The organism is Kitasatospora sp. CB01950, assembly GCF_001905465.1.
Taxonomy (GTDB): Bacteria; Actinomycetota; Actinomycetes; order Streptomycetales; family Streptomycetaceae; genus Kitasatospora.
The window spans coordinates 202,740-247,308 of record NZ_LISX01000002.1 but is presented as its reverse complement, the minus strand read 5'-3'; the positions used below and the strand labels follow the sequence as shown (position 1 = coordinate 247,308).

At 72.2% G+C, this 44,569-nt stretch carries 41 protein-coding genes, 1 tRNA gene, 1 pseudogene and 1 riboswitch; of the genes and pseudogenes, 30 read left to right on the top strand and 13 right to left on the bottom strand.

Annotated features, from left to right (window positions below; translation table 11 throughout):
* From AMK19_RS05865 to AMK19_RS05835, 7 genes are all read left to right on the top strand, one after another.
* Positions 1-633, top strand: a 633-nt coding sequence (locus tag AMK19_RS05865) for an MFS transporter (RefSeq protein WP_143200104.1), incomplete at its 5' end; no start/stop codon positions are given.
* Entirely contained in the window at positions 630-914 is a 285-nt protein-coding gene (locus AMK19_RS05860; RefSeq protein WP_073808697.1) for a sulfurtransferase TusA family protein, read from the top strand. The genes AMK19_RS05865 and AMK19_RS05860, both read left to right, overlap by 4 nt.
* Positions 915-969: 55 nt before the next feature.
* Positions 970-1,187: riboswitch (cobalamin riboswitch) on the top strand.
* A 47-nt stretch (positions 1,188-1,234) separates the two neighbouring features.
* Entirely contained in the window at positions 1,235-1,663 is a 429-nt protein-coding gene (locus tag AMK19_RS05855; RefSeq protein ID WP_073808696.1) for an acyl-CoA thioesterase, read from the top strand.
* A 229-nt stretch (positions 1,664-1,892) separates the two neighbouring features.
* Positions 1,893-3,611, top strand: a complete 1,719-nt coding sequence (locus AMK19_RS05850) for a putative Ig domain-containing protein (RefSeq protein WP_073808694.1) — start codon at positions 1,893-1,895, stop codon at positions 3,609-3,611.
* Positions 3,612-3,786: 175 nt separating this feature from the next.
* Positions 3,787-5,070: an MFS transporter gene (locus tag AMK19_RS05845; protein ID WP_073808693.1), complete on the top strand. Its 1,284-nt coding sequence runs from the start codon at positions 3,787-3,789 to the stop codon at positions 5,068-5,070.
* A complete protein-coding gene (locus AMK19_RS05840; protein ID WP_073808691.1) occupies positions 5,067-8,372 on the top strand; it encodes a type I polyketide synthase in 3,306 nt (1,101 codons plus the stop codon). The genes AMK19_RS05845 and AMK19_RS05840 overlap by 4 nt, the downstream gene beginning before the upstream one ends.
* The gene (locus AMK19_RS05835) at positions 8,369-15,895 is read left to right on the top strand and encodes a MupA/Atu3671 family FMN-dependent luciferase-like monooxygenase (protein ID WP_241844264.1); all 7,527 of its coding nucleotides are present in this window, start codon (positions 8,369-8,371) and stop codon (positions 15,893-15,895) included. Before AMK19_RS05840 ends, AMK19_RS05835 begins: the two co-directional genes overlap by 4 nt.
* A gap of 109 nt (positions 15,896-16,004) precedes the next feature.
* Here AMK19_RS05835 and AMK19_RS05830 read toward each other — a convergent pair.
* Positions 16,005-16,092, bottom strand: a tRNA-Leu gene (locus AMK19_RS05830).
* A 248-nt stretch (positions 16,093-16,340) separates the two neighbouring features.
* Between AMK19_RS05830 and AMK19_RS05825 the strand changes: the two genes are divergently transcribed.
* The 3 genes from AMK19_RS05825 to AMK19_RS05815 all read left to right on the top strand — a co-directional run bounded on the left by AMK19_RS05825 (position 16,341) and on the right by AMK19_RS05815 (position 19,410).
* On the top strand, positions 16,341-17,663 hold the full coding sequence (locus AMK19_RS05825) for a M20/M25/M40 family metallo-hydrolase (protein WP_073808690.1): 1,323 nt from the start codon (positions 16,341-16,343) through the stop codon (positions 17,661-17,663).
* A 281-nt stretch (positions 17,664-17,944) separates the two neighbouring features.
* Positions 17,945-18,187, top strand: a complete 243-nt coding sequence (locus AMK19_RS05820) for a chaplin (protein WP_073808688.1) — start codon at positions 17,945-17,947, stop codon at positions 18,185-18,187.
* Positions 18,188-18,501: 314 nt separating this feature from the next.
* Positions 18,502-19,410, top strand: a complete 909-nt coding sequence (locus AMK19_RS05815) for a chaplin (RefSeq protein WP_073808687.1) — start codon at positions 18,502-18,504, stop codon at positions 19,408-19,410.
* A gap of 103 nt (positions 19,411-19,513) precedes the next feature.
* Here the strand turns inward: AMK19_RS05815 and AMK19_RS05810 are convergent, their stop codons facing one another.
* A complete protein-coding gene (locus AMK19_RS05810) occupies positions 19,514-19,723 on the bottom strand; it encodes a DUF5703 family protein (RefSeq protein WP_043912690.1) in 210 nt (69 codons plus the stop codon).
* Between the two features lie 332 nt (positions 19,724-20,055).
* Here AMK19_RS05810 and AMK19_RS05805 point away from each other — a divergent pair, with 332 nt between their 5' ends.
* Complete coding sequence (locus tag AMK19_RS05805; RefSeq protein ID WP_073808685.1) at positions 20,056-20,658, top strand: hypothetical protein; 603 nt, start codon at positions 20,056-20,058, stop codon at positions 20,656-20,658.
* A 102-nt stretch (positions 20,659-20,760) separates the two neighbouring features.
* Here the strand turns inward: AMK19_RS05805 and AMK19_RS05800 are convergent, their stop codons facing one another.
* The 3 genes from AMK19_RS05800 to AMK19_RS05790 form a co-directional block, all read right to left on the bottom strand.
* Positions 20,761-22,812 carry an ATP-binding domain-containing protein gene (locus AMK19_RS05800; RefSeq protein ID WP_241844263.1) on the bottom strand — a complete coding sequence of 684 codons (2,052 nt, stop codon included), beginning with the start codon at positions 22,810-22,812 and terminating at the stop codon, positions 20,761-20,763.
* A 31-nt stretch (positions 22,813-22,843) separates the two neighbouring features.
* Positions 22,844-23,821: an aldo/keto reductase gene (locus AMK19_RS05795; RefSeq protein WP_073808684.1), complete on the bottom strand. Its 978-nt coding sequence runs from the start codon at positions 23,819-23,821 to the stop codon at positions 22,844-22,846.
* Between the two features lie 133 nt (positions 23,822-23,954).
* Complete coding sequence (locus AMK19_RS05790) at positions 23,955-24,350, bottom strand: hypothetical protein (protein ID WP_073808682.1); 396 nt, start codon at positions 24,348-24,350, stop codon at positions 23,955-23,957.
* A 113-nt stretch (positions 24,351-24,463) separates the two neighbouring features.
* On the opposite strand from AMK19_RS05790, the gene AMK19_RS05785 reads away from it, so the two are divergent.
* Complete coding sequence (locus tag AMK19_RS05785) at positions 24,464-25,510, top strand: LLM class F420-dependent oxidoreductase (RefSeq protein WP_073808681.1); 1,047 nt, start codon at positions 24,464-24,466, stop codon at positions 25,508-25,510.
* 770 nt (positions 25,511-26,280) lie between these two features.
* A complete protein-coding gene (locus AMK19_RS36745; protein WP_143200067.1) occupies positions 26,281-26,814 on the top strand; it encodes a hypothetical protein in 534 nt (177 codons plus the stop codon).
* A 122-nt stretch (positions 26,815-26,936) separates the two neighbouring features.
* Here the strand turns inward: AMK19_RS36745 and AMK19_RS05780 are convergent, their stop codons facing one another.
* The 3 genes and pseudogenes from AMK19_RS05780 to AMK19_RS36905 form a co-directional block, all read right to left on the bottom strand.
* Positions 26,937-27,296: a hypothetical protein gene (locus AMK19_RS05780; RefSeq protein ID WP_073808679.1), complete on the bottom strand. Its 360-nt coding sequence runs from the start codon at positions 27,294-27,296 to the stop codon at positions 26,937-26,939.
* Between the two features lie 14 nt (positions 27,297-27,310).
* The gene (locus AMK19_RS05775; protein ID WP_241844299.1) at positions 27,311-28,297 is read right to left on the bottom strand and encodes a transcriptional regulator; all 987 of its coding nucleotides are present in this window, start codon (positions 28,295-28,297) and stop codon (positions 27,311-27,313) included.
* Between the two features lie 99 nt (positions 28,298-28,396).
* A pseudogene (locus AMK19_RS36905) lies at positions 28,397-28,564 on the bottom strand (helix-turn-helix transcriptional regulator); the annotation flags it as partial.
* 150 nt (positions 28,565-28,714) lie between these two features.
* On the opposite strand from AMK19_RS36905, the gene AMK19_RS36900 reads away from it, so the two are divergent.
* The 11 genes from AMK19_RS36900 to AMK19_RS05720 all read left to right on the top strand — a co-directional run bounded on the left by AMK19_RS36900 (position 28,715) and on the right by AMK19_RS05720 (position 35,204).
* Positions 28,715-29,407: a hypothetical protein gene (locus AMK19_RS36900; protein WP_073808676.1), complete on the top strand. Its 693-nt coding sequence runs from the start codon at positions 28,715-28,717 to the stop codon at positions 29,405-29,407.
* Between the two features lie 223 nt (positions 29,408-29,630).
* Positions 29,631-29,849 (top strand): hypothetical protein, encoded by a 219-nt coding sequence (locus AMK19_RS34995; RefSeq protein WP_143200066.1) that lies wholly within the window; start codon positions 29,631-29,633, stop codon positions 29,847-29,849.
* Positions 29,846-30,037: a hypothetical protein gene (locus tag AMK19_RS05765; RefSeq protein WP_073808675.1), complete on the top strand. Its 192-nt coding sequence runs from the start codon at positions 29,846-29,848 to the stop codon at positions 30,035-30,037. The genes AMK19_RS34995 and AMK19_RS05765 overlap by 4 nt, the downstream gene beginning before the upstream one ends.
* Complete coding sequence (locus tag AMK19_RS05760) at positions 30,034-30,279, top strand: hypothetical protein (RefSeq protein WP_073808673.1); 246 nt, start codon at positions 30,034-30,036, stop codon at positions 30,277-30,279. Before AMK19_RS05765 ends, AMK19_RS05760 begins: the two co-directional genes overlap by 4 nt.
* 286 nt (positions 30,280-30,565) lie before the next feature.
* On the top strand, positions 30,566-30,982 hold the full coding sequence (locus tag AMK19_RS05750; RefSeq protein WP_073808670.1) for a hypothetical protein: 417 nt from the start codon (positions 30,566-30,568) through the stop codon (positions 30,980-30,982).
* Positions 30,979-31,635 carry a hypothetical protein gene (locus tag AMK19_RS05745; protein ID WP_198953224.1) on the top strand — a complete coding sequence of 219 codons (657 nt, stop codon included), beginning with the start codon at positions 30,979-30,981 and terminating at the stop codon, positions 31,633-31,635. The genes AMK19_RS05750 and AMK19_RS05745 overlap by 4 nt, the downstream gene beginning before the upstream one ends.
* Positions 31,599-32,447, top strand: a complete 849-nt coding sequence (locus AMK19_RS05740) for a protein kinase domain-containing protein (RefSeq protein WP_073808668.1) — start codon at positions 31,599-31,601, stop codon at positions 32,445-32,447. Before AMK19_RS05745 ends, AMK19_RS05740 begins: the two co-directional genes overlap by 37 nt.
* Positions 32,444-33,160 carry a GNAT family N-acetyltransferase gene (locus AMK19_RS05735; protein ID WP_073808667.1) on the top strand — a complete coding sequence of 239 codons (717 nt, stop codon included), beginning with the start codon at positions 32,444-32,446 and terminating at the stop codon, positions 33,158-33,160. The genes AMK19_RS05740 and AMK19_RS05735 overlap by 4 nt, the downstream gene beginning before the upstream one ends.
* Positions 33,161-33,293: 133 nt before the next feature.
* Complete coding sequence (locus AMK19_RS05730) at positions 33,294-33,557, top strand: hypothetical protein (protein WP_073808665.1); 264 nt, start codon at positions 33,294-33,296, stop codon at positions 33,555-33,557.
* A gap of 571 nt (positions 33,558-34,128) precedes the next feature.
* A complete protein-coding gene (locus tag AMK19_RS05725; protein WP_241844262.1) occupies positions 34,129-34,494 on the top strand; it encodes an ArsR/SmtB family transcription factor in 366 nt (121 codons plus the stop codon).
* A complete protein-coding gene (locus AMK19_RS05720) occupies positions 34,491-35,204 on the top strand; it encodes a cation diffusion facilitator family transporter (RefSeq protein WP_241844261.1) in 714 nt (237 codons plus the stop codon). Before AMK19_RS05725 ends, AMK19_RS05720 begins: the two co-directional genes overlap by 4 nt.
* A 218-nt stretch (positions 35,205-35,422) precedes the next feature.
* On the opposite strand, the gene AMK19_RS05715 is transcribed toward AMK19_RS05720, so the two are convergent.
* The 4 genes from AMK19_RS05715 to AMK19_RS35860 all read right to left on the bottom strand — a co-directional run bounded on the left by AMK19_RS05715 (position 35,423) and on the right by AMK19_RS35860 (position 37,287).
* Positions 35,423-35,863, bottom strand: coding sequence for a hypothetical protein (locus AMK19_RS05715; protein WP_073808662.1), 441 nt, complete (start codon positions 35,861-35,863; stop codon positions 35,423-35,425).
* Entirely contained in the window at positions 35,860-36,294 is a 435-nt protein-coding gene (locus AMK19_RS05710) for a MarR family winged helix-turn-helix transcriptional regulator (protein ID WP_073808661.1), read from the bottom strand. Before AMK19_RS05710 ends, AMK19_RS05715 begins: the two co-directional genes overlap by 4 nt.
* Before the next feature lie 119 nt (positions 36,295-36,413).
* Positions 36,414-36,770 carry a hypothetical protein gene (locus AMK19_RS05705; RefSeq protein WP_073808660.1) on the bottom strand — a complete coding sequence of 119 codons (357 nt, stop codon included), beginning with the start codon at positions 36,768-36,770 and terminating at the stop codon, positions 36,414-36,416.
* Between the two features lie 379 nt (positions 36,771-37,149).
* Positions 37,150-37,287, bottom strand: a complete 138-nt coding sequence (locus AMK19_RS35860) for a hypothetical protein (protein ID WP_158071871.1) — start codon at positions 37,285-37,287, stop codon at positions 37,150-37,152.
* A gap of 580 nt (positions 37,288-37,867) precedes the next feature.
* Between AMK19_RS35860 and AMK19_RS05695 the strand changes: the two genes are divergently transcribed.
* Positions 37,868-38,071, top strand: a complete 204-nt coding sequence (locus AMK19_RS05695) for an MbtH family protein (RefSeq protein ID WP_073808657.1) — start codon at positions 37,868-37,870, stop codon at positions 38,069-38,071.
* Positions 38,072-38,702: 631 nt separating this feature from the next.
* The gene (locus AMK19_RS05690; protein ID WP_158071870.1) at positions 38,703-39,791 is read left to right on the top strand and encodes an ALF repeat-containing protein; all 1,089 of its coding nucleotides are present in this window, start codon (positions 38,703-38,705) and stop codon (positions 39,789-39,791) included.
* Positions 39,792-39,855: 64 nt separating this feature from the next.
* Here AMK19_RS05690 and AMK19_RS05685 read toward each other — a convergent pair whose 3' ends face one another.
* A complete protein-coding gene (locus AMK19_RS05685) occupies positions 39,856-40,854 on the bottom strand; it encodes a magnesium and cobalt transport protein CorA (protein ID WP_073809520.1) in 999 nt (332 codons plus the stop codon).
* Positions 40,855-40,916: 62 nt separating this feature from the next.
* On the opposite strand from AMK19_RS05685, the gene AMK19_RS05680 reads away from it, so the two are divergent.
* The 4 genes from AMK19_RS05680 to mshC all read left to right on the top strand — a co-directional run bounded on the left by AMK19_RS05680 (position 40,917) and on the right by mshC (position 44,499).
* Complete coding sequence (locus tag AMK19_RS05680; protein ID WP_073808654.1) at positions 40,917-41,615, top strand: histidine phosphatase family protein; 699 nt, start codon at positions 40,917-40,919, stop codon at positions 41,613-41,615.
* A gap of 150 nt (positions 41,616-41,765) precedes the next feature.
* A complete protein-coding gene (locus AMK19_RS05675; protein WP_073808652.1) occupies positions 41,766-42,329 on the top strand; it encodes a DUF3090 domain-containing protein in 564 nt (187 codons plus the stop codon).
* Positions 42,330-42,343: 14 nt separating this feature from the next.
* The gene (locus AMK19_RS05670; RefSeq protein ID WP_443134990.1) at positions 42,344-43,180 is read left to right on the top strand and encodes an SCO1664 family protein; all 837 of its coding nucleotides are present in this window, start codon (positions 42,344-42,346) and stop codon (positions 43,178-43,180) included.
* 89 nt (positions 43,181-43,269) lie between these two features.
* Positions 43,270-44,499: a cysteine--1-D-myo-inosityl 2-amino-2-deoxy-alpha-D-glucopyranoside ligase gene (gene mshC, locus AMK19_RS05665; RefSeq protein WP_073808651.1), complete on the top strand. Its 1,230-nt coding sequence runs from the start codon at positions 43,270-43,272 to the stop codon at positions 44,497-44,499.
* Positions 44,500-44,569: the final 70 nt, after the last annotated feature.

Genomic DNA, 44,569 nt, shown 5'->3' with positions numbered 1-44,569 from the left:
GCCCCGGCCGCCGAGCCCGCCGCAGCCCCCGCCGCCGAGCCCGCGGACCGGCCGGCCGACGCGTCAACTTCCCTGGTGCGCAACCGCGTTCTGCTCGGTGCCCAGGTCATGGTGGTCACCCAGCTGGTCATGGTCGGCGTGATGACCATGACGCCCGTCCACATGCACGACGCCGGCCGGGGCACCGCCGCCTCCGGACTCGTCATCGCCCTGCACGTCGCCGCGATGTACCTGCCCTCCCCGCTCACCGGACGCCTCGTCGACCGGCACGGCCCGCTCGCCGTCGGCGCCGCCGCCTGCCTCACCCTGGTCGCCGCCGGACTGCTCGCCGCCCTCGCCCCCGCGCACTCCGTCCCGCTGCTCGCGCTCGCCCTCGTGCTGCTCGGCCTCGGCTGGAACTTCGGCCTGGTCTCCGGCACCGCCATCCTCACCGACGGCGTCCCGCTCGCCACCCGCGCCAAGACCCAGGGCAGCGTGGACGTCGCAGTCTCCCTCTCCGGCGCCACCGGCGGCCTCGCCTCCGGAGCCGTCGTCGACCTCTCCGGCTACTCCGTCCTCGCCTTCGGCGGCGGCCTGCTCGCCCTGCTCACCCTCCCCACCATCGCCACCGCAGCCGTCCGGAGCCGACGATGACCCACCAAGTGCCGCGCCAGGCAACCTTCGACGGACGCGGCCTGCTCTGCGTCACCCTGCTGCTGCGCCTGCGCGCCGCCATCGCCGACGCCCCCGCCGGCACCCTCGTGCACGTCCGCGCCACCGACCCCGCCGCCCCGCTCGACCTCCCCGCCTGGTGCCACTTCACCGGCCACCACTACCTGGGGCCCGTGGACGAGGACACCTACGCACTGCGCACCGCCGCCGACCCCGCCCCGACCGCCCCCGGCGCCCCCTGGCACCGACCGGCACAGCCGTAGGGCAGGCCCCGGCGTCTGCCTTCAGACCCAAGGGCGGAGCACCTCGAACGGGGAGATAGGCTGGTCGGGCAGCGGTTCGCCCCGTCCGATCAACGGCGGGAGCGTCGCAAGAGGGAACCTGGTGCGAGTCCAGGACTGCCTCGCAGCGGTGAGCGGGAACGACCGCCGTCACACGCACTGGGCCCGATCGGCCCGGGAAGCGACGGCCAGTAGACAGGCCCTCCACGGGAGATGCCCGCGAGTCCGAAGACCTGCCGCCGCCCGCGGAGCCCACCGGCGCCGCGGATCGTCCGAGCCGCGACTCGCGAAGGAGAGTTCCCGTGGCAGACCAGACCGTCGTACCCGAGGCGGCCGCCGCAAAGCCCGCGCAGGCGTCCCAGGTCACGCTCGCCCACATCATGAGCGAACACGACACCAACCTCTACGGCACCATCCACGGCGGCGTGGTGATGAAGCTCATCGACGACGCCGCCGCCGCGTCCGCCGCCCGGCACGCCGAGGGCCCGGCCGTCACCGCCGCCGTGGACGGCATGACCTTCCTGGCCCCGGTCCGGGCCGGCGACCTGCTCACCGCGCACGCCGAACTCGAACGGGCCGGCCGCACCTCGATGACCGTCCACGTCACCGTCACCGCAGAACGCTGGAACGCCACCGGCCCGGTCACCCGGGTCGCCACCGGCCGGCTCACCTTCGTCGCCATCGACGCGGAGAGCCGGCCGCGGACCGTCCCGGCGTTGTTGGCCGCCTGACGCACCGTCAGCCCATTCGGGCCCGGAACGCCGTCCCACCTGGCGTTCCGGGCCCGCTTTCTGCCGTCGGCGCCACGTGATCACTCTCACGCCTGCGCAAATCATCCCATTGCGGACGGCGCGCGATCGACATGTTCCGTTCAAGCTCCGCTTACCCCACCATGGCAGCGTGTGCCCGCCTACGCGCGTAGCGCACCCCATGGTCCCTGTGGTTCGAGGAGATTGACAGATGATCAGAACGTGGAAGGCCGCCCGCCCGCTGGCTCTCGCCGCCGCCGCACTGGTGGCCGCCGCCGGCGCGAGCGCCGTCCCGCAGCACGCCACCGCGGCCACCCCCAAGAGCGCCGCCGCGGCCGCCGCCACCCCCAAGCGAGTTCTGTTCGACAACACCAAGGCGGAGACCGCGGGCAACGCCGACTGGATCATCTCCACCAGCCAGCCCGACCCGCTGGCGCAGAACGCCAACCCGACCGGCGAGACCAGCTGGACCGGCGCCCTCTCCGCCTGGGGCGTGGCCCTGCAGAAGACCGGCAACTACAGCCTCAAGACGCTGCCCGCGGGCAACACCATCACCTACGGCACCGGCGGCGCGCTCGACCTCGCCAACTTCGACGAGTTCGTGATCCCCGAGCCCAACATCCGGCTCAGCGCCGCCGAGAAGACCGCCGTCATGACGTTCGTCCAGAACGGCGGCGGCCTCTTCCTGATCTCCGACCACACCCAGAGCGACCGCAACAACGACGGCTGGGACTCCCCGGCGATCATCAACGACCTGCTGACCAGCAACGGCGTCAACAACACCGACCCGTTCGGGTTCTCCGTCGACCTGCTGAACATCACCACCGACAACCCGCGGGCGATCACCTCCGCCGGCGACCCGGTGCTCAACGGGCCGTTCGGCACCGTCACCGGCTCGATCATCCGCAACGGCACCACCTTCACCCTCAAGCCCGCCGACAACCCCAACGTCAAGGGCCTGCTCTACCGCACCGGTTACAGCGGCAACACCGGCGCCGCGTTCGTCACCTCCACCTTCGGCAAGGGCCGGGTGGCGATCTGGGGCGACTCCTCGCCGATCGACGACGGCACCGGCCAGCCCGGCAACACCCTGTACAACGGCTGGAACGACCCGGCCGGCACCGACGCCGCGCTCGCCCTCAACGCCACCGCGTGGCTCGCCCAGGGCGGCTCCACCGGCAACACCGGCTCGGTCACCGTCACCGACCCGGGCGCCCGCACCGCCACCGTCGGCACCGCGACCAGCCTCCAGCTCGCCGCCACCGACACCGCCGGCGGCACCCTCGCCTGGTCGGCCACCGGCCTGCCCGCCGGTCTCACCGTCAACCCCTCGACCGGTCTGATCAGCGGCACCCCGACCACCGCCGGCGCCGGCACGGTCACCGTCACCGCGACGGACTCCACCGGCCCCTCCGCCACCGCCGCCTTCACCTGGACGGTCGCCGCGAGCGGCGGCACCACCTGCACCGCCGCCCAGCTGATCACCAACCCCGGCTTCGAGACCGGCAGCACCTCCGGCTGGACCGAGACCAACAGCGGCGGCAGCTCCACCATCAACTCCAGCGCCGGCGAGCCCGCGCACTCCGGCAGCTACGACGTCTGGCTCGACGGGTACGGCGCCACCAACACCGACACCCTCGCCCAGACCGTCACCCTGCCCACCGGCTGCTCCGGCTACAACCTGAGCTTCTGGCTCCACATCGACAGCGCCTCCTCCACCACCACCGTCTTCGACACCCTCACCGTCACCGCCAACGGCACCACCCTCGCCACCTACAACAACACCAACGCCGTCGCCGGCTACCAGCAGCGCACCTTCAACCTCGCCGCCTACGCCGGGCAGACCGTCACCCTCAAGTTCACCGGCGTCGAGGACTACACCAAGCAGACCTCCTTCGTCCTCGACGACATCACCCTCAACGTCTCCTGACACCCCCTCCCCGCCCCGGGCCGGCCCCACCCGGCCCGGGGTTCCGTCGTTCGGTCGCATCGGCGGCGGAATCCGACCTGCTTTGTGAAGGTCTTGCCATGGGGATCTTCACCTTTCTAGACTGCGGCGACTGTGGCCAGGCGCGTCCATGTCACTGGTTTGGGGGAGGACTGAAGTGAAACGTTTCCGCCTGCTCGTTGCAGGCAACGCGGTTTCTGCGTACGGCAGTTATCTCAATATGGTCGCGCTCAACGTCTTCGTGTACCACCTGACGGGCAGTGCCCTGACGGCCGGTCTGTACATGGCGGTGCGGCTGCTGACGAGTGTGGCGTCCGGGGTCCTCGCGGGTGCGCTCGCGTCGCGGATTCCGCGCAAGCGGCTCATGGTGGGGGCGGACCTCACCCAGGCGACCGCGTTGGTCCTGTTGCTGCTGGCGCCGTCGGGCGCCCGGGTGGCGCTGCTGTTCGGGCTCGCGGTGATCGCCGGGGCCTGCTCGACCGTCTCCGGGGTGGCGCTGCGCAGCGCGGTGCCCGAGATCGTCGGGGCGGAACTGCGGACCAGGGCCAACAGCCTTCTGGCGACCGGGCGTTCGCTGGCGATGGTGGCCGGGTTCGGCTCCGCGAGCGTCATCGTCGCCCAGCTCGGCTACCGCTGGGCGTTCGCCTTCGACGCGCTGTCGTTCCTCGTCTCGGCGAGCGTGCTGCTGTCGCTGCCGATCCGCACCGAGGCCGCGCGGGAGAAGGACGTCCCGGCGGACGCCGCGAAGGCGGAGCCGGGCGGCGGCGGGCGGTGGGCGACGCTGATGCTGCTGCGCTCGATGCCCGTGGTGGCCGTGATGGTCCTGGTCCGGGCGGTCGACGGCCTGGGCTCCTCGTCCCACAACGTGGCGCTGCCGATCTACTCCGACGCGCTCGACCACGCCCACCCGGCGGCGTTCATCAGCCAGTTCTGGGCGACCTGGGCGATCGGCAACATCGCCATGCAGCAGATCCTGTCCCGCTGGACCTCCCGCACCGGCCGCAGCCCGGGGGAGCAGGTCTTCGCGCTGGGCGCCTGCGTGATGTCGGCCGCGTTCATCCTGGTCTTCAGCGGACTGCCGACCGTCCTCGCGGTCGTCGCCGCACTGGTGGCGGGCATGGCGGACGGACTGACCGAAGTCGCGTACGTCTCGCGGCTCCAGACCGTCCCGGACGCGCAACGGGCCCGGCTGTTCGGCCTGTCCGCGTCGGTGGAGAACCTGGGCTTCGGCCTCGGCATGATCCTCAGCGGCGCGCTGCTGGAGGAGTTCTCGCCGCTCCAGGTGGTGGGCGCCTTCCACGGGCTCGCGATCCCGCTCTGCCTCGGGTTCCTGCTCCTGCTGGTGCGCGGCGCGGTGGCCGGACGGGCCGCGCCGCCGGCGACGCCCGAACCGGAAGCAGCGGACGACCGCGTTCCCGCGTCCGAAGGAGGACGGACATGACCACTCCCACCGACCGCCGGATCGCCGTCATCGGCGTCGCCTTACGCCTCCCCGGCGCCAACACCACCGACGCCTTCTGGCGGGTGATTCGCGACGGAGAGGACCGCATCCGGCATTTCACCGAAGAAGAGCTCGACGCCGCCGGAATCCCGGCCGAGAAGTACCGGGCACCGGATTTCGTGGGCGCGAGCGCCGTCCTCGACGGCGACATCTCGCAATTCGACGCCTCGTTCTTCGGGATGAGCGGCCGAGAAGCCACCTACACCGATCCGCAGCACCGCCTGTTCCTCGAAGTCGCGTACCACGCACTGGAGAACGCCGGCTATCCGCAGGAGCGCCCCGGCACCCGCATCGGCGTCTACGCCAGCACCGGGTACGAGCTGTACTCGCTGCAGACCTACCTGCTCAACAACGTGCTCCACGGCTCGCCCGCCGACGACTGGCTCTCGCGCCTGCAGGTACTGATCGGCAACTACGCCGACTTCACCGCCACCCGCGCCTCCTTCCGGCTGGACCTGACCGGCCCGTCCTTCAACATCCAGACGGGGTGCTCCAGTTCACTCCTCGCCGTGCAGACCGCCGCACAGGCGCTGCTGTCCGGCGAGACCGACCTCGCGCTCGTCGGGGCCGCGGCCATCCACACGCCGCAGGTACTGGGCTACCAGTACGTCAAGGGCTCGATCCTGTCGAAGACCGGCCGGGTGCGGGCGTTCGACGGGGCCGCCGACGGCACGGTCGGCGGCAACGGAGTGGTGGCGGTCGTCCTCAAGCCGCTGGAACGCGCCCTCGCCGACCGGGACACCGTCCACGGCGTGATCAGCGGCTGGGGCGTCGGCAACGACGGCGCCGCCAAGCACACCTTCAGCGCGCCCAGCGCGGCCGGCCAACAGGCCGCGATCCGAAGGGCGTTGGAGACGTCCGGGATCAGCGCGGACGAGATCGGCCTGCTGGAGACGCACGGCACCGGCACGCTCAAGGGCGACCCGATCGAGTTCGACGGCGCCACCGCCGCGTTCCGCGCCGACACCGACCGCACCGGGTACTGCGCGATCGGCTCGACCAAGGCCAACATCGGCCACCTGGACGTGGCGTCGGGCCTGGTCGGCCTGATCAAGGCGATGCTCGCCGTCCGCCACGGGGTGATCCCGCCGATGGCCAACTTCCAGCACCCCAACCCGGGCATCGACCTGGTCACCAGCCCCTTCTACATCCCCCGCGAGGCCCGGCCGTGGCCGCAGGACGGCCGCCCGCGCCGGGCCGGCGTCACCTCGCTGGGCGTCGGCGGCACCAACGTCCACGTGCTGCTGGAGGAACCGCCGCCTGCGACCCCCGCGCCGCAGGACGACGCCCACCCCACCCCCGGCGTGCTGCTGCTCTCCGGACGCGACCCGGAGGCGCTCACCGCCAACGCCCGCGCCTTCCGCACCCACCTGCGCCGCCGCCCCGACACCTCCATGCCCGACCTGGTCACCACCACCGCCCTCGGCCGCACCCACGGACGGCACCGGCTCGCCGTGCGCGGCGACGGCCCGGCGGCGCTCGCCGACGCCCTCGACCGCTGGCTGGCCGGCACCGCCCCCACCGCCGGCGGGCGCGGCCCGGTGTGGACCGGCCTCGCCCCCCGCGAGGGCGCCACCCCGGTCGGCTTCCTGTTCGCCGGCCAGGGCAGCCCCTCCCACGGCATGGCCGCCCCCTTCGACCGCAGGTTCCGGGCCGTGACGGACGTCCTCGACACCTGCGAGGCGCAGTACCGCCGCGCGTACGGCGCACCGCTGCTGGACGCGTTCCGGGCCGGCGCCGAAGCCGACGGCAACCAGACCTGGCCGACCGCCACCGCGCAGCCCGCGCTGTTCGCCCTCCAGGTCGCCCTCACCCGCATGTGGGAGCACGCCGGGGTACGGCCCGCGATCGTCGCCGGACACAGCGCCGGGGAGTACGCGGCCCTCGCGGCCGCCGGCGCCCTCACCGTCGAGGACGGGCTGCGGCTCACCGCCGAACGCGGCCGGCTCATGCAGGCCTGCCCGCCCGGCACCATGGTCGCCGTCGCCGCCGACCGCACCACCGCCGAGCAACTCGCCCACGAAATACCCGGGTTGGAGCTGGCCGTCGCCAACGGCGCACAGTCCCACGTGCTGGGCGGTCCGGTCGAGGCCGCCGAGAAACTGGTCGCGCTGCTCGCCGAACGCGGCATCCCCGGCGAATGGCTCCCGGTCGACCGCGCCTTCCACACCGCGCTGACCGAACCGGCCCTCGACGCCTTCCGCACAGTGCTGGAGAGCATCGCCTTCCGGCCGCTGACCGTCCCGTTCGTGAGCGGCCTCGACGGCGACGTCCGCCCCGCGGGCTGGGTGCCGGACCCGGACTACTTCCTGCGGCACACCCGGGAAGCGGTCCGCTTCGACGCCGTGCTCGCGACGCTCGGAGCACAGGCGGACGGCGCGCCCGTGCTCCTGGACCTCGGCCCGCACCACACGCTCGGCGGCCTCGCCAAGCGCGCCCTGCCCGCCGCCACCGTGGCCTCCGCCATGCGGCGCGGCGCGGGCATCGAACCCCTGTGGTCCGCGGCCGCCGCCCTGCACTGCGCAGGCGCGCCCGTGGACTGGCACCACCTGCTGGAAGGCACCCGCGGCGGCCGCACCCCGCTGCCCGCCTACCGCTTCCAGCGCCGGCACTACTGGACGGGCCCCGAACCGTCGATCAGCACATTCGGTGAACCAACGGAAGACGAGGACGCAGTGGAACTGAGCAACACGGGCACGGTCACCGCCGACGACGTACGCCGTCACATCGTCGAGGTGACGGTCAACCACCTCGGCGCGGAGCCGGGGGCGGTGACCGACGACACCTCGTTCTTCGACCTCGGCGCCGACTCGCTGCAACTGATCCACATGCTGCGGCTGGTCGAGCAGGAGCACCAGGTCAAGGTCGCCATGCGCGAACTGTTCGAGGAGGCCGGCACGCCGCGCCTGCTGGCCGAGCTGATCGTGAGCCGGATCCCGGGCGCCACTGCCGCGCCTGTCGCGCCTGCCCCGGTCGTACCGGCGCCCGCCCCCGTCCCGACGCCTGCTCCTGCTCCGGCTCCGGCTCCCGTCCAGGTCCAGGCCCCTGCGCCCCTCGCCCCGGTGGTCCCGGCCGCTGCGGCCCCGGGCTACGCGACGCGCCAGGAGTTCGAGGACCTGGCCCGCCAGATCCAGCAACTCACCCAGATCCAGCTGCAGATGATGACCCAGCTCGCCGAACTGGTGACCCGCCAGCTCGCCGCCCTGCCCGCCGGCCCGTCGACCGCGGCCGGTGGCCGGTGAGCACGCAGCAGCAGGGCGGGCCCGCGCCCGTCACCGCCGCCGCCGACAGCGACCTCGCCGCGATGGCGGAGCTGTCGCGACGGATCGCCGAGCAGCTGAGCGGTGCAGTCCGGGCGACGACCCCGGCGGCCGAGACCGCGGCCGAGGCCGGGGCCTCGGCGCCGTCCGGCGCCGCACCGAAGATGCACGGCCCCCGGGTGGCGGTCGACCGCGGCTCCGGCATGGTCAGCGGCACCGGCCCGGAGAGCCGCAAGCGCCACCTGGACGAGCTCGTCCGCCGCTACACCGCGAAGACCCCGACGTCGAAGGAGCTGGCCCGGCGCCACCGCCGGGTGCTGGCCGACAGCCGGGCCGTGGTCGGCTTCCGGTCCAGCACCAAGGAGATGCTGTACCCGATCGCGGCGCGCGGCGCGTCCGGCGTCTCGATCACCGACATCGACGGCAACAGCTACACCGACATCACCATGGGCTTCGGCGTGCTGATGTTCGGCCACGAGCCGCCGTTCGTCCGCGAGGCCGTGCGCGAACACCTGTCGCGCGGCGTGCAGTTGGGCCCGCGCAACGCCGAGACCGGCGAGGCGGCCGAACTGCTCGCCGAGATCACCGGCATGGAGCGGGTGGCGTTCGCCAACTCCGGGACGGAGGCCAACTCGGCGGCCATCCGGCTCGCCCGCGCCGCCACCGGACGCCGGAAGATCGTGACCTTCCACGGCTCGTACCACGGCCACGCGGACAACGTCCTCGGCCGGGCGGCCGGGAAGAACGAGGAACGCGCCACCGCACCGGTGTCGATCGGCATCCCGGACAGCGCGGTCGCCGACCTGATCGTCCTCGACTACGGCGACCCGGCCTCGCTGCGGGTCATCGAGGAGCAGGCGCAGTCCATCGCCGCCTGCATCATCGAGCCCGTGCAGAGCCGCCACCCGTCCCTCCAACCGGTCGAGTTCGTCCGGGAGTTGCGCGCGCTGACCCAGCGCCACGGCATCGTGCTGATGTTTGACGAGATGCTGACCGGCTTCCGCCCGGCGCTGCGCGGCGCACAGGAGCTGTACGGCGTCACGCCGGACCTCGCCACCTACGGCAAGCTGCTCGGCGGCGGCTTCCCGATCGGCGCCATCGCCGGACGGGCCGACATCATGGACGGCGTCGACGGCGGCTACTGGAACTACGGCGACGCCAGCTACCCGCCCGGCGAGACGACCTTCTTCGGCGGCACCTACATCCAGCACCCGGTGTCGATGGTGGCCGCCCGCGCCGTCCTGACCCACCTCAAGGCGCAGGGCCCGTCGCTCCAGCAGCGCCTCAACGGCCGGACGGACCGGCTGGCCGCCGACCTCAACGGCTTCTTCGAGGCCGAGGAATTCCCGCTGCGGCTGGCCCACTTCGGGTCGATGTTCCGCTTCGAGCACCGCGCCGACATGGAACTGCTCTACCACCACCTGCTGCTGCGCGGGGTGTTCGTCTGGGAGTGGCGGAACTTCTTCCTGTCCACCGCGCACACGGACGAGGACCTCGCCGTCGTCACGGACGCCGTCCAGGGTTCGCTGCGCGAGCTGCGCGACGCCGGGTTCTTCCCCGGGGCCCGCATCCTGACCCCGGCGCCCAGGCCGGCCGCCGTTCCCGCAGCCGTCCCCACCGCCGTTCCGACAGCCGTCCCCGCAGCTGCCCCGGCCGCTGCCGCCCCGGCCCCGGTCGCCGCCCCGGCCCCGGTCGGCGCGATGCCCCTCTCCGCGCCGCCGCGCGACCGCGCCCCGGTCCCGGCCGCAGTCCCTGCCGCCCCGGCGCCGGCCACAGCCGCCACCCCGTCCCGGCCGGCCGTCCCGCCCCGCAGGTCCGGCCCCGACTTCAGCATCTACTTCTTCGGTGACTACCCCCAGGAGGAAGCCCCCCGCCTGGACAAGTACGCCACCATCCTGGAGACCGCCCGGTTCGCCGACACCCACGGCTTCCACTCCCTCTGGATGCCCGAACGGCACTTCCACTCCTTCGGCGGCCTGTTCCCCAACCCCGCCGTGCTCGGCGCGGCCCTCGCCCGGGAGACGCAGAACATCCGCATCAACGCGGGCTCGGTCGTCCTGGCGCTCCACGACCCGATCCGGGTCGCCGAGGAGTGGTCGATGGTGGACAACCTCTCCGGCGGACGGGTCGGCATCGGCTGCGCGACCGGCTGGAACGCCAACGACTTCGTGTTCTTCCCGGAGCGGTTCGCCCGCCACAAGGAGGCGATGTTCGAGCAGCTCGCCGACGTCCGGGCGCTGTGGCGCGGCGAGGCCCTCAAGCGCACCGTCGGGGACGGCAGCGAGACCGAGATCCGACTGTTCCCGCGGCCGGTCCAGGACATGCCGCCGATGTTCACGGCGGTCGTCGGCAACCCGGCCTCCTACGAGCTGGCCGCCCGCCACGACCTGGGCATCGTCACCAACCTGATGTCGCAGACCGTCGAGCAGCTGCGCGACAACATCGCCCTGTACCGCCGCACCCGCGCCGCCCACGGCCTCGACCCGGCCGCCGGACGGATCGCCATCCTGCTGCACACCCTGCTCGACAGCGACCACGACCGGGCCCGCGAGGCGGCGTTCGAGCCGCTCTCCCGGTACATGCGGGCCTCGCTCTCGCTGTTCGGCGGGGTCACCAACAGCCTCGGGTACGGAAAGGTCGACCTGTCGACACTGAGCCAGGACGACCAGGACGTGCTGTTCGCCCGCGCCTACCGCCGGTACTGCGACGACCGGGCGCTGATCGGCACCCCCGAGACCGTCGCCCCCGTGGTGGACGCCGTCCGGGCGGCCGGCGTGGACGAGATCGTCGCCCTGGTGGACTTCGGCGTCCCGGAGCCGACCCTGCGGGCCGGCCTGCCCCACCTCGACTCGCTGCGCCGCACCTACGCCAGGGCCGCCACGCCGGAGCCCGCACGCCCGGCCGCCCCGGAGCCCGTCGCGCAGCAGCACCCGCTCTCCTTCGGCCAGCAGCGCATCTGGATGGAGGAGCGGATCATGCCGGGCCGCACCGCCTACAACGAGTCCAAGGCCCTCCTGCTGGACGGCCCGCTGGACGTCCCCGCGCTGCGGTCCGCCCTGCGCGCGCTGGTGGCCCGCCACGAGAGCCTGCGCACCGTCTTCCGCGAGCACACGGACGGCTCGGGCGAGCCCGTCCAGGTCGTCCTGCCGCCGCACGAGCCGGACTTCGAGCTGATCGACCGCTCGGCGTCGACCCCGGCCGACGCCGACCCGCACGCCGCCGTCCAGGACGTGCTGGACACGGAGAGCGCCCGCCTGTTCGACCTGGCCGACGGCCCGCTGTTCGTCACCCGGCTGGTGAAGCTCGGCGAGCAGCGCCACGTCCTGGTGCTGTCGCTCCACCACATCGTGGTGGACGCCGCGTCGGCGTCCGTCATGACCCGCGAGCTCTCCGCCTTCTACCGGGCCGAGACGGCCGGCCGGACCGTCGCGGACGGCGAACTGCCCGCCCTCGCCCGGTCGTACGCCGACCACGCCCGCGCGCAGCGCGCCGCCGCGGGCAGCCCCGAGGCCTCGGCGGACCTCGCGTACTGGCGGGAGACCCTCGGCGGCGACCTGCCGGTGCTCGGCCTGCCCACCGACCGGCCCCGCCCGCCGGTGATGACGTCCAACGGCCGGGCCACCTTCCGCACCCTGCCCCCCGAACTCTCCGACGGCCTACGGGCGTTGAGTCGCGGTCGGCGCGCGACACTGTTCATGACGCTGATCGCGGGCTACGCGGCGCTGCTGCACCGCCTCACCGGCGGCCAGGACGTGGTGATCGGCACGCCGATCTCCGACCGCCCCGAGGGCTCCGAGGACCTGGTCGGCTTCTTCGTCAATACCCTGGCGCTGCGCGTCGACCTGTCCGGCGACCCCGACTTCGGCACCCTCCTCGACCGGGTCCGGCGCACCGCGCTGGACGCCTACGACCACGCCGACGTCCCGTTCGAGTCCGTCGTGCGCGAGCTCGCGCCGAGCCGCGCCACCGACCGCACGCCGGTGTTCCAGGTGCTCGCCGAGTTCGAGCGGGGCGAGCCGTTCCGCCTCGACCTTCCGGGCGTGCGGGCTTCTTCCCTGGACGCCGGGCCCGACAAGTCCCTGACCGACCTGTGCGTGTACTTCACCGACGGCGGCGCGGCCGAGGGCATCCGCTGCCACCTGGAGTACAACACCGACCTGTTCGACCCCGCCACGATCGACGGCTGGTTCACGACGTTCGCCGGCCTCCTGCGGCAGGCCGTGGCGGACCCCGCGACGCCGCTGTCCCGGCTCGCGCCGGTCCGAGGCGCGAGCACCGCGCCGACGGCGGACGGCTGGCTCTGCGGCCCGGCGCGCGAGGTACCCGCGACGACCCTGCACGCCTGGGTCGCCCGGCAGGCCGCCCGCCACCCGGGGCGCCCGGCCGTCGTCGACGGCGAAACCGTCCTGACGTACGGGGAGTTGGAGCGCCGCGCATCCCGACTCGCCGCCGTCGTCCGACACCGGATCGGCCCGCCCGCACCCGGCCCGCACCGGCCCGTCCCGATCTGGCTGGACCGCTCGCCCGACCTGATCGTGGCGATGCTCGCCGTCCTCAAGGCCGGCCACGGCTACGCGCCGCTCGACCCGGCCCTCGGGCTCGCCCGCGCCGCGTCCGTGCTGGCCGACTGCGCCTCGCCGCTGCTGCTCACCACCGGCGACGCGGCGGCCGCCCTCGACCTGCCCGCCGACGTCACCGTCCTCGACGTCAACGACCCCGGCAGCGCCCCCGCACTCACCGAGGCCGACGACACGGCGACGCCCGCTGCGCTCTGCTACGCCCTGCACACCTCGGGAACGACCGGACGCCCCAAGGGAGTTGCCGTCCCGCACCGCAACCTCGTGGCGTTCTGCGAATGGCACCACCAGTACTTCGCGACCACCACCGAGGACCGCACGGCCCTGCTGTCCAGCGTCGCCTTCGACGGCTCGCTGATGGAGATCTGGCCGACGCTGACGGCGGGCGCCACGCTCGTCGTCGCCGACGACGAGACCCGCAAGGACCCGCTGGCGCTGGCCCGTTGGTACGCCGTGCACGGCATCACGTTCTCCTTCCTCACCACGGCCTTCGGCGAGGCGCTGATGGCCCTGGACGAGCGGCGCCAGCCGCCGCTGCGCCACCTGGCCGTCGGCGGAGACGTGCTGAGGGTGCGGCCGCACGCCTCGGCGGCCTACCGGGTCACCAACGTGTACGGGCCGACCGAGGCCACCATCCTGTGCACGACGCAGACCGTCGCGCCCAGGGGCGCCGAGACCGGGCCGATCCCGATCGGCCTGCCCGTCGACAACGCCCGGGTACGGCTGGTGGACGCCGACGGCAACCCGGTGCCCGACGGCACGCCCGGCGAGCTGTACATCGCCGGCGCCGGCGTCGCACAGGGCTACCTGGACCGGCCGGACGAGACCGCCGCCCGGTTCCGGCCCGACCCCCACGGCGGCGCGGGCGCACTCATGTACCGCACCGGCGACCTGGCGCGGCGCAACCCCGCCACCGGCACGCTGGAGTTCTGCGGGCGCGCCGACGACCAGGTGAAGGTCCGCGGCTTCCGCGTCGAACCGGGCGAGGCCACCGAACAGCTCCGCCAGGTGTGGGGCGTGCAGGACGCCGCCGTCGTCGCCCGCCGCGACGCACACGGGGACGCCTACCTGGTCGGCTACCTCGTCCCCGCCGAACCGCTCACGGGCGACGACGCGACGGCCGCCGCGCAGCGGACCGCCTTCGCGATCCTCGCCGCCGGCGCGCTCGGACGCCGGGTGCCCGAGTACCTGGTGCCGCGCAGCTGGGCAGTCCTGCCGGCCCTGCCGCTCAACGGCATCGGCAAACTGGACCGCTCCGCCCTGCCCGACCCGGACATCACCGTCCCGACCGCACCCGCCCCGCAGCCGGCCCCCGCGGCCGCACCGGCGCCCGCACCGACCCGGCGCCCGTCGCGGACCCTGGACCGAGTACGCGAGGTGTGGGCGGCCGAACTCGGCATCGCCGCGGAGACGATCGACCCGCAGTCGTCGTTCTTCGACCTGGGCGGACACTCGATCACCGCGATCCGCGTGGTGAACCGGGTCCGCGAGGCGCTCGGCGTGGACGTCCCCGTCACGCGGCTCTTCCAGCAGCCGACCCCGGCCGCGATGGCCGCCTTCATCGACGCGTCCGGCGCCCCGTCGGGCGGCGGCTCCGCCCCCGAGACTCCCGCGCCCGTCGCATCCGACCGCCCGCCGCTCACCGTGACGCAGGCACGCTTCGCGGACCGCATCGGCCAGCTCCCCATCCCCGAGGTGTTCAACGTCGCGCTGCGCCTCCTCATCACCGGCCCGCTGGACGTCCCCGCGCTGCACACCGCCCTCACCGGCCTGATGGAGCGCCACGAGTCGCTGCGCACCCGGTGCGTCCGCGGCGAGCGGCCCGAGGACTGGTGGCAGGACGTGCTGCCCGCCGTCGCCGTGCGGCCGCCCGTCGCGGACCTGCGCGGTCTGACGGAGAGCGAACGGGAGGCGGAGCTGTCGCGGATCAGCACCGAGGCGGCCAGGCACCCGTTCGACCTCGAGGCGGGCGTCCAGCCGGCGATCCGGCTGGTGCGCACCGGCGAGGAGACCTGGGCACTGGTCTTCGTCATGCACCACTCGATGTGTGACGGCTGGGGCGTCAGCGTGCTGCTCAAGGACCTCGCGGCGCTGTACCGGGCTGCTCTGACCGGCGAGCCGCACGGCCTGCCGGCGGCGACCCAGCAGACCGCCTACGCCCGGTCCGAGCAGGTCCGCAACCAGGCCGACCGGGAGGAGGACTACGCCTACTGGGAACGGCAGTTGAAGGACGCGCCGCCGTTCACCCACGACCTCCCGCTGGACCGGCCGCGCCCCGAGAAGCTCAGCGGCCTGGGACAGGTGGCCCAGTTCGCGGTGCCGTCCGAGGTCCGGGGACGCATCGAGGAACTGGCCAAGCGCCTCGGCACCACCCCGTTCGCCGTCACGGTCACCGCCCTCGGCCGGTTCATGGGCACCCTCAACGGCCGTGCGGACCACCTCGTCCCGGTCGCGTACGCGAACCGCGCCCGCCGCGAGGAGGAGACACTGCTCGCCTGCACCGTCTCCTCGATGCTGCTGCGGCTGCGCACCGAGGCCACCGGGCCGTTCGCCGACCAGGTCCGCGAAACCGCCCGCGCCGCGGGCGAGGCCCTGGAACACCTGATGCCGCTGTCCCAGTTCGGACCCCGGCTCCGCGAACGCGGCTACCCCCACGTCCCCGACCGGCTCGCCCACGGCTTCCAGTACCAGAACTCCCTGGAGACCGACATCGACCTGCCCGGCCTCACCGTCCAGGTCGAGGACCTCACCATCCCCGCCGCCCGCGGCGAGTTCAACCTCGGCATCGTCCCCGCCGGCGACGCCTTCGCCTGCTACCTCGAATACACCACCGACCTCTGGGACGCCGAAACCATCGCCTCCTGGACCACCCGCTACACCACCCTCCTCGACACCCTCGTCACCCACGCCCTGACCGCCACCCCCTGACACCCACACCCGCAGCGGCATCCCCCGCGGGGGATGCCGCTCCACCCACTCCACCCCGGAAGCACACCGGAAACGCAAAAGACCCCAGGAGAACCTGGGGTCTTTCGTCTGGTGTCCGAGGGGGGACTTGAACCCCCACGCCCGATAAAGGGCACTAGCACCTCAAGCTAGCGCGTCTGCCATTCCGCCACCCGGACGGGTGTTGTGTCTTTGCGGGTTGTTGTCCCGCGCTGACATGGACAACAGTAGCAAAGATCGCCTGGTAGACCCAAAACCGGGGCGGCGGGGTGGCGGCGGGCTTCGAAAGCGTGGGGTGGAGGGGGGCGGGCCCTTGGGGTGCGGCGGGTGCTGGGGGAGGATGGCGGAATGGCGCCCGCGGCTCCCGGCCGGGCCGGGGCGGCGCGGGCCGCAGCCGCGCCGGGCGGGCCGAGGTTAGGTGGGAGCGATGAGTGTGGGCAGCGAGCGCGCGGTGACGGCCGAGTCGGAGGTCGCCGAGATCTGCCGTGACCTGATCCGTATCGACACCAGTAATTACGGGGACGGCTCGGGCCCGGGGGAGCGGAAGGCGGCAGAGTACGTCGCCGAGCAGCTCGCCGAGTTCGGGCTGGAGCCGCAGATCTTCGAGTCGGCGAAGGGCCGCGCCTCCACCGTGGTGCGGATCGAGGGCGAGGACCGTTCGCGGCCCGGCCTGCTGATCCACGGCCACACCGACGTGGTGCCGGCCAACGCCGACGACTGGACGATCCACCCGTTCTCGGGCGAGATCGCCGACGGCTGCGTGTGGGGTCGCGGCGCGGTCGACATGAAGGACATGGACGCGATGACCCTCGCCGTGGTCCGCGACCGCCTGCGCACCGGCCGCAAGCCCCCGCGCGACCTGGTGCTGGCGTTCCTCGCGGACGAGGAGGCCGGCGGCACCTACGGCGCCCGGTTCCTGGTGGACCGTCACCCCGAGCTGTTCGAGGGCGTCACCGAGGCGATCGGCGAGGTCGGCGGCTTCTCCTTCACCGTCAACGACCAGGCCCGGCTGTACCTGATCGAGACGGCGGAGAAGGGCATGCACTGGATGCGCCTGACCGTCGAGGGCCGCGCCGGGCACGGCTCGATGGAGAACGACGACAACGCGATCACCGAGCTGTGCGAGGCGGTGGCCCGGCTCGGCCGGCACCAGTTCCCGCTGCGGATCACCAAGACCGTCCGGGCGTTCCTCGACGAGCTCTCGGACGCCCTCGGCGTCCCGCTCGACCCCGAGAACATGGACGAGACGCTCCGGGTGCTCGGCGGCATCGCCAAGATGATCGGCACCACCCTGCGCAACACCGCCCAGCCGACCATGCTCGGCGCCGGCTACAAGGTGAACGTCATCCCCGGCCAGGCCACCGCGCACGTGGACGGCCGCTTCCTGCCCGGCTACGAGGAGGAGTTCCTGGCCGAGCTGGACAGCGTCCTCGGCCCGCGCGTCAAGCGGGAGAGCCTGCACTACGACAAGGCGCTGGAGACCAGCTTCGACGGCAAGCTGGTCGAGGCCATGCAGACCGCGCTGCGCGCCGAGGACCCGATCGCCCGGGCCGTCCCGTACTGCCTGTCCGGCGGCACCGACGCCAAGTCCTTCCAGGACCTGGGTATCCGCTGCTTCGGCTTCGCGCCGCTCCAGCTGCCGCCGGAGCTGGACTTCGCCGGCATGTTCCACGGCGTGGACGAGCGGGTGCCGGTGGACGGCCTGAAGTTCGGCGTCCGGGTGCTGGACCGGTTCATCGACCTCGCCTGAGACCGGCCCGCCCGAGACGGTCACGCCCGACACGGCCCAGCCCGACACGGCCCGGCCCGAGACCGCCTCGCGCGCGACCGCCTCGCCCGAGATCCGAGAGGAAATCCGCACATCCAGGAAATATGAGAAGCAGTCGAGCGTGAGAGATGCCGATCAGCTGTTCGCTTGATCACTTCAACGGGTGAATGTCGGCCCGGCCCCGCATCCCGGGTGCCGGGCCTTCGTTCATCCGTGTGCAGCCCGGGGGAACGGGCTGGAATCGACCAGGAGGAACAGAACAGATGAAGGCCAAGAAGATCGCTGCCGTCGCCGCCGCCACCGGTGGTCTGCTGCTCGCCGGCGCGGGTGTCGCCTCGGCGCACGGCGGCGCGCAGGCGGAGGGTTCCGCCGTCGGCTCCCCGGGTGTGCTCTCCGGCAACCTGATCCAGATCCCGGTGCACGTCCCCGTCAACGTCTGCGGCAACACGATCAGCGTGATCGGCCTGCTCAACCCGGCGTTCGGCAACAGCTGCGCCAACTTCTGACGGATTCCCCGAATCCGGCGCCCCCGTACGGCCGTTGGCCGTGCGGGGGCGCACGCATGTCTGCGGCGGTTCCCCGGTGGCTTTCCCGTACGGGTGAACGTCGTGGTTCCCGGAATACCGCAGACCTCACCCGATCGGATGAACTGACTGCAACTGGCTCAACCTTCACCACCAGGGGTCGTTGAACGTAGTGCTGCCGCAATCGCGGCACGGAATTCCGACTATCGGATTGATGAGCGGTCCCGGCTCGCGGAATGCGGAAGTCATCGGAAGTCGGTTCATCTGTCCATCGGACAAGGAAACAAGGGGAGTCAATGCGACAGGTCGCCAGGAAAGGCCTCCTCACGGCCATGGCCACCGGCAGCGTGCTGGCCTCGACCGCGGGCTACGCCCACGCGACCGCCGACGCTCACGGCGTGGCCGCGAACTCGCCGGGCGTCGGCTCGGGCAACGCGGTGCAGGTCCCTGTGGAGCTCCCCGTGAACGCGTGCGGCAACACCATCAACGTGATCGGCCTGCTCAACCCGGCGTACGGCAACAACTGCGCGAACCTCAGCCCGTCGCGCCCGGCCGGCACCACCCCGAGCTCCACCGGCACCGGTGGCTCCGGCACGGGCGGCTCCCACACCGGCGGCTCCCACCCGGGCGGCTCCCACACCGGTGGTTCCGGCTCCACCGGCTCCGGTCCGACCGGCACGGCGGGCGGCGGCTCGTCCGTGACGGGCGGCGGCGCCACGGCAGGCGGCACGGCCAGCAACTCGCCGGGCGTGATCTCCGGCAACCAGGCGCAGGCCCCGGTCGACGTGCCGGTCAACGCGTGCGGCAACACCATCGACGTGATCAGCCTGCTCAACCCGGCGTTCGGCAACAACTGCGACAACCACGTCACGCCGCACCAGCCGCCCGTCCCGGTCGTCGAGACGCCCCCGCCCGGGTGCACCCCGCCGGGCGGCGAGTGCCCGCCGGTGACCCCGCCGGTCACGCCTCCCGTCACTCCGCCGGTCACTCCGCCGGGGACGGAGCGCACCGTCGTCCCGGTCGGCGGCCAGGCCTCCACCCCGGCCCCCCAGGTCGCCGGAGTGCACTCCGCCGCTGACACCTCGGACCGGCAGCTGGCCTCCACCGGCGCGGACGGCCTGGAGATCCTCGCCCCGGCCGGCCTGCTGCTGATGCTCGGAGGCGGCGTCCTGTACCGCCGCTCCCGCGCCCTCGCCCGACGCTGAGCCCGGACCGGCCCGGACCCGACCTCCACCGAGGCCGGAAAGCACCGCGCCCGGGCCGCCCCACCGCTTCACGCGGGGGGCGGCCCGGGCGCGGGCATGCGCGCTACCAGGTGGAGCGGACCTGCCGGATGATGCGCCGCTTCAGTCGGACCGTCCGACTGCCGTCGGGGTACAGCCGGAGTCGGTCCAGCTCCCACTGCCCGTACTCGGCGTGGTCGGTGAGCAGTTGGCGCGCGGCGTTGCGGGAGGTGCCGCGCGGCAGACGAAGCGACTGGTACTCGTACTCCGGAAGCCGGACCGGTTTGGTAGGGATCAAGACTTCTCCTCCGCTGCTGTGCTGCCTGCAAGCCTACGGCGCGCCGTCGACCGGTGGCCGGTTCGGGTCCGATCCGCTGCCGGGCGACAGGACGAGCCTTCCCGGGTGCGGAGCTGAGCGTCAATCAGTTTTCCCTTTCGGTACGGATACCCGCCCCGAGCCGCGCCGACGCGTCCCCGGCACGCACCGGCGAACGGGCCGCAGGCCCGGGCAATTGGGGGTGACGGAAAGGTGCGGAACGGACATCGAGGGTGAACTTGCCCGCTTTTCACGGCTGTAGGTGACAACCGCTGTGCGTGTTGCCGTCGGGTGGGGATAGCGTCTGCACCATGTCTGATGCCGCGCAGCTGACCATCACCGAGGTACGGGCCGCCGCAGAGGCGGTCAAGGCCGCCATTGACCGCCACCTGCAGGCCGTCTCCAGCTCGACCGAGCCCGGCGATCCGGTCGTCGTCCACGCGTACGAGGAGCTTGCGGCGGCCGCCATTGCCTACGACCAGATCCTGTACGAGGTCTACGACGAAGTCACCCCCTTCGAGATCCCGGGCGACGAGACCGGGACGGGCTACCAGGGCCCCGAACAGCCCGAGGCGATCAGCGTGTTGATCCGCCGCGACTACCTGATCACCGACCCGAAGCGCCTGCGGGCCCAGGCCGAACGGGTCGACGAGGGGCTCACCCCCGGCGGGGGCGGCGAGGCCGAGATGACCGCGGCGATCGGCGTGCTGTTCGGCGAGTACGAGCCGGACGAAATCGCCGCCCGGGCCGAGGAGTTCGGCCTGGAGGAGGGCGACTCCACGCTGTGGGTGTCGGCCACCGAACCGACCGACCCCGGCGAGTGGCTGCCCGAGCCGTTCGACGGCGCCGACCCGGAGCTGCTGATCTGCCGCTTCGACGTCAGCGAGGTCTACGACGACGAACTGGACGACTGACCCGACCCACCCCGCCCGATCCGGGAACGCCGACGCGAAGGGCCCGGGACGACGCAACCCGCGTCGTCCCGGGCCCTTGCCCGTTTGCCGCCCGCCTGGCTCCTACTGGTCGGCCAGGAGCGACCGCAGGCGGGTGGTGCGCGGCGTCGCCGGGCGCTCGGCGACCGCCCGGGCGAGCGCGGGGCCGGCCGCGTGGACCACCGACAGGTGCCGCTCGGCCCGGCCGAACGCCGTGTACACCCACTGCCGGGTCAGCTGCCCGGCCGCGTCCTCCGGCAGCACCACGACCACCGCCGGCCAGCGCCGGCCGACCGCCTGGTGGGCCGTCACCGCCCAGCCGTGGCGGAGCTTCCCGGCCTGCTGCGGGGTGAGCGTGAGCCGCCCGCCGTCGGCCAACTCCAGGTGCAGGCCCTGCGCATCGCCGTCCAGCACCCGCCCGGGCAGATTGACGCCCAGCGCGGGGGAGTGCACCACCCGGTCGCCCGGGTCGAAGCCGCCGAAGCGGCCCGGCCCGGGGTTCAACTTCGCCTTCGCGGCGGCGTTCAGCGCCCGCGTACCGGCCGGCCCGGCGTGGCCCGGCGTCAGCAGCACGGTCTGCTCGGACGGGATCGACAGGGCGCGCGGGACGGAGTCGGTCAGCAGCTGCACGGCGCGGTGCACGGCCTCGCCGCCGTCCTTGGCGGTGAGGATCACCACCTCCTTGTCCGGGGCGTCCACCGGCTGGAGTTCGCCGATGCCGACACCCGAGACCAGCTCGCCGATCGGCCCGAAGTCCGGGGTGCGGGACGCCACCGTCGGGCAGGCCTTCGCCGCCAGCAGGTCGGCGAAGAACCGGCCCGGACCGGCCGACCACAGGCCGCCCGGGTCGCCGGACAGCACCAGCCGGGTGCCGTCCGCGAGCGCCTCCAGCAGGGTGGCGGCGGTCTCCACGTCCAGCAGCGGCGCGTCCAGCACCACCAGCACGTCCAGCGGCAGGGTGCCGTCCACCGCCCGCGGCAGCTCGGCGCCGTACAGCAGCTCGGCCAGGGTGCCGATCCGCCCGGCAGCGGGGGAGCCCTCCGGGAGCAGCGCGGCCAGCGCGTCGCGGCCCTGCCCGGTCCAGGTCGCCGCCCGGGCCCGCAGACCGAGCCCGGCGGCGGCGTGCAGCAGCGCGGCCGGCTCGGCGCGGGCCGCCTCGCCACCGGTGTGCAGCACCAGACCGGACCCGGCGACGGTACGTACCAGCTCCTGCGCCGAGCGGGACGGCGCAGCCGCGGCCGCCGCCTCCCACGCGGCTGGGCCGGGCTGGACGGGGGGCTCCTCGGACGCCGCGACGGCCTCGTCCGAAGCCTCCGCAGCCTCGCCCGAAGCCCCCGCGTCCTCGTCCGAGGCCTCCGCCTCCTCCGCGTCCTCGTCCGAGGAGTCCCCGTCCGAGGAACCGTCAGAATCCTGAACGTCCTCGCCCGGCACGAAGGTCGACAGCAGCCGGACCAGGCCCTCGCCGAGGCTCTCCTCCGCCAGCGCCAGGCGCTCCAGCGCGAGCAGGGTGCGGACGGGCGGCTCCTCGTCCTCGTCGTGGCTGCCGGGCGGCATCGGCAGCTCCTCCTGGAACGGCATCACCCGCCCGTCCTCCAGCACCGCCTGGAGCGCGCTCGCCGGGTCGGGGACGTGCTGGGCGCGCAGCGCCTCGGAGACCGTGGCGAGCTCCTGCGCGGAGTGCCCGCGCAGCGCGGCCTGTTCCATCAGCCACGTCACCAGCGCCTGGGCGCGCCGCGGGTCGCCGGGCTGCGCCTCGGCGCCGAGCAGGCCGCGGGCGAAGCCGTCGGCGTGCTCGGGACGGACGCCGGGCAGCGAGAGCACCGCCCACGGGTCCGCGCGCAGCAGGCCGGCCGCGCCCTCGCCGAGCTCGGCGACCGCAACGGGGGCGAGCTGCGCGGGCGCGCCGCCGACCGCCAGCACCTCGGCGACGGCGGCGAGCGCGGCCTGCCGCTGGGCGTCGGCGGTCGGGCCGTCAGCAGTCGGGCCGCCGGCGGTCGGGCCGTCGGCGTGCTGCTCGGCGGCGGGAGCGCCGTCGGCGCCGCCCTTGCCGACCGCGCGGATCGCTTCGGCGAGGGCGGCGACGGTACCGGCGTGCTGCTCGGAGGCCGGGGCCGGGCTCTCCTCGGGGGTGGTCATGCGGAAGGCTCCTTCAACGGGCCGGACGGCTCTACAGCTCCGTCCAGCCCTGGTCCGGGTAGCGGTGCACCGGGGCCGACACGTCGTCCAGGGCAGCGCGGATCTCACCCGGAAGCGTAAGGGCCTCCACCGACAGTGAGGACTGCAGCTGGGCGGCGGTGCGGGCGCCCAGCAGGGCGGCCGACACGCCGGGCCGGTCGCGGACCCAGGCGAGAGCGACCTTCAGCGGCGTGGAGGCCAGGCCGTCGGCGGCGGTCGCCAGCGCGTCCACGATCCGGCGGGACGCCTCGCCCAGGTACGGCTGCACCGACCCGGCCGGGTGCGGGGCGGCGCCCCGCGACTCCGCGGGGACGCCGTGCCGGTACTTGCCGGTCAGCACGCCCCGGCCGAGCGGCGAGCCGGCCAGCAGGCCCGCCCCGGCGTCCAGCGCGGCGGGCAGCGCCTCCCGTTCGATGCCGCGTTGCAGCAACGAGTACTCCAGCTGGACGGCGGCCAGCGGCGCGCGGCCGGGCGAAGCGTGCTGCCAGGCCGCGGACTTGGCGAGCTGCCAGCCGCTGTACTGGCACACCCCGACGTACCGGGCACGGCCGGAGGAGACCGCCAGGTCGAGGGCGTGCAGGGTCTCCTCGGTGGGCGTGGCCGGGTCGTACGCGTGCACCTGCCACAGGTCGACGTGGTCGGTGCCGAGGCGGCGCAGCGAGGCGTCCAGGGAGTTCAGCAGGTGGCCGCGGGAGGCGTTGGGGCGGGGGGTGCCGGGCAGCAGGCCGGCCTTGGTGGCGATGACCAGTTCGGAGCGCGGGACCAGACCGTCCGTCAGCCGGGACAGCAGGTACTCGGCGCCGCCGTCGGCGTACACGTCGGCGGTGTCGACCAGGGTGCCACCGGCGTCGACGAAGGCCTTCAACTGCTCGGCGGCCTCGTGCTCGTCGGTGTCCCGCCCCCAGGTGAGGGTGCCCAGGCCGAGCCGGGAGACCCGCAGGCCGGTGCGGCCGAGCTGTCGCTGTTCCATCGCGCCCTCCGTCCACCGTGCTGCGCCACGCGTGCGGGCGCAGGTCGGGGGCGGTGCCCCCCACGTGCTGCGAGATTAGCGGCGAAACCGTTCGCTGCCCGGGACGACCCGCTCGGCCGACGTGGTGTCGGCCTCAGCAGTGCGTCTCGATGAACAGCAGGACGCGGCCGTCGTCGTCGGCGAACTCGTACGCCTCGTGGAACGGCAGCGCGGCGGCGTCGAATCCGGCCCGCGCCGCCGGCCAGGCGGCCGGGCGCTCCTCCGCGCCGAGGAACCGCGGCATCCACAGCCGGACCCGCTCGTCGTAGTCGACGCCCATCGTCATCCGGTCGGCGGTGACGGCGAGCCGCTCGGCCCGGCGGACGTCCAGCGGCCCGCGGACGAGGCGCCAGTGGCAGCCGTCGGCGTCGGTGAAGCCGCGGTCGTGGACGGGCATCGGGTCGAAGCGGACCTCGGGCTCGTCCTCGGGCGGCGTGGGCAGGGCCGCCACCAGGTCGGCGAAGGTGGTGGAGCGGCGCTTCCCGGTCATCCGGGCAGCATGTCAGGGCGGTGTGGCGGACAACACGACTACCGGTCAGTAGTGTGTCGCTCGACACAGGGGCTACTCTCGCCGCACCACCGGATCTGGAAGGCAGTGGGCACATGCGACTCGGGATCAACCTCGGCTACTGGGGCCTCGGTCTGGACGCCGACAACATCGCCGTGGCCCAGGAGGCCGACCGGCTCGGCTACTCCGTGTGCTGGGCCGCCGAGGCGTACGGCTCGGACGCCGCCACGGTGCTGTCCTTCGTCGCCGCGAAGACCGAGCGGATCGACGTCGGCTCCGCGATCTTCCAGATCCCGGCCCGCACCCCCGCGATGACCGCGATGACCGCCGCCACCCTCGACACCCTCTCCGGCGGGCGCTTCCGCCTCGGCCTCGGCGTCTCCGGCCCGCAGGTCTCCGAGGGCTGGTACGGCGTCAAGTTCGACAAGCCGCTGGCCCGCACCCGCGAGTACGTGGAGATCATCCGCAAGGCGATGACCCGCGAGCGGCTCGTCCACGACGGCGCCAACTGGACGCTGCCGCTGCCCGGCGGACCCGGCAAGGCCCTCAAGCTCACCGTCCACCCGGTGCGCGAGCGCATCCCGCTGTACATCGCCTCGATGGGCCCGAAGAACCTCGAACTGACCGGCGAGATCGCCGACGGCTGGCTCGGCCTGTTCTTCGCCCCCGAACACGCCGCGCTCTCCGTCGACGCCCTCGCCGCCGGCCGCGCCAAGGCCGGCCTGACGCTGGACGGCTTCGACCTCTGCCCGACCGTCAACATCGCGGTCGGCGACGACATCCACGCCGCCGCCGACACGCTGCGCGACTACACCGCCCTCTACCTCGGCGGCATGGGCAGCAAGGAGAAGAACTTCTACAGCCAGCTCGCCCGCCGAATGGGCTTCGAGCAGGCCGCCGACGACGTCCAGACCCGCTACCTCGCCCACGACAAGGCCGGCGCCGCGGCCGCCGTCCCGCACGACTTCATCGACGCCACCTCCCTCCTCGGCGACACCGCCCGCATCGCCGACCGCATGCAGGCCTACGCCGCCGCCGGCGTCACCACCTTGACCCTCGCCCCCGCCGGCTGGTCGCTCGACGAGCGGATCGCCGCCCTGCGCACGGGAGTCGACGCCCTGGAGCACGCCGGCCTGGCCTGACGGCGGGCCTCCCCGGGACGGGGTCCGCGCGGGCCGCCCCGACCCCCCGGGGGCCACACGCCCACCGCCGACGACGCGCCCGTGACGCCGCACACGGGCTGCGGACGCTGCCTGCCCGGCGTCAGCCGGCTCACCCGCCGCAGCAACGAGACCCGACCCTCAACGCGGTGGCGTGCGAGGGCGGGCCCATCATCGGGTGGGCGGACGACCGGGAGGTGTCCGGCGCGTCCGACCCTTGTACACCCGGCCGAAGCCGGGGCCCCGGCTCAAGTGTCGGCACGGGCCGCACGCACGTGGCTGCGACTGGCCCGGGAGGATGCCGCTGCCGGCCGGACCCTGCTGACCGCCGACCATGCCGGGTACTGGGATCTGAACGACCCGCAGCAGGAGCAGGAGTTCACGCTCAAGCTTGTTCATGGCGCAGGGGGAGCATCGGAGCATCAGGACGCGCAACCGGCAGGAGGCCGAGCGGGCTCGCCGCAACGGGGAGGTTACCGGGAGACCCGCGTACGGATTCATGCACGTGCGGCTGCCTCACGGCGGGAAGGTGTCTCACACGGAGAACGAACCCGATTCGGCGGCCGTTGCCCGTGAGTTCGCTCGGCGCCTGCTGACCGACGAAACCGGCCGTGTGTCGGTGGACTCGGAGGCGGCTCGGCTGACCCGTGCCGGAGAGCTCTCACCTCATGCCTGCGTGGGCATGCAAGGCCCGGACGGAGGGCGTGTTGGGTTCCGAAGATTGCCCACAGCCGGTCGCGCCGATGGCTGAAATGGACGATTTCGCGGAACGGCGGTTCCTCGCCGAATTCGGTCCCGCCGAGTTCACGGAACGGGTGTGGGAGCCGGGCAACGGAGTGGCGCAGCGCATCGCGGACCTGGAAGCCGACAGGGAACGACTGATCAGAGCCGCAGCACGTTCGCTGACACCAGCCCCCACCCCGCCCCCGAGGGACCACCGATGTTCAAGCGCAAGCCCCGGCAAGCCCAGTGGGGTGCGAACGCCGAACCAACCCTCGTCATCCTCGCCCCGGGCCGGCCAGTCACCCCCGGCCGAGATCGACACCGCCCTCGACTCGGTGCTTCAGGCGCAGGCCGCGCAGGGCTGGACAGTCGTCGCACGCACACCGGGGCAGGTCGTCATGGCCCTGAGCACCACCGGCGGTAGCGGGGCCGGGTGGGTGGTCGGCGGGGCGCTCGGCAGCATGGCAGCCCACTCCACCCAACAACAACGACTCCACATCTGGGCGGACCCCAATGGAGCCATCTGGGCACGGCCGATGGGGAGCGGACACATGCACCGCTGACACCAGACCCCACCCCCGCGGCCTTTACCCGCCCGTACGTCACAGGCCGCACCGCAGTTGGCAACAGAGCCCACCCCTCTCGGCCTCCCCGCATAGTGCGGAGAGGACGAAAGGCTTGCTCATCAGGCCGACGCCCGCTCAATCGCCTCGAAGATGTCCGCATCGGTTTCCTGCTGCCACAACGGCAGTTCGTCCCAGTCTGCGGTGTATCCCGGCTTCGGGTTCTCAATATGCTTGTGGATCTGGGCGATCCAGCACAGCGCCACGAACCGCCCCTTTTGTTCCCGGGTGAGCTTCGCGGCGTTTCCTCCGCTCACGCGGAGGAACTCTCGAACCTGGCCGAACACTGCGGCGGCGCACTCGCGCTCCCAGTCGGGCGTTTCGGCCCAGGGGGCGACATACCCGGGCTTCGGCTCGCCGGGATAGTGCTTCAGGACACCGGCAATCCAGGCCTCGCGGAAAATCTGTCCATCGGTTGACATGTGTTGCTCCTCGGTCAGGCGACGCTGGCGAGCGCCGAGATCTGCTGATGCAATGCCAGAGCGCGACGGTCGGACATGAGCGGGGCAAGCCGGGTCTTGACGGCCTCCAGCTTTCTTCCGACGTAGCCGGAGCCGGTCTGACCGGCAAGCTCCAGGGCAGCCTGGACGTAGTGGCTTGCTCGGTCAAGGTCACGCTGCTCGGCACCGAGGGCTGCCAACTCTGCGAGTACGGCTCCCCGGCGGCGCAGCGAGAGTGGCTGCGAGAGCGCCGAGGTTAGTGCCTGCTCTGCCAAGTCAGGCCGACCGAGGGCGAGATAGCAGGTTCCTCGTTCCTCGGCGAGGCGCGATCCGTCGAAGCGAAGCCACCCCCCGTTGTGCGGCTGTCCTGGCAGGCTGTGCACCTTCTCGGCGGTGTCGAGCGATCGACTGGTGGCGTCGAAGTCTCCAAGTCCCGCGTAGACCTCGGCCTGGACCGCAGCCACCCAGTAGCGTGTCGACAACTGGCTATCTCCACGCTCGGCCACCCGCGCTGCCACCGACAAAATCGGTGCGGCAGCAGAAAACCTGCTTTCATACAGCTCTACAAAGGCGTGACGGGTCAAGGCACAGGCCCACATGTCGAATGCATCGGCTTCTTTGCAGGCGCTGGCAGCCAAGGTGTAGCAACGGGCGGCGTCGACATACTTGTTACCGTCGAAGAAAATCTCGCCGGCCAACTGGTAAAGATCTCCCACTAGGAGACAGAGTCGTTGGCGGGATGAATTGCTTTGATCCTCTTCCAAGCCTCTCGCGAGCAGCCCCAACTGGTGCCGAATCATGGGATAGACCACTTGCTTCGATTCAGACAGGGAGAATGTTCGCCAGAGGGTTGCATTCAGCTCGGGGCCCGTTTCCACCAAGGATGCGGCTACCCCATTTCTTGAGGGGGTCTTGTCGATTTCGGGAAGGGAAATGAGAGCACCTGTTACGGCGAGCAGGCTCAAAACGTCGCGGCGCTTCATGTCGGCTGTGTCCCCAGGGAGCGGAGTGGCGGCAGGGGCCACCGGGAGGGCTGGAGGGGCTGCTTCGGGAGTAAGTAGGTCCACAAGTCCCTCAGGGGTCACCTTGAGGGCCCGAGCAAGCTTTGGCAGTACCCAGCCATGAGGGTCGACGCCGGCCTCCCAGCGGGCAACGGTGGATGTCGCGACCCCCAGCAGTTCAGCCAGACGCTCCTGACTGTAACCCAGCCTCCTGCGGCGAGCAGCGAGCTGCCTTCTCCTGCCGGGCATGTGCGCCTCCCCCCAAATCGAAGGACCCAGGTCAAGCCTGACAACGCGTTGATTATGCCTGACAAGTGCTCAACTTCTGCTCTGGTTCTGCGTGACAGGGTGATCGTTCACTGGAGGCAGCAGCCTCAACCACCCAGCAGGAGGACCAGCATGTCCACCAGCACCATGCCGTCCGCCGGCACGCTCGGCGAGCGCGCCCGGGAGATCCTGGCGGCCATCACCGCGGACCCGGAGTTCCCGGCGTTCGAGGCGGCGACCTTGGAGTACAGCTCCGACTGGCAGTGCTTCACCGGGTTCCCGACCATCAGCGAGTGGAACCTCGACAGCGACAAGGCCCCGCTGTTCGCCGAGGGCCTGCGGGCGATCGCGCTCAAGGCGGCGGCCTTCGAGCTCACGGGCAGTGAGACCGACGCCGAACTGGCGTTGCCCGTCCCCGTGGACGAGATGACGCACGCGATGATCGCGCAGCCGCAGCTACTCGCCCGCATCGCCGCGCGGACCGGCTTCACGCTGATTCACCAGACCGACCAGGAGCACACCGACTACACCGGCGGCGAGTACACCCATGCCGCGTACGTGGCCGCGTGGGGCGCCGAGCCGCCCGTCCGGTACTGGCTCGACAAGGCCGAGGTGGACCGCCGCTTGGGCATCCTCGCCGCGAGGTACGACTCCATCGGCTTCGGCCGCAGCGGACGTGAGCACGCCATCGCGTTCTGGCTCTCCGGCAACTCCTGGCCGGCGCTCGCGTACCGGCCGGGAGGCAGCCCGATGCGGTCTCCGTGCACGCAGGCCGGGACTCCCTCCCGGTCGTACCGGAAGCCGTCGGCCGGGTTGAACGGGTAGTCGCGGCTGGGGCGTTCGAGTACGTCGAACGCTCCGGCCGGGAGCCGGAGGCTGGGACAGATCCAGCATGCGTCGTGGTCGTCGTCATCGTTGATGAACGGCTCGGCGGACATGCGCGAAGCGTAGTGATCGCGACACCTGATCCCACAAACCCCCACGTGGTCGCACGAGTCCCGAGGACCGGCCTCCCCACGGCGGCCTCGGGGACAGAGGGAACACCACCATGGCGACACGCAAGACCCCGAGGGTCTACCGGGACTCCGAGTCCGGCCCGTCGAAGGCCGAGCGGTACAAGCTCCCGAAGGGCTGGAACCCGCTGGACGAGTACCGGAAGGCCAATGCGGCCGGCCGGGCCCCGTCCCCGGGCGAGGCTGTGCAGGAGTCGGCCGTACGGTCCTCGTGCCGCTGCCACAACTGCATCGCCCGCAGGGGTGCCGCATGATCATTCGACAGAAGCAGAGCCTGAAGGTGATCAAGGGCGCCCCGGTCCGGCACCGCGAGGACGGCTGGACGGGCACCGTCGCGGAGACCCTGGGCGAGCACGCCAACCACGCCTGGGTGAACAGGGATTCCTCCCGCGACGTGTACCCGGAGCTGGTCCTGCTGACCGAGTTGGAGTCCGCGGAGTGAGCACGCCAAGACCCTTCCGCCTCGGGGGTGACGAGTACGTTGCGGACCGCCCGGACGGCTACCGCCAGGGAAAGTGCTGGGTCTGCCAGCAGGAGAAACTGGTCTGCACGGGCACCATGCTGCGCGCCCCCAGCGACGACGACAGCACGCTCCACGCGATCTGCGACGACTGCATCGCCCGCGCCCGCACGCCCCACCGCCGCGCAGCCCTGCGGGCCGCCCTCGACCGGTGCCCGGCGTAGCCGGGTGGACGGCGATCAGGAGGACTACCGCGCCGCGACCGAACGTGCCGCGCGCGGCGTTCCGACCTCCCGGCCGGTCGCGGTGGCCTACACCGTCGCGCTGGCGGCATTGCTGGCTCTGGCTCTGGCCCTGGCGATGGCGCTGATCGCGTCCGGTCTCACCTGTGTGCCACATAGGCACCGCGAACTCCCCGGCCCGGTGGAGAACACTCCCCCGGGCCGGGGCACCACCCCCACTCCGCTCGTCCGTGACGGGCGGGCACAACCGACCCGATGGGAGAGGTAAGTGAGCACCGAAACCGAATCCGCCACGGCGCTGGCCGAGTTGGGCAGGTTCTTCACGATCGCCGGTCAGCGTTTCGACGCTGGTCTGCCGATGCCGCAGATGTTCTCCGGGGCCGTGGACCGTGCGTGGCACCGGCTGACCGAGGACCCCGACGAGCACGCCGCCTTCACCGTCAAGTACGCCCACCGGCGGCTGCGCCACGCGGAGAGCGGCGGCGAGGGCTTCATCGACTGGGTGGACGCCTACGAGAAGGCGTGCGGGCCCTTGCCGGAGATCTGGTTCACCGATGCCGACGGCGAGTTGGACGCCGAGGCCCTGGGCCGCTACCGCACCACCGGCACGGTCTGGGCGGAGTGGGACTGCTCGCCCGAGCCCAGCGACGGCGACGAGCTGACCCCGGTGGCGTCCTACCTGTGAGCGCAGAACTCCGCGTCGGAGTGTCCCGGCCGACCGCCGGGGCACTCCGCCTACTCGAAGCCCGCGCCGAGCACCCCATCAGCGTGGACGTGCACGGGTACACCGCCCAGATGTACGAGCACTGCCCGTTTCTGCGGCCGTCCGATCGGCGCGGGATGACCGGGTGGACGGTGTACGAGATCGCCCCCGGTGCCCACCGGTACGCCGTGGAGGCCGAGTTGTTCCACGCCGGGGTGCAGGCCGCGGAATGGGTGCGCCCGCTGATGCGGCGTCCGTTCGGGACGCTGGTCTGCGAGAACGTGGTGCTGCTCGGACACTGCGAGGGCGCCGACCACCCTGAGCTGTTGGCCTGGCCGCACTGGGCGCTCAAGCACCTGTACGCCCCGGTCGGTGTCATGGTCGGAAAGTTCGCCCGGGGCGCGGCCGAGACCGGCCGGCGCGGGCAGCGCATCCCGCCGCCGCCGTTCTCGTTCCTGCCGGTGCGGGCGGGCGTGCGGCCGCTGGACCCGAAGTTCCTCACGGCGACGCCCGACCTCGCCACGGCTCTTGCCGTGTCGGTGGACGACGGGCGGGACGTCTTCGAGCACATCCCTTGTGAATGGAAGGCAGTTCGAGAATGGGCAAGTACCCTGCCGAGGCCCGAGAAGCGGTGAAGGCCGCCAAGGCCATCTGCGGCAGCCCACTGGCGCTGGCGCCGATCAGCGACCGACGGGGCACGGCAGTGTGGAAGGCCACCGGCCCGGACGGTGCGGCGAGCATCAAGCTCGGCACCGGCGAGGCCGCCGAGGTCACCGCCCGCGAAGCCTCCGTGCTGGACGAGCTTCCCGGCTACGCCGTGACCGCCGGCCGGTACACCGACGGCGTCTGGCTGGTCACCCCGTGGCTCACCGGCAAGTCCACATGGGGGCGCTTCCAGCCTCTCCGCAAGGGCGACGGCGGGCGGGACGGGGCCCACGACGCCGCAGTCGGGCTGTGCCGTGCCGTGGCGGACCTCCACGCCGACGGGTGGGTGCACGGGGACATCCAGCCGCAACACGGCATCCACCACAAGGACGGCACCGTACGCCTGCTCGACTTCGCGTGGTCCCGGAAGATCGGCAGCACTCCGTGGACCGCGTTCTCCGGCACGATGATCCACCTCACCGCCCCCGAGCTGGCGGCCCGGATCATCACGGGTCCCCAACCGGTCACCACCACGCAGCCCGCCGATGTCTACGCCCTGGCCGGCACCCTGTGGACCTGCGTCACCGGGAAGTGGCCACTGCGCTATTCGGCTGCCGGCCTGAGCTGGGAGACGCCGCTGTGGAAGCGCCGCGAGGCCATCGCCGCCAGGGCCGTGCCGCTGTCCAGGACTTCGCCGTGGCCCGCCCTCCAGGACCATCTGCGCCCCGTCCTGCTGGCCGAGCCGGACGACCGGCCCACCGCCGCCGAACTGGCCAAACTCCTTGAGACGGTGACCGGTTGATCGAGCTGCGCGAACTGGGCCCTCATGACACCGTGGCCCTGCTGCGGATCTACAGTCCGGAGGCGACGCGCCATCTGGACCGCGAGGCGATGGACGCGGCCGAAGCCCGCTACTACCTGCGCGACGCCGCAGCCGCCGCAGCGCAGACCCCGCGCACGCTGTACGTACTCGGCCTGGTCGTGGACGGAGACCTCGTCGGCGTCGTCAAACTCCACCGCGACCGCCCCGTCGCAGCCGTCGGCTACATCCTGCGCGCGGACGCCTGGGGCCGGGGCTACGCCACCGAGGGCGTCCGCCGAATCCTCGCTCTCGCGTTCGGTCGCCTCGGGCTGCCGGAAGTCCGTGCCAAGCACCGCCCGGAAAACCCGGCCTCCGGCCGCGTCCTGCGCAAGGCCGGCTTCGTCCCGACCGGCGAGCACGATGGCTACGCAACCTACGCCATGCGGGCACCCACACCCCGTGAAGTCGCGGTCGAAGTCCGCCCCGTGGCGGGCTACGAGCTGGAGATCGAAGGCGCGGACGACCGCCCCTTCGTGACCTTCGACGACATGGACGACAACCGCGACGAAGTTGTCTCCCAGTCCGTGCGCGAGGCCCTGGGCATCCCCGGCCATGTACCGCTCGTGCTCATGATCAAGGACTCCTACGGGCCGGTCGCCCGCACCGAGGAGTCCGCCGTCGGAATCCCGGCGCCCCCGGGCAGCGCGGACTGAACCCCGGCTGCCAACGTCCACCGAACCCCCGCCGCTTCCAACCCCCGCCGCTTCCAACCCCAGCGGCGGGCCCAACCCTCCGCCCTGCGCTGCCCCGCAGTTGCAGGGCGGAGGCCCTTCACGGAGAACACCAATGTGGGCCACCAACGAGGCCGAGTGGCGAGGCATGCGTATGACCCTCGCTGTGAAGTCCCTGTCGGCCATCGCTGCCAGGCTTCGCGCGGGGACGAACATCGAAGTTCTCGCACGCGCGTACGGCTGCGAGGTCAAGTGGCTGGGTGATCAGCTGGTCAAGTCCAGGCTGCCGCTCGACCCCGACGGGTCGCGCCCGCTCGGCCCGACTTCGTCATGGGAAGCGATCCCGCTCCCGGCCCGCACCAAGATGCCGCGATACTGAGCCCGGGCCAACCTCAACCCGGGGGAGTCCATGCGTCGCGAGGGGCCCTGCCCCCGCTGCCATGCGCGACGAGTCCCCGGTCGGGGCGAACAACTATCGCGTGACCTGCGGGTTTAGCCAGCCGGGAGCAAGGATGAGGCGTCCGGTGTTCTCCAGCGTATAAACGAATCTGGCCCCGGCAGGCTGGTCGCTCGACGAGCGGATCGCCGCCGCCCTGCGCACGGGAGTCGACGCCCTGGAGCACGCCGGCCTGGCCTGACGGCGGGCCTCCCCGGGGGCGAGGTCGGCACGAACCGCGTGACGCCGTTCGACGGCTGCGGGCGCCGCCTGCTCGGCGTTCGTCGCCTCTCCCGGGCGCAGGCTGCCGCCGGCTGACCCACGCGGCAGCGGGACGTGATTCCTGACGCTGTCGCGCGAGCCGGAGGGCACCTCGTCGGACGGGCGGACGACTGCGAGGTGTCGGGCGCGTTCGACCCCGTCGCCGGGTCGAAGCCGGGGCCCTGGCTCAAGGGTCGGCAGGGGTCGCGTCCGGCCGTGCCGACAGACTCCAGGCATGGGCTAGTATCGCCGAATGGCGATGACATCTCATAATAAGGATGCCGACAGGGGTGGTCTTGAACCCGCTGCCGCCCTGTTCCGTTCGCTCGGCGATCCAGCCCGGTTGGCGATCGTCCGGCGGCTCGCGCTCGGCGAGGCCCGGGTGGTCGACCTGGTCGAGCAACTCGGTCTGGCCCAGTCGACGGTTTCCAAGCATCTGGCCTGCCTGCGCGAGTGCGGCCTGGTGGACTCCCGCCCGGTCGGCCGGGCGTCGATGTTCACACTGACCCAGCCTTCACTTGTGGGACTGCTGGTAGCGGCCGAGGCCGTGCTGGAAGCCACCGGCGAGGCCGTGGCGCTCTGCCCCGCCTACGGCACCCCGGACGGAGAGCGCGCGTGACCGCCCCCGAGATCGCGACCGGGACGACGGCAGTCCACGAGTCCGGCGGCGGCTGCCGCTGCGATCCCGACTGCACCGACGCCTGCTGCCGTCCACCGGTCGTCAAGGATGCTGCCTGGCACGACGCTGCGCGCAAGGCGAAGCTGCTGTCCTGGCTCAGCCTGGGTTTCATGGCGACCGAAGGCGCGATCGCCATCACCGCCGCCGTGCTGGCGTCCTCCGTCGCGCTGCTCGGCTTCGGCCTGGACTCCGTCATCGAAGGCCTGGCCTCGGTGATCATCATCTGGCGGTTCAGCGGCTCCCGGACTCTGTCCGAGGACGCCGAGAGCAAGGCCCAGAAGGCCGTCGCGGTCACGTTCTTCCTGCTCGCCCCGTACATCGCCTACGACGCGATTTCCGCCTTGGCGGCGGGTGAGCATCCGTCAACCAGCGTGCTCGGCATCGTCCTGTCCGTGTCCTCGCTGATCGTCATGCCGCTGCTCGGCCGGGCCAAGCGCCGTCTGGGCAAGGTGCTGGACTCCGGGTCGACGTCCGGCGAGGGCACTCAGAACCTGCTGTGCGCCTACCTGGCCGGTGCTGTCCTGGTCGGCCTGCTCGCCAATACGCTGTTCGGCCTGTGGTGGGTCGACCCGGTCATCGGCCTCCTGGTGGCCGGCCTCGCCGTGCGCGAGGGCATCGAGGCATGGCGCGGCGAGGAGTGCGGCTGCTGACGGCAGGCGAGGTCACCGCGCGGGACGGGAGCCTTCGGCCTGGCCGGCCCGGCACCTTGCGCAGCGCCACGGTCGGCGGGACGCCCCGCTGCATGAGCTTGACCATGACGTCGGCGACCTGCGCCCCAGCCCGGCCGGGCGGAGCGATCCGTGGCCAGTCCGGTGCCCAGCCGTTCTTCACAACCTGCTGAACCTGTGCGGCCGTTGCCCGGTTGCGGTCAGCTTGCCTGTTCCTCCCGGAGCTGCCGCCGGTCGGTGTCCTCCCACGGGAACGGGGCGAGGTCGGGCTCGACCCAGCCGGTCCTTGCCTGTGCGCCGGCCAGCGTCGTCGGACGGTAGAACCGGGTCAGAAGGCGCTTGTCGAGCAGGACGGGGTGGTTGTCGGCGAACGCGGCGAAGTCGTCGTCGCCGTGTTCGGCCGCATGGTGGTCCACCAGTTCCACCCAGGCTCGGCTGACGGTCGCGTGGTACTTCTGGGGTGCGCCCGCGTAGCGGGCGGTGCGCCGGATGCCGTCGCTGACCAGACCGACGGCTGCGGGCATGCCGAACCGTCGTACGGCCAGCCACGTCAGATGCACGTGTTCTCGGTGGCCGAACTTCCCCGAGGTCGCGGTCACTTCGGCCATCAGCGCGTTGAAGTCGGAGGGCTGGGTGGTCATGAGGACACCTCGGTCAGGGCTTGCAGTGCGGCGCGCAGGCAGGCGATCGCGTCGGCCGGCAGGCCGTGGAGTGCGCGGTGTTCCAGGTCGGTGATGGTTCGGCGGATCGTGGCGGCGGCCACGCGGCCGGAGGCGGTGAGTTCGATGAGCACTGCGCGACGGTCTCCCGGGCGGGTGCCGCGGGTGATGTGGCCGCGTCGTTCCAGGCGGTCCAGCACGCTGGTCAGCGTGGTGGGGCGGGTGCCCACTGCCGCGCCGAGCTCAGAGACGGTCCGGCCCCGGCCGTCGGCGAGATTGGCCAGCGCGTTGATCTCGGAGGGGGTCAGATCCAGGTCGACGAGCTCTGCGGCGAGTACCTGCAGGGTGGCGTGCGTGGCCCGCTGCAGCGCAAGCAGGGCCGACCACTCGGATGGCACGGATTCGGACTTCATGAGTTCGGACTATACGATTTCGTATCATCTGCGGCAAGCCAGGCCGGACGTGGGGGAGACAACGCGACGCGCCCCGGGCCGGCGCGAGGCCGGTCCGAGGCGCGGGGTGCCGGTGGCTGCTACACGTACTCGATGAGCCAGCCGACCGGGTTGTCGTCCACCACGTCGCTGCTGCTCTTCTTCACCCGCCCGACGTGGATCTTCTGGATGCCCTTGGGGAGCTTCTCGGTGACGCGGGCACCACCTTGACTGACGTCCCAGTCCTTGGCGGGAAGCCAGGTCGTACCGTTGTGGAACTGCACCTTCAACCGCACATCGACCCAACTGGAACCGAGGCTGAAGTACGCGTCCCCCCACACACCCGTCTGGTTGGGCTGGGGGATGGGCAGGAGAAGCCCGTACCTGTAGTGGATGAGCCCGTCGCTCTCGTTGAACACGAAGCCCGTAGGGACGTCACCGAGCTGGAAGTTGGCCACCAACGCTCCTCAAAGAATGCGGGTGTGTCGCCGTTCGATGGGCGACGCACGGCTCACGCTAGGGCGGCCTACTGCGCTTTCCGGTCGCCGCATCATTCAAACCCCCCGAATTGGTGAGGCACAAGCACAGGGGACGGGTCCACTTTCTGCGGCACCACACTCGAATTCGCCCTCCCGCGCAGACGTTCCTATTCCCCGCGCGCATCCTTGCGGGCCGCGGCTTCAAAGGCCTGTGCCATCTCTCGGGTCTTTCGGCGTGCTACGGCGGGCCCCCTTCGAGATCGACATGCGGAGGGCGGACAGCGGGCCAGGGGCGCTCTCGTGGGAACGCGCAATGGCTCCAACCTCGTTCCGGAAGGTTGGAGCCATTGATCACCTGTCAGTGCTCGACGACGCCCGTGATTTCGTCTTCCCTGATGATGATGTGCTCCTCGCCCTCGATGGTGACTTCCTGGGCGTTGAAAACGCCGTCCTTCTTGGGCGCTGCACCTTCGTTGTTCGTCTGCTCGTCTGCCATGTCTACCTCCGGAGCGCACGATGAAAGCCGCCGTATTGGGCAACTGCTCGAAGTCTTGACGATGTTCGATTCATGCGGCAAGTCCAAGATCGGCCACGGTGATCCTGACGACGAGTTCTCGGACGGCCTTCGCGCTTGATCGCGGAGTCGAGCTGGGCGGCGCGGGCGCGCATGGCCGAGGCGATGTCGATCGCCGCCAAGTCGGCGGGTTCGGGCGGACTGCCGGCGGTTCACGGCGGCCCTCTTGCGGGCGCGGTCGGCGTCGGCGGCGTCCTTGCGCAGGACGTGCCAGTCGCACAGCGCGCGCAGGTTGGCGGGGTCGTCGGAGCCGCCTTCGGAGGCGGGACGCTGTGGTCGCAGGGGCGCGCGGGCTCGGCGCAGATTCGGCGGCCAACGCCCGCGAGTTCGCTCGGCGCCTGCTGGCCGATGACCTGCCGCGCGTTCAGCTCTTTATCGCACTACGGTTCCGAATTTCGGTAGATCAGCAAGGGGTCACTCGAACTGGTGATCGCAGCTGTACGCGGTGATCGCGACGGGCAAGGCTCGGGTCGGCACTGACCCACGCGAAACGGAGATCGACATGGCCGAGGGCGACGACGTGACTTACCAGGTCACGGTCAACGACGAAGAGCAGTACTCGATCTGGCCCGCAGACCGCGAGCTTCCGCTCGGCTGGAAGGCCGAGGGCAAGACCGGCACCAAGGAGGAGTGCGTGGCCCACATCAAGGACGTGTGGACGGACATGCGCCCCCGCTCTCTGCGGCAGGCGATGGGCGAGGCGTAGTCACGCCGAGAACGTCGGACCTGCTGACCCGCCACTCGCCCCGGTCAGGCCCTTTCGGAGCCTCGCCGGGGCGAAGCGCCGCCCAGAGGTGCAGGTATCCGTCAGCCCCCTGTCGCCCCTCTGCGGGCGCGCTTCTCCCACGCCCCCGGCCGTCGCCGGCAACTCCTCGACGACGACCGCTGGACTCCGGCGGTCCACCGGATGATCCGGCCGGGCAGCTCGCGCACCCTCACCGAGGCCGCTTTCCGGGTGCTGAGCGCGGATGACCTCAAGGCCTTCCTGACCGGCCTGGACGTCATCGGGGAGGGACACCGACACCTGCGGATGGTTCGCCGAGGCCGTGGTGCTCGGCGCGAAGACCCGGCACTGTGCCGGGCTTTCGGCCCGCGGCGGAGCGCGCGCCCGGTCGGGTCGGCCGGGGTCTCGATGTGCGGGTCGCCCTGCTGCGCACGGGAGTTGACGCCCTGGCGCGGGCCGGTCCGGTCCGCGCGGGCGGGCGGTCGGTAAAGGGTGGGGAAAAGTCGCTGTTCAGCGAGTCGGAAGGTTCCGATACGATCACCCGCGTCCGTCGCCGAACATATGTGCCGCGGCGAGGGGTCGAGTGTCTGAACCACCGTTCCAGGGGGACATGTTGAGCATCCGTCGTTCGATCGCCACCGCCGTCTTCGTCGCCGCGGTCTCCGCGCCGACCGTCCTCGGCGCCGGCCCGGCGCTCGCCGACACTGCGCCGACGCCCACGCCCACCGGGCAGTCCCAGCCGGACGCCCCGGCGGAGACCGGGCCCAGCACGCCCGCGCCCTCCACCGGCATCACGCCCGAGGAGGAAGCCGAACTGCGCGCCCGGCTGGCCGAGGTGATCGCGGAGCCCGGGCACAGCCGGTACTTCTACGAGCACGCCCAGACGGCGATGAACGGCACGGCCGAGGACGTCAAGCACTTCCTGGACGTCGAGATGCCGCAGATCATCCGCAGCGACAAGCGCGTCCGGGTCTCCCAGATCCTTGAGCAGGCCACGCCCGGCAGCCGCCTGGCGGAGGCCGCGAGCAAGGCGCTGGACGGCGACGACGCGGCGATCGACCACTTCCTGGAGGTCGAGGCCCCGAGGCTGATGGCCAACGACAGGTGGTGGAAGGTGCTCCACCAGCTGGTCCGGCCGGGCAGCTCGGTCACCATCACCGAGGCCGCCGCCGAGGTGCTGAGCGCGGACGACCTCAAGGCCTTCCTGTCCGACCTGAAGACCGTCAGTGACGACGACGCCCGGCTGTGGCTCTCCCAGGCCATGTCGCAGGGCGGGCCCGAAGTTCGGAAGGCCGCCGGTGCGGCCCTGGACGTGAACACCTCCGAGGCCCTGCACACCTTCCTGATCACCGGCCTGGCCGAGGCCCAGGCCCGGGACACCGCCAACGCCCAGGAGACGGGCGGCGGCAACAACGGCGGCGGCAGCGACAACGGCAACGGCGGCGGCGACAACGGCGGCGGCACCGGCGGCACCGACGGCGGCACCACCCCGAACCAGGGCGGCCAGGGCGACGGCACCACCGTCACCCCGGCGTCCGACACGACCCCGACCGGCACCGGCACCAACACCTCCGGCACGGGCACCCTCGCCGCCACCGGCGTCGACGCCCCGCTCGGTGCGATCACCGCCGCCGGCGCCGGTTCGCTGGCCCTCGGCGCCGCCCTGGTGGCCGCCCGCCGCCGTCGGCAGCAGCAGTCCTGACCGCAGTCCTCAGTCCTGACCACAGTCCCGATCAGCACCCGCCGTCGAACGCGCGGGCCGGCCGCTACAGCCAGCCCGCGCGTTTGAACAGGCGGTACAGGACGACGCAGACGCCGGTCATCACGCCGAGCGCCGCCGGGTAGCCCCAGGGCTGGCGGAGCTCCGGCATGTGTTCGAAGTTCATGCCGTAGATGCCGGCGATCATGGTGGGGACGGCGGCCAGGGCGGCCCAGGCGGAGATCTTCCGCATGTCGTCGTTCTGCTGGACGGAGACCTGGGCGAGGTTGGCGGCGAGGATGTCGGAGAGCAGTCGGTCCAGGCTCTCCACCACCTCGTTGACCTTGGCCAGGTGGTCGGCGACGTCCCGGAAGTAGGGACGCAGTTCGGCGGGGACGAAGGGCACCTTGGCCTCGCCGGCGGCGGCGTTGACGCGGGTGAGGCGCAGGGCGGGCTCCATCAGCGGGAAGGTGGCCTTGCGGAAGTTCACCACCTGCCGCTTGAAGCCGTAGATGCGCTCGGCCGCGCCGCGCACCCGGCCCGGGGAGAAGATCTCGGCCTCCAACTCGTCGAGGTCGGTCTGGAGTTCGGTGGCGACGTCGAGGTACTGGTCGACCACCAGGTCGCAGATCGCGTAGAGGACGGCGGCGGGGCCGTGCGCCAGCAGCTCGGGCTGCTTCTCCAGTTGGGCCCGCAGGTCCTTGAGCGGGCTCTCCGGCCCGTGCCGGACCGTCATCACGTACGAGTCGCCGAGGAATATCATCAGCTCGCCGATGGAGACCGACTCGTCCTGCGGGTGGTACCCGGCGGTCTTCAGGACGGTGAACACCGAGTCCTGATAGATGTCGATCTTCGGGCGCTGATGCGCCGTCACCGCGTCCTCCACCGCCAGCGGGTGCAGGCCGAACTCGTCTGCGGCATGGTCGAATTCGGCCTGCGTCGGGTCCGCCAGGCCGATCCACACGAAGCCGTCGCCGGCCGCCCGGACGGCGTCCAGGGCGTCCGAGTAGTCCTCGGGGCCCTCGGTGCGCCGGCCGGCCCGATAGGTGCCGCAATCCACGATCATGCCCGCCATTGTGACCCGAACCCGCGGCCCGCCGGGAGGGGCGCACACCGTACGCTTGCGGTATGCCCACCCTGCTGCTCGTGCGCCACGGCCGGTCAACCGCCAACTCGGCCGGAATCCTGGCCGGCTGGACGCCCGGCGTCGACCTGGACGACACCGGCCGCACCCAGGCCGCCGCCCTTCCCGGCCGGCTGGACGGCCTGCCGATCGTCCGCCTGGTCAGCAGCCCGCTGGAGCGCTGCCGGCAGACCCTGGAACCCCTGGTCGCCGCCCGCCCCGAACTCGGCCCGCCCGACCTGGACGAGCGGCTCGGCGAATGCCACTACGGCGACTGGACCGGCCGCCCGCTGTCCGAACTCGCCGAGGAACCCCTGTGGCGCACCGTCCAGGACCACGCCTCCGGCGCCGCCTTCCCCGGCGGCGAGTCGCTGCGCTCACTCAGCCACCGCACCGTGGACGCCGTCCGCGAGTGGAACGGGAAGATCTCCGTCGAACACGGCCCGGACGCGCTCTGGGCGGTCGCCACCCACGGCGACGTGATCAAGGCGATCGTCGCGGACGCCCTCGGCCTGCACCTCGACCACTTCCAGCGGATCTCCGTCGAACCGTGCTCGGTCACCGCGATCCGCTACACCCCGAACCGCCCCTACCTGCTGCGCCTCGGCGACACCGGCGCCCTCGCCTCGCTCGCCCCGCGCCCGCACGGCCGCTCGGCCGGCGACGACGCGGTGGTCGGCGGCGAGACCGGCGCCACCGCCTGAGCCCCGGCAGACACCACGGCCCGAGTTCCAGCAGGCGCCACCGCGCCCGAGCCCCGGCAGGAATCCGCGCCACCCGCACCCCACGGCAGGGCCGTTTGGCCGTAGGGTGAGATCGAGAAGACCGCACACCCCCGTACCGGAGCGAGCAGCGTGTCCCGTCAGGTCCACTTCTACGACCAGCCCGAGCGGTTCGTGGCCGGCACCGTCGGCCAGCCCGGCGCCCGGTCGTTCTACCTGCAGGCCTCCTCGCGTGGCCGGATCACCAGTGTCCTGCTGGAGAAGGCCCAGGTCGCCGCCCTCGCCGAACGCATCGAGGAAGTCCTCGACGAGGCGCTGCGGCGCAGCGCCGGCGAGTCCCCGATCCCGGCCGCCGCCCCCGTCGACCTGCTCGACGCCGCCCCCCTCGACCTGCCGCTGGAGCAGGAGTTCCGGGTGGGCACCATGGCCCTCGCCTGGGACGCCCGCGAGGAGTGCCTGGTGATCGAGGCGCAGGCGTACGTCGAGGAGTCCGAGGACGAGGACGAGATCGAGGTCTTCGACGACGAGAACGGCCCCGACCTGCTGCGGGTGCGGCTGAGCGGCGCGATGGCCCGGGTGTTCGCCAAGCGCGCCCTCGACCTGGTCGCGGCGGGCCGCAAGCCCTGCCCGTTCTGCAACCTGCCGCTCGACCCCGAGGGCCACCTGTGCCCCCGCGCGAACGGCTACCGGCGCTGAGCGAGCAGCCGGCCGTGGAAGCCCCCGGCACCGACCCGGCCACCAGCGCCGCGCTGGCCGCCGACACCCCCGCCGCCCTCGCCCTGCTGCGCGAGGGCGCGCTCGCCGTCCACGGCCGGGTCACCGACGCCTCCAACGCCGTCCTCTACTGCACGGCCACCCTCGACGGCGTCACCGCCCCGTGCGTGTACAAGCCCGTCGCCGGCGAACGTCCGCTGTGGGACTTCCCCGACGGCACCCTGGCCGGCCGCGAGACCGCCGCCCACGAGGTCTCCGCCGCCACCGGCTGGCAGCTGATCCCGCCGACCGTCCTGCGCGACGGCCCCGCCGGACCCGGCATGGTCCAGCTGTGGATCGAACCCGACCCCGAGGCCCCCGAACTCCTCGACCTCCAGCCCCTGGACGGCCCGGCCGACGGCTGGCTCCCCATCGTCCGCGCCGAGCTCGACGGCGGACGCCGGGCCTGGCTGGTGCACCGCGACGACGAACGGCTGCGCCGCCTCGCCGTGCTGGACGCCGTCCTCAACAACGCCGACCGCAAGGGCGGCCACTGGCTGCCCGCCGCCGACGGCCGGATCTACGGCATCGACCACGGCGTCACCTTCCACGCCGAGCCCAAGCTCCGCACCCTGCTCTGGGGCTGGGCCGACCGCCCGCTCACCGCCGAGGCCCTCGACGTCCTCGGCAAGCTCGCCGCCGACCTCGACGGCCCGCTCGGCGAGCGGCTGCGCCCGCACCTCACCGCGGCCGAGCTCGACGCGCTGCGGGCCCGGACGGGCGCGTTGCTGGCCTCCGGACGGCATCCGCTGCCGTCGGCTGACTGGCCGTCTATTCCCTGGCCGCCGGTCTGATACCGATCCGAAACAGAGAACAAGCGGAATCAAGCCGATCATGCCGGCAGGTTGGTCTTTCAAATCAGTGCACGGTTAGAGTCGGTGCCATGCATGCCTGGCCCACCTCCGAGGTTCCCGCCCTGCCCGGTCAGGGGCTTCCCCTGCGCATTTACGACACCGCCACGAGCAGTGTCCGAGAGGTCGTCCCCACCGGCCCGACCGCCCGGCTCTACGTCTGCGGCATCACTCCCTACGACGCGACCCACCTGGGCCACGCAGCCACCTACAACACCTTCGACCTGGTCCAGCGGGTCTGGAAGGACGCCGGCCACGACGTCCTGTACGTCCAGAACGTCACCGACGTCGACGACCCGCTCCTGGAGCGCGCCGTCGCCACCGGCCAGGACTGGACCGAACTCGCGGCCCGCGAGACCGCGCTGTTCCGCGAGGACATGACCGCGCTGCGGATGCTCCCGCCCGCGCACTACATCGGCGCCGTCGAATCCATCCCGTGGATCGTCCCGCTGGTGCAGCAGCTGCTCGCCTCCGGCGCCGCGTACGAGGTCGACGGCGACATCTACTTCTCCGTCGAGTCCGACCCGCACTTCGGCGAGGTCTCCGGGCTCACCCGCGAGCAGATGCTGCCGATCTTCGCCGAGCGCGGCGGCGACCCCGAGCGCCCCGGCAAGAAGAACCCGCTCGACGCCCTGCTCTGGCTCTCCGCCCGTCCCGGCGAACCCGCCTGGGACACCGAACTCGGCCACGGCCGCCCCGGCTGGCACATCGAGTGCGTCGCCATCGCGCTCAAGTACCTGGGCATGGAGTTCGACCTCCAGGGCGGCGGCAGCGACCTCTCCTTCCCGCACCACGAGATGGGCGCCTCGCACGCCCAGGTCGCCCTCGGCGCCCACCCCTACGCGCGCTCCTACGTGCACGCCGGGATGGTCGGCCTCGACGGCCACAAGATGTCCAAGTCGCGCGGAAACCTGGTCTTCGTCTCGGCCCTGCGCCGCGACGGCATCGACCCCGCCGCGATCAGGCTCGCGCTGCTCGCCCACCACTACCGCAGCGACTGGGAGTGGACGGCCGACGACCTCGACGCCGCCCTCACCCGCCTCGCCACCTGGCGCGCGGCGGTCTCCCGCCCGGACGGCCCGTCCGCGACGTCGCTGCTCGCGGAGATCCGCGAGGCCCTCGCCGACGACCTCGACGCCCCCGCCGCGCTCGCAGCCGTCGACCGCTGGGCCGCGACCGCCCACGCGGACGGCGGCGAGGACATCGGCGCCCCGGGCCTGGTCTCCCGCGCGGTGGACGCCCTGCTGGGCGTCGCCCTGTAGGGAGAGCACCACCAGGGGCGCGGGGACTGCGCGAGCAACCCTGAACACACAGCCGGATCGGCCCGAGGAC

Bases quoted from the DNA above. Each gene is read 5' to 3' on its own strand.
- AMK19_RS05860 (WP_073808697.1), top strand. From the start codon at position 630: ATGACCCACCAAGTGCCGCGCCAGGCAACCTTCGACGGACGCGGCCTG.
- AMK19_RS05850 (WP_073808694.1), top strand. From the start codon at position 1,893: ATGATCAGAACGTGGAAGGCCGCCCGCCCGCTGGCTCTCGCCGCCGCC.
- AMK19_RS05840 (WP_073808691.1), top strand. From the start codon at position 5,067: ATGACCACTCCCACCGACCGCCGGATCGCCGTCATCGGCGTCGCCTTA.
- AMK19_RS05825 (WP_073808690.1), top strand. From the start codon at position 16,341: ATGAGTGTGGGCAGCGAGCGCGCGGTGACGGCCGAGTCGGAGGTCGCC.
- AMK19_RS05820 (WP_073808688.1), top strand. From the start codon at position 17,945: ATGAAGGCCAAGAAGATCGCTGCCGTCGCCGCCGCCACCGGTGGTCTG.
- AMK19_RS05815 (WP_073808687.1), top strand. From the start codon at position 18,502: ATGCGACAGGTCGCCAGGAAAGGCCTCCTCACGGCCATGGCCACCGGC.
- AMK19_RS05805 (WP_073808685.1), top strand. From the start codon at position 20,056: ATGTCTGATGCCGCGCAGCTGACCATCACCGAGGTACGGGCCGCCGCA.
- AMK19_RS05800 (WP_241844263.1), bottom strand. From the start codon at position 22,812: ATGACCACCCCCGAGGAGAGCCCGGCCCCGGCCTCCGAGCAGCACGCC.
- AMK19_RS05795 (WP_073808684.1), bottom strand. From the start codon at position 23,821: ATGGAACAGCGACAGCTCGGCCGCACCGGCCTGCGGGTCTCCCGGCTC.
- AMK19_RS05790 (WP_073808682.1), bottom strand. From the start codon at position 24,350: ATGACCGGGAAGCGCCGCTCCACCACCTTCGCCGACCTGGTGGCGGCC.
- AMK19_RS05785 (WP_073808681.1), top strand. From the start codon at position 24,464: ATGCGACTCGGGATCAACCTCGGCTACTGGGGCCTCGGTCTGGACGCC.
- AMK19_RS36745 (WP_143200067.1), top strand. From the start codon at position 26,281: ATGGACGATTTCGCGGAACGGCGGTTCCTCGCCGAATTCGGTCCCGCC.
- AMK19_RS05780 (WP_073808679.1), bottom strand. From the start codon at position 27,296: ATGTCAACCGATGGACAGATTTTCCGCGAGGCCTGGATTGCCGGTGTC.
- AMK19_RS05775 (WP_241844299.1), bottom strand. From the start codon at position 28,297: ATGAAGCGCCGCGACGTTTTGAGCCTGCTCGCCGTAACAGGTGCTCTC.
- AMK19_RS36900 (WP_073808676.1), top strand. From the start codon at position 28,715: ATGTCCACCAGCACCATGCCGTCCGCCGGCACGCTCGGCGAGCGCGCC.
- AMK19_RS34995 (WP_143200066.1), top strand. From the start codon at position 29,631: ATGGCGACACGCAAGACCCCGAGGGTCTACCGGGACTCCGAGTCCGGC.
- AMK19_RS05765 (WP_073808675.1), top strand. From the start codon at position 29,846: ATGATCATTCGACAGAAGCAGAGCCTGAAGGTGATCAAGGGCGCCCCG.
- AMK19_RS05740 (WP_073808668.1), top strand. From the start codon at position 31,599: ATGGGCAAGTACCCTGCCGAGGCCCGAGAAGCGGTGAAGGCCGCCAAG.
- AMK19_RS05730 (WP_073808665.1), top strand. From the start codon at position 33,294: ATGTGGGCCACCAACGAGGCCGAGTGGCGAGGCATGCGTATGACCCTC.
- AMK19_RS05725 (WP_241844262.1), top strand. From the start codon at position 34,129: ATGGCGATGACATCTCATAATAAGGATGCCGACAGGGGTGGTCTTGAA.
- AMK19_RS05715 (WP_073808662.1), bottom strand. From the start codon at position 35,863: ATGACCACCCAGCCCTCCGACTTCAACGCGCTGATGGCCGAAGTGACC.
- AMK19_RS05710 (WP_073808661.1), bottom strand. From the start codon at position 36,294: ATGAAGTCCGAATCCGTGCCATCCGAGTGGTCGGCCCTGCTTGCGCTG.
- AMK19_RS35860 (WP_158071871.1), bottom strand. From the start codon at position 37,287: ATGGCAGACGAGCAGACGAACAACGAAGGTGCAGCGCCCAAGAAGGAC.
- AMK19_RS05695 (WP_073808657.1), top strand. From the start codon at position 37,868: ATGGCCGAGGGCGACGACGTGACTTACCAGGTCACGGTCAACGACGAA.
- AMK19_RS05685 (WP_073809520.1), bottom strand. From the start codon at position 40,854: ATGATCGTGGATTGCGGCACCTATCGGGCCGGCCGGCGCACCGAGGGC.
- AMK19_RS05680 (WP_073808654.1), top strand. From the start codon at position 40,917: ATGCCCACCCTGCTGCTCGTGCGCCACGGCCGGTCAACCGCCAACTCG.
- mshC (WP_073808651.1), top strand. From the start codon at position 43,270: ATGCATGCCTGGCCCACCTCCGAGGTTCCCGCCCTGCCCGGTCAGGGG.